The 56,811-nt window shown below is 44.4% G+C and carries 62 protein-coding genes, 1 tRNA gene and 2 pseudogenes (2 of these 65 running past the window's edge); 8 read left to right on the top strand and 57 right to left on the bottom strand.

Annotated features, from left to right (window positions below; translation table 11 throughout):
* The 39 genes and pseudogenes from WJQ40_RS08235 to WJQ40_RS08425 form a co-directional block, all read right to left on the bottom strand.
* On the bottom strand, window positions 1-121 hold the start of the coding sequence (locus WJQ40_RS08235; RefSeq protein WP_337539187.1) for a hypothetical protein. The gene continues 743 nt to the left of window position 1, outside the view; the window shows 121 of its 864 coding nt (coding positions 1-121); it begins with the start codon at window positions 119-121; its stop codon lies beyond the left edge, outside the window.
* Complete coding sequence (locus WJQ40_RS08240; RefSeq protein ID WP_337539189.1) at window positions 118-1,893, bottom strand: hypothetical protein; 1,776 nt, start codon at window positions 1,891-1,893, stop codon at window positions 118-120. Before WJQ40_RS08240 ends, WJQ40_RS08235 begins: the two co-directional genes overlap by 4 nt.
* A gap of 257 nt (window positions 1,894-2,150) precedes the next feature.
* Entirely contained in the window at window positions 2,151-2,699 is a 549-nt protein-coding gene (locus WJQ40_RS08245; RefSeq protein ID WP_337539191.1) for a Gp15 family bacteriophage protein, read from the bottom strand.
* Window positions 2,696-3,073: a hypothetical protein gene (locus WJQ40_RS08250; RefSeq protein ID WP_337539193.1), complete on the bottom strand. Its 378-nt coding sequence runs from the start codon at window positions 3,071-3,073 to the stop codon at window positions 2,696-2,698. The genes WJQ40_RS08245 and WJQ40_RS08250 overlap by 4 nt, the downstream gene beginning before the upstream one ends.
* An 18-nt stretch (window positions 3,074-3,091) precedes the next feature.
* Entirely contained in the window at window positions 3,092-3,571 is a 480-nt protein-coding gene (locus tag WJQ40_RS08255; RefSeq protein WP_337539195.1) for a hypothetical protein, read from the bottom strand.
* 2 nt (window positions 3,572-3,573) lie between these two features.
* The gene (locus tag WJQ40_RS08260) at window positions 3,574-3,984 is read right to left on the bottom strand and encodes a hypothetical protein (protein WP_337539197.1); all 411 of its coding nucleotides are present in this window, start codon (window positions 3,982-3,984) and stop codon (window positions 3,574-3,576) included.
* A complete protein-coding gene (locus WJQ40_RS08265) occupies window positions 3,981-4,391 on the bottom strand; it encodes a hypothetical protein (protein ID WP_337539200.1) in 411 nt (136 codons plus the stop codon). Before WJQ40_RS08265 ends, WJQ40_RS08260 begins: the two co-directional genes overlap by 4 nt.
* Window positions 4,391-4,756, bottom strand: coding sequence for a hypothetical protein (locus WJQ40_RS08270; RefSeq protein WP_337539202.1), 366 nt, complete (start codon window positions 4,754-4,756; stop codon window positions 4,391-4,393). The genes WJQ40_RS08265 and WJQ40_RS08270 overlap by 1 nt, the downstream gene beginning before the upstream one ends.
* Window positions 4,756-5,118, bottom strand: coding sequence for a hypothetical protein (locus tag WJQ40_RS08275; protein WP_337539203.1), 363 nt, complete (start codon window positions 5,116-5,118; stop codon window positions 4,756-4,758). Before WJQ40_RS08275 ends, WJQ40_RS08270 begins: the two co-directional genes overlap by 1 nt.
* Window positions 5,119-5,139: 21 nt before the next feature.
* Window positions 5,140-6,231, bottom strand: a complete 1,092-nt coding sequence (locus WJQ40_RS08280; protein ID WP_337539204.1) for a hypothetical protein — start codon at window positions 6,229-6,231, stop codon at window positions 5,140-5,142.
* Between the two features lie 15 nt (window positions 6,232-6,246).
* The gene (locus WJQ40_RS08285; RefSeq protein ID WP_337539206.1) at window positions 6,247-6,846 is read right to left on the bottom strand and encodes a phage scaffolding protein; all 600 of its coding nucleotides are present in this window, start codon (window positions 6,844-6,846) and stop codon (window positions 6,247-6,249) included.
* A 50-nt stretch (window positions 6,847-6,896) separates the two neighbouring features.
* Window positions 6,897-6,968, bottom strand: a tRNA-Arg gene (locus tag WJQ40_RS08290).
* A gap of 71 nt (window positions 6,969-7,039) precedes the next feature.
* Window positions 7,040-7,168, bottom strand: coding sequence for a hypothetical protein (locus WJQ40_RS08295; RefSeq protein ID WP_337539207.1), 129 nt, complete (start codon window positions 7,166-7,168; stop codon window positions 7,040-7,042).
* Between the two features lie 35 nt (window positions 7,169-7,203).
* On the bottom strand, window positions 7,204-7,446 hold the full coding sequence (locus WJQ40_RS08300) for a hypothetical protein (protein WP_337539209.1): 243 nt from the start codon (window positions 7,444-7,446) through the stop codon (window positions 7,204-7,206).
* Complete coding sequence (locus tag WJQ40_RS08305; protein ID WP_337539353.1) at window positions 7,439-8,176, bottom strand: ADP-ribosyltransferase; 738 nt, start codon at window positions 8,174-8,176, stop codon at window positions 7,439-7,441. The genes WJQ40_RS08300 and WJQ40_RS08305 overlap by 8 nt, the downstream gene beginning before the upstream one ends.
* Window positions 8,177-8,329: 153 nt before the next feature.
* A pseudogene (locus tag WJQ40_RS08310) lies at window positions 8,330-9,451 on the bottom strand (phage minor capsid protein); the annotation flags it as partial.
* Between the two features lie 34 nt (window positions 9,452-9,485).
* The gene (locus WJQ40_RS08315) at window positions 9,486-10,658 is read right to left on the bottom strand and encodes a phage portal protein (protein ID WP_337539210.1); all 1,173 of its coding nucleotides are present in this window, start codon (window positions 10,656-10,658) and stop codon (window positions 9,486-9,488) included.
* Window positions 10,659-10,874: 216 nt separating this feature from the next.
* The gene (locus tag WJQ40_RS08320) at window positions 10,875-12,137 is read right to left on the bottom strand and encodes a phage terminase large subunit (RefSeq protein WP_337539212.1); all 1,263 of its coding nucleotides are present in this window, start codon (window positions 12,135-12,137) and stop codon (window positions 10,875-10,877) included.
* Complete coding sequence (locus WJQ40_RS08325) at window positions 12,130-12,585, bottom strand: transposase (protein ID WP_337539213.1); 456 nt, start codon at window positions 12,583-12,585, stop codon at window positions 12,130-12,132. The genes WJQ40_RS08320 and WJQ40_RS08325 overlap by 8 nt, the downstream gene beginning before the upstream one ends.
* 114 nt (window positions 12,586-12,699) lie before the next feature.
* The gene (locus tag WJQ40_RS08330; protein ID WP_337539214.1) at window positions 12,700-13,716 is read right to left on the bottom strand and encodes a tyrosine-type recombinase/integrase; all 1,017 of its coding nucleotides are present in this window, start codon (window positions 13,714-13,716) and stop codon (window positions 12,700-12,702) included.
* 434 nt (window positions 13,717-14,150) lie between these two features.
* A complete protein-coding gene (locus WJQ40_RS08335; RefSeq protein ID WP_337539215.1) occupies window positions 14,151-14,651 on the bottom strand; it encodes a hypothetical protein in 501 nt (166 codons plus the stop codon).
* 8 nt (window positions 14,652-14,659) lie between these two features.
* Complete coding sequence (locus tag WJQ40_RS08340; protein ID WP_337539216.1) at window positions 14,660-14,851, bottom strand: DUF551 domain-containing protein; 192 nt, start codon at window positions 14,849-14,851, stop codon at window positions 14,660-14,662.
* A 43-nt stretch (window positions 14,852-14,894) separates the two neighbouring features.
* Window positions 14,895-15,053: a ribbon-helix-helix protein, CopG family gene (locus WJQ40_RS08345; protein WP_337539217.1), complete on the bottom strand. Its 159-nt coding sequence runs from the start codon at window positions 15,051-15,053 to the stop codon at window positions 14,895-14,897.
* A 62-nt stretch (window positions 15,054-15,115) separates the two neighbouring features.
* Complete coding sequence (locus WJQ40_RS08350; protein WP_337539218.1) at window positions 15,116-15,442, bottom strand: DUF551 domain-containing protein; 327 nt, start codon at window positions 15,440-15,442, stop codon at window positions 15,116-15,118.
* 17 nt (window positions 15,443-15,459) lie between these two features.
* Window positions 15,460-15,732, bottom strand: a complete 273-nt coding sequence (locus tag WJQ40_RS08355; protein WP_337539220.1) for a hypothetical protein — start codon at window positions 15,730-15,732, stop codon at window positions 15,460-15,462.
* Window positions 15,733-16,118: 386 nt separating this feature from the next.
* Window positions 16,119-18,641 carry a DNA methyltransferase gene (locus WJQ40_RS08360; RefSeq protein ID WP_337539223.1) on the bottom strand — a complete coding sequence of 841 codons (2,523 nt, stop codon included), beginning with the start codon at window positions 18,639-18,641 and terminating at the stop codon, window positions 16,119-16,121.
* Between the two features lie 56 nt (window positions 18,642-18,697).
* Window positions 18,698-19,915, bottom strand: a complete 1,218-nt coding sequence (locus tag WJQ40_RS08365) for a hypothetical protein (protein ID WP_337539226.1) — start codon at window positions 19,913-19,915, stop codon at window positions 18,698-18,700.
* A 58-nt stretch (window positions 19,916-19,973) separates the two neighbouring features.
* A complete protein-coding gene (locus WJQ40_RS08370; protein WP_337539230.1) occupies window positions 19,974-20,447 on the bottom strand; it encodes a helix-turn-helix domain-containing protein in 474 nt (157 codons plus the stop codon).
* A 305-nt stretch (window positions 20,448-20,752) separates the two neighbouring features.
* Window positions 20,753-21,517 carry a hypothetical protein gene (locus WJQ40_RS08375; protein ID WP_337539234.1) on the bottom strand — a complete coding sequence of 255 codons (765 nt, stop codon included), beginning with the start codon at window positions 21,515-21,517 and terminating at the stop codon, window positions 20,753-20,755.
* On the bottom strand, window positions 21,514-21,891 hold the full coding sequence (locus WJQ40_RS08380) for a hypothetical protein (RefSeq protein ID WP_337539236.1): 378 nt from the start codon (window positions 21,889-21,891) through the stop codon (window positions 21,514-21,516). The genes WJQ40_RS08375 and WJQ40_RS08380 overlap by 4 nt, the downstream gene beginning before the upstream one ends.
* A 136-nt stretch (window positions 21,892-22,027) precedes the next feature.
* Window positions 22,028-22,339 (bottom strand): hypothetical protein, encoded by a 312-nt coding sequence (locus WJQ40_RS08385; RefSeq protein WP_337539241.1) that lies wholly within the window; start codon window positions 22,337-22,339, stop codon window positions 22,028-22,030.
* A complete protein-coding gene (locus WJQ40_RS08390; RefSeq protein WP_337539243.1) occupies window positions 22,336-22,635 on the bottom strand; it encodes a phosphoenolpyruvate carboxykinase in 300 nt (99 codons plus the stop codon). The genes WJQ40_RS08385 and WJQ40_RS08390 overlap by 4 nt, the downstream gene beginning before the upstream one ends.
* Window positions 22,632-23,099 (bottom strand): hypothetical protein, encoded by a 468-nt coding sequence (locus WJQ40_RS08395; protein WP_337539245.1) that lies wholly within the window; start codon window positions 23,097-23,099, stop codon window positions 22,632-22,634. Before WJQ40_RS08395 ends, WJQ40_RS08390 begins: the two co-directional genes overlap by 4 nt.
* Window positions 23,100-23,166: 67 nt before the next feature.
* Window positions 23,167-23,781, bottom strand: a complete 615-nt coding sequence (locus WJQ40_RS08400; protein WP_337539248.1) for a DUF1071 domain-containing protein — start codon at window positions 23,779-23,781, stop codon at window positions 23,167-23,169.
* Entirely contained in the window at window positions 23,762-24,052 is a 291-nt protein-coding gene (locus WJQ40_RS08405) for a hypothetical protein (RefSeq protein WP_337539251.1), read from the bottom strand. The genes WJQ40_RS08400 and WJQ40_RS08405 overlap by 20 nt, the downstream gene beginning before the upstream one ends.
* A complete protein-coding gene (locus WJQ40_RS08410; RefSeq protein WP_337539254.1) occupies window positions 24,013-24,192 on the bottom strand; it encodes a hypothetical protein in 180 nt (59 codons plus the stop codon). The genes WJQ40_RS08405 and WJQ40_RS08410 overlap by 40 nt, the downstream gene beginning before the upstream one ends.
* Before the next feature lie 129 nt (window positions 24,193-24,321).
* Entirely contained in the window at window positions 24,322-24,645 is a 324-nt protein-coding gene (locus WJQ40_RS08415) for a hypothetical protein (protein ID WP_337539257.1), read from the bottom strand.
* A 1-nt stretch (window position 24,646) separates the two neighbouring features.
* A complete protein-coding gene (locus WJQ40_RS08420) occupies window positions 24,647-24,910 on the bottom strand; it encodes a hypothetical protein (protein WP_337539259.1) in 264 nt (87 codons plus the stop codon).
* A 40-nt stretch (window positions 24,911-24,950) separates the two neighbouring features.
* A complete protein-coding gene (locus WJQ40_RS08425; protein ID WP_337539262.1) occupies window positions 24,951-25,091 on the bottom strand; it encodes a hypothetical protein in 141 nt (46 codons plus the stop codon).
* Between the two features lie 167 nt (window positions 25,092-25,258).
* On the opposite strand from WJQ40_RS08425, the gene WJQ40_RS08430 reads away from it, so the two are divergent.
* Window positions 25,259-25,624, top strand: coding sequence for a hypothetical protein (locus WJQ40_RS08430; protein WP_337539264.1), 366 nt, complete (start codon window positions 25,259-25,261; stop codon window positions 25,622-25,624).
* Between the two features lie 178 nt (window positions 25,625-25,802).
* Here WJQ40_RS08430 and WJQ40_RS08435 read toward each other — a convergent pair whose 3' ends face one another.
* A complete protein-coding gene (locus WJQ40_RS08435) occupies window positions 25,803-26,006 on the bottom strand; it encodes a DUF739 family protein (protein WP_337539266.1) in 204 nt (67 codons plus the stop codon).
* Window positions 26,007-26,143: 137 nt separating this feature from the next.
* Here WJQ40_RS08435 and WJQ40_RS08440 point away from each other — a divergent pair, with 137 nt between their 5' ends.
* The 3 genes from WJQ40_RS08440 to WJQ40_RS08450 all read left to right on the top strand — a co-directional run bounded on the left by WJQ40_RS08440 (window position 26,144) and on the right by WJQ40_RS08450 (window position 29,602).
* A complete protein-coding gene (locus WJQ40_RS08440; RefSeq protein WP_337539269.1) occupies window positions 26,144-26,785 on the top strand; it encodes an XRE family transcriptional regulator in 642 nt (213 codons plus the stop codon).
* 345 nt (window positions 26,786-27,130) lie between these two features.
* Complete coding sequence (locus WJQ40_RS08445) at window positions 27,131-28,012, top strand: Bro-N domain-containing protein (RefSeq protein ID WP_337539271.1); 882 nt, start codon at window positions 27,131-27,133, stop codon at window positions 28,010-28,012.
* A gap of 192 nt (window positions 28,013-28,204) precedes the next feature.
* A complete protein-coding gene (locus WJQ40_RS08450; protein ID WP_337539275.1) occupies window positions 28,205-29,602 on the top strand; it encodes a recombinase family protein in 1,398 nt (465 codons plus the stop codon).
* On the opposite strand, the gene WJQ40_RS08455 is transcribed toward WJQ40_RS08450, so the two are convergent.
* A complete protein-coding gene (locus tag WJQ40_RS08455; protein ID WP_337539278.1) occupies window positions 29,587-30,282 on the bottom strand; it encodes a polysaccharide deacetylase family protein in 696 nt (231 codons plus the stop codon). The genes WJQ40_RS08450 and WJQ40_RS08455 overlap by 16 nt on opposite strands.
* Window positions 30,283-30,696: 414 nt before the next feature.
* On the opposite strand from WJQ40_RS08455, the gene WJQ40_RS08460 reads away from it, so the two are divergent.
* The 3 genes from WJQ40_RS08460 to WJQ40_RS08470 all read left to right on the top strand — a co-directional run bounded on the left by WJQ40_RS08460 (window position 30,697) and on the right by WJQ40_RS08470 (window position 33,894).
* Complete coding sequence (locus tag WJQ40_RS08460; RefSeq protein WP_337539280.1) at window positions 30,697-32,562, top strand: sugar-binding domain-containing protein; 1,866 nt, start codon at window positions 30,697-30,699, stop codon at window positions 32,560-32,562.
* Window positions 32,563-32,699: 137 nt separating this feature from the next.
* Window positions 32,700-33,083, top strand: a complete 384-nt coding sequence (locus tag WJQ40_RS08465; protein WP_337405949.1) for a hypothetical protein — start codon at window positions 32,700-32,702, stop codon at window positions 33,081-33,083.
* 103 nt (window positions 33,084-33,186) lie between these two features.
* Window positions 33,187-33,894: a LytTR family DNA-binding domain-containing protein gene (locus tag WJQ40_RS08470; RefSeq protein WP_337539282.1), complete on the top strand. Its 708-nt coding sequence runs from the start codon at window positions 33,187-33,189 to the stop codon at window positions 33,892-33,894.
* Between the two features lie 114 nt (window positions 33,895-34,008).
* Here WJQ40_RS08470 and WJQ40_RS08475 read toward each other — a convergent pair whose 3' ends face one another.
* The 8 genes from WJQ40_RS08475 to WJQ40_RS08510 all read right to left on the bottom strand — a co-directional run bounded on the left by WJQ40_RS08475 (window position 34,009) and on the right by WJQ40_RS08510 (window position 47,657).
* A complete protein-coding gene (locus WJQ40_RS08475) occupies window positions 34,009-34,710 on the bottom strand; it encodes a hypothetical protein (protein WP_118798364.1) in 702 nt (233 codons plus the stop codon).
* A 155-nt stretch (window positions 34,711-34,865) separates the two neighbouring features.
* Entirely contained in the window at window positions 34,866-37,043 is a 2,178-nt protein-coding gene (locus WJQ40_RS08480) for a clostripain-related cysteine peptidase (RefSeq protein ID WP_337539284.1), read from the bottom strand.
* A gap of 222 nt (window positions 37,044-37,265) precedes the next feature.
* Entirely contained in the window at window positions 37,266-37,865 is a 600-nt protein-coding gene (locus WJQ40_RS08485) for a 50S ribosomal protein L25 (RefSeq protein WP_118798361.1), read from the bottom strand.
* Window positions 37,866-38,017: 152 nt separating this feature from the next.
* A complete protein-coding gene (locus tag WJQ40_RS08490; RefSeq protein WP_337539287.1) occupies window positions 38,018-43,435 on the bottom strand; it encodes a hypothetical protein in 5,418 nt (1,805 codons plus the stop codon).
* A gap of 207 nt (window positions 43,436-43,642) precedes the next feature.
* Window positions 43,643-43,777 (bottom strand): hypothetical protein, encoded by a 135-nt coding sequence (locus WJQ40_RS08495; protein WP_337539289.1) that lies wholly within the window; start codon window positions 43,775-43,777, stop codon window positions 43,643-43,645.
* 56 nt (window positions 43,778-43,833) lie between these two features.
* Window positions 43,834-44,751 (bottom strand): sensor domain-containing diguanylate cyclase, encoded by a 918-nt coding sequence (locus WJQ40_RS08500; RefSeq protein WP_337539290.1) that lies wholly within the window; start codon window positions 44,749-44,751, stop codon window positions 43,834-43,836.
* A 16-nt stretch (window positions 44,752-44,767) separates the two neighbouring features.
* Complete coding sequence (locus tag WJQ40_RS08505) at window positions 44,768-45,853, bottom strand: GGDEF domain-containing protein (RefSeq protein ID WP_337539292.1); 1,086 nt, start codon at window positions 45,851-45,853, stop codon at window positions 44,768-44,770.
* Between the two features lie 121 nt (window positions 45,854-45,974).
* Window positions 45,975-47,657 carry an EAL domain-containing protein gene (locus tag WJQ40_RS08510; RefSeq protein ID WP_337539294.1) on the bottom strand — a complete coding sequence of 561 codons (1,683 nt, stop codon included), beginning with the start codon at window positions 47,655-47,657 and terminating at the stop codon, window positions 45,975-45,977.
* A gap of 268 nt (window positions 47,658-47,925) precedes the next feature.
* Between WJQ40_RS08510 and WJQ40_RS08515 the strand changes: the two genes are divergently transcribed.
* Window positions 47,926-49,629, top strand: coding sequence for a methyl-accepting chemotaxis protein (locus tag WJQ40_RS08515; protein ID WP_337539296.1), 1,704 nt, complete (start codon window positions 47,926-47,928; stop codon window positions 49,627-49,629).
* Between the two features lie 46 nt (window positions 49,630-49,675).
* Here WJQ40_RS08515 and WJQ40_RS08520 read toward each other — a convergent pair whose 3' ends face one another.
* The 8 genes and pseudogenes from WJQ40_RS08520 to WJQ40_RS08555 form a co-directional block, all read right to left on the bottom strand.
* Window positions 49,676-50,872 carry a diguanylate cyclase gene (locus tag WJQ40_RS08520; RefSeq protein WP_337539299.1) on the bottom strand — a complete coding sequence of 399 codons (1,197 nt, stop codon included), beginning with the start codon at window positions 50,870-50,872 and terminating at the stop codon, window positions 49,676-49,678.
* Window positions 50,873-50,984: 112 nt separating this feature from the next.
* Window positions 50,985-51,977: an NAD(P)-dependent oxidoreductase gene (locus WJQ40_RS08525; RefSeq protein ID WP_337539302.1), complete on the bottom strand. Its 993-nt coding sequence runs from the start codon at window positions 51,975-51,977 to the stop codon at window positions 50,985-50,987.
* 36 nt (window positions 51,978-52,013) lie between these two features.
* A pseudogene (locus WJQ40_RS08530) lies at window positions 52,014-52,202 on the bottom strand (aminotransferase class I/II-fold pyridoxal phosphate-dependent enzyme); the annotation flags it as partial.
* 104 nt (window positions 52,203-52,306) lie between these two features.
* Window positions 52,307-53,188, bottom strand: a complete 882-nt coding sequence (gene sdaAA, locus WJQ40_RS08535; protein WP_337539304.1) for an L-serine ammonia-lyase, iron-sulfur-dependent, subunit alpha — start codon at window positions 53,186-53,188, stop codon at window positions 52,307-52,309.
* A 30-nt stretch (window positions 53,189-53,218) separates the two neighbouring features.
* Window positions 53,219-53,878 carry an L-serine ammonia-lyase, iron-sulfur-dependent subunit beta gene (sdaAB, locus tag WJQ40_RS08540; RefSeq protein WP_118798351.1) on the bottom strand — a complete coding sequence of 220 codons (660 nt, stop codon included), beginning with the start codon at window positions 53,876-53,878 and terminating at the stop codon, window positions 53,219-53,221.
* A 5-nt stretch (window positions 53,879-53,883) separates the two neighbouring features.
* Complete coding sequence (gene pepT, locus WJQ40_RS08545) at window positions 53,884-55,107, bottom strand: peptidase T (protein ID WP_337539305.1); 1,224 nt, start codon at window positions 55,105-55,107, stop codon at window positions 53,884-53,886.
* Window positions 55,108-55,179: 72 nt separating this feature from the next.
* Window positions 55,180-56,097 carry an AEC family transporter gene (locus WJQ40_RS08550; protein WP_337539308.1) on the bottom strand — a complete coding sequence of 306 codons (918 nt, stop codon included), beginning with the start codon at window positions 56,095-56,097 and terminating at the stop codon, window positions 55,180-55,182.
* 17 nt (window positions 56,098-56,114) lie between these two features.
* Window positions 56,115-56,811, bottom strand: partial view of a YlmH/Sll1252 family protein gene (locus WJQ40_RS08555; protein ID WP_337539310.1) — the 3' portion only. The gene runs 44 nt beyond the window's last position; 697 of the gene's 741 nt are visible here — the last part of the coding sequence; its start codon lies off the right edge, out of view — the gene reads right to left on this strand; it ends in the stop codon at window positions 56,115-56,117.

Below are 56,811 nucleotides of genomic sequence, written 5' to 3' on the forward strand. Positions count from 1 at the left end.
CTGATATATTGGGAAAATCGATCCCCTCAAGCCCATTTGAAAGAATCTTCCATGTTCCCGTTCCAAGAATAAAAGACTGATCATCACTTCTTACGATTCGTATAAGTACCAATTTACTCATTTAATTCCCCCTGCAAGTCCAAAGGTCATCGTATTCTGAAATTTTCTTCTAATGGCATCCGGGCTTGTCTGCGTATCATAGAAATTAAATATCGGCTGATAGCTATTTCCTGCATAAAATCCGGTGCCAGTATTCATGCCAACGGTCGACAGTGACGCATTAACAGCATTTCCAAAAGACACACCATTTGTAAGACTATCTATCCCATCGTCAAAACCCTCTACGCACATTTCAGCCAACCACCGGAACTTCTTAGAGGGCGAATTGATACCAAGAGCGGCTTTTGCACTCTTAAACAGTCCATCTGCTAGCTCTCCCACTTTATCCGTCAGCCATGTCCACCCAGCGCTGATCCCATTCCAGATACCATCGACAATATTTTTTCCTATGTTGGAAGCCTCGCTGATTAAATTGGAAAGCATACCTGTCAATCCGTCTTTCAGTTTAACCATCAGATTCCGACCGGTAGTACTAAATTCTGTGGACATATCCATAAACCCACGTATTAATGAATTTATAATCTGCGGAACCGCCTTTACGAGTTCCACTATAATAGTAGGCAAATTTGCTATCAGAGCAAGGAACAGCTGTACACCTGCATCAATAAGAAATGGAAGCGAATCTATCAGAGCTGTCACTATACTATCGATCAGCATCGGTATGGCGGCAATGATCTCTGGTAATGCCTGTATGAGTCCTTCTACAATACCAAGGAAAATCTGGATTGCCGCCTGAATCAGCAACGGAAGATTTTCAATCAGTGTTGCGCAAATCTGCAATACTACATCAATAATCTGAGGTATTAAGGAAGGCAAGCTCTCGCCAATTCCATTGGCCAATGCAAGAATAATCTGCAATGCAGCGTCTAAAAGCTGGGGAAGGGCGGTCATAATTGTGCTTATGATCATAGGAATCACTTTAACCAGCGCTGTTAATACAGAAGGGAGCTGTGCTACAAGTGAAGTCAGCAGAGTTGTAACTCCTGTTAATAATGCGGGCAACAAGGTATTGAGTAATCCTGGCAGTGCCTTAACCATTCCATCAATCAACGCAACCGCGCCATCTATTAAAGCCGGCATTATTTGCTCCATCAGCGGAGGCAGCATATCACCTATATCCTGCATTAATTGCGGAAGTGCTTCTGCCAGTCTTGGTATTATCTCATTGAGATTTTTTACCACAACATTCAGATAAGTCTCTACCGATGATACCAGTTCATCGGTGCCTCCAGCACCACTCAGGAAATTGTTCCAAGCAGCTCTCATGGAATTTGCTGATCCTTCTATGGTAGTAGCTGCTTCTTTAGCTGTTGTCCCCGTAATTCCCAGTTCATCCTGAATAACATGGATTGCACTGTAAACATCCTTCAGACTGTCAATATTGTATTCAATACCGGATAATTCACTTGCATCCGCAAGAAGTCTTTCCATCTCTGACTTGGTACCACCATAACCAAGCTTCAGATTATCCAGCATGGTATAATTCTGCTTTGCGAATCCCTGATAAGCATTTTGGATGGCTTCCATAGAGGTTCCCATCTTGTTTGCATTATCAGACATGTCTATAACTGCCTGATTGCCGGCTTCTGCAGCTTCCTTTTCACTAGAAGTACTCTGCTTTAATGCAGCAGCGAAACCAGTAATGGTTTCCATATACTCGTTTGCTGACATACCAGCAGTAGCATAGGCATTGTTTGCGTTCTCAAGAGCAAGACTCTGCGCCTGCATCAAGGAATCAAACTCATCTGATACCTCTGACACACTTTTCCCCATGCTCTTGGCATACTCTTCTACGCTTTGTGCTCCACCGGCGCCAAATAAAGTTTCTATACCCCCAATGTTCTGTTCCAAAGAGGCAACAGAATCAAGAGAAGCCTTTGTAAGAGTTCCAAAGGCAGTAACCCCGGCTCCAACTGCAGTTGCTACTCCGGCTAAAGATGCCGATGCAATACTGCCTATTTTCCCAAGCCCTGTAGTCAGACCATTTGTATCCAGTTTTGTATTAAATAAAAGAGAACCGTCGCTCCTTATCAGCCTCCAAATTTCGCATTGAATTCATCGAGTTCTGCCTGTTCCTCTTCTGAAAGGGGAACTTCGATTTCCCAGGCCTCCCGGAGTTGCTCATATTGGTCTGTCCGATTGTCTACCTGTTTCTCGTAGAACCGGTACCCCATAACCTCATCCATTTTTGTACCCTTTAATCCGTCCAGCAGGGCAAGAAATTTATGCCAATGCAGCTCTGGTATGTCTATTAGGTCTATGCCGTACTGTTGCAGAAATGCCGCATAAATCAGATTGGCATCTAATTCGAAATCGATTGCTATAATTCCAGATCCCGCACTTCCCACTTGCCTTGGCAGTTTTTTCTCCGGTCTTGAAAAAGCGAGCAGGTCGTTTAAATCGGTGAGAACAGGATAATCGTTTTTAAATAAATATCGGTATGGCAGAAATTCTCCCCGGCGGTGCCCCGTAAGAGATTTTTCAAACCTCATCCACACCCGAAAATCAGTATAGATTGAGAAAAGCCTGCCATTTACATATACTGTGTTTGGCAGGCTTCTTGCAGTCAGATCTATCATCCCTTGTTCGGAATTGCTTTTACAAGAGTAGCCAACTGATTAAGCTTTTCCACAGGAATTCTGTTAAATGCTTCTGTACTGGCTGCTCTGTCATACTCCTGCACCGGTTTATTATAGGCATCTACAATTTTCCGAAATGTGATGACTACCTCTGATAAGTCCACGTCATCCAGACTCGTAGCACCCAGAATCTCTTCGAGATTATTTTTACCAAGAAGCTCTTCCTCCAAATTCAGGATAGACTGGTATTTATCCCTGGTGTTCATTCTCGGGTTTTTGTCAAGAGCCACCACTCCGTCCAGCTTTTCGACAATCGCTAACGTTTTTTTAGGCAGATCATAACTTTTTGTACCTACGATCAATGTATATGTCATTTTTATCTCCCCCTTCTTTTATGATACAGACGACTCAGTGAACGTTGGTACTCCGTCTGCAAGAGTTACCGTTCCGGATGTAATCTTGTTAAAATTCAGATCAAACAGGATTTTTTCATCTACTGTGTTAAAATCCTTCAAAATAACAGAACAATTTGCCAGCCAGGCATCATAAGTGTCCCCTGCTCCCGCAAACACGATCAGAACTTCTTTTTTGATGTCCTCTCCCGTTGGCAGGGTCTTGAACATATTGTAAATAAAATCAAATGCCGGATCCCCTTTGTTTGTCTGGAGTTCCTGCGGCAATGTCGGCTTGTAATAGGTCACATCATCCGTAGGCATATCATCCTCGATAAAATCACTTGTCACAATATTTGCATTCAGTGTGAGATCAAAGATTGTGGATTTTCCTATTCTTGCCCAACTCTTTGCCCCAGTATCAGCAGTATTAATAAAGGGAATCGTTTTCGCCTTCTTTAATCTTGTTAATTTGTCCATATTCAGACCTCTCTTTCTCTCTCATATGTCACAGATATTGACATATGGTATAATACTTCATTACTTCCAGACTCCATAACATACGGAGCACCGGTGAGCGTAATCGAAATCACTCTTCTATTCCCGTCAAGATCCGGAAGCTCATATATAGTTCCGGCATCATCAGCCATATAAGACAGGTTCTCCAACCACTCATCGGAGTCCTGCCTGTCAGATTGACTCACGGATGCTTGCCTTGCGAAAAAATCATAATATTCTGTAATTTCATAGCTTCCGTCAATGTGATTCTTAATGTCTCGATTCGGAGCCTTAAATAATCCATATTTATCTGAGCCATCAGTAATATGATTTGTATCGATTGAAAGGCTCTCTATCTTAGAAAGCCACTCTGCCAATGCCGATGCAACCGTCATTTTGCATTTCCCCCTGCTATATTTGCCGCACCTTCAAGGATAGATTTCCTGTATTCCTGTTTCATACGTTCAAACCACATATTGCCTCGTAAAGGGGCTCCTTGAAAAGCTGCCGGCCTATAGTACCATCTTCTTGCATATGGTGTCCGGTATACCAGTTCTCCGCTACCGATAGTAGTATTCATAATGCCGCTCTGAATCAGGATCCCGGTATCTTTAGGTGTAAACTTTTCACAGTGTCTCAGACATTCGCTGTCAATAAACTGCTGTGCTTTGTTAAAACGACTACTCAACTCATCCCCAAGATTCTGATCCCAGTGAACCTCCATTTTTACTTCGCCACTCGGCAACCGCACTTTAACCACTTCGCCTTTGGGAGTCTGGAGCTTAAACAGTTCTGTGGTCATCAGTATGCCACCACCTTTATATTTTTCAGAAAATCACGATTACTGTTATCACTTACTGAACGGATAATACCACTCCGTGGATATTCCATCATGAGATCAGATAACCGCTTTCCCTTCTCTCCTGTAATCTCACCAGTAACACTCCCAAAAAATACTGCATCTTCTTCTGAATACGTGGAAAGGTCTATTAAATCCAGCGTCTCTTCCGGAAATGTTACCGAAATTGCCTTAGCCATTACCAATTTCCCTGTAGAGAGGCTTTTTTCCACCGTATCAGTCCACATGACTCCATCTACAATTGTTCGAACATAAGAGCCATCATTTTTCTTTTGAAATAGAGTTACTACATCAGTAAATAATGCCATCAGTATGCACCTGCCAGTCCTGTTCCGGACAGCCACGTCCGGATATTATTCTGTAGCTCTGCTTTTGCCTGTGACTCCGTTTGGATAGCATAGCTCTCAGTATACCTATCATTACTAACAGATGCTATGTTTCTCCCGCTTCCAGACTTTCTCCTGTCATACATATAGTCCATTACACTGCAGATACACTCTTTCAGCTGGTCAAAATAAAAAGCATCTTTATCCAGCATTAACCAGCGATATCTGCCTACTACAAGCCTGACCTCGTTTTCCGCGAGCGCTTCTGCCCTTTCAAATTCCGATTCAGATATTTTATTGCGAAGGGAGCTGTAATACCCCCAGTCTACTATTTCTGGTATCATATATTACCGCTCCCTCCTCTTCTACTTTTTGATCTCTGTTGCTGCTACAGTATGATATCCTACCTTAACGACCTTTCCATTGGAATCAAGATCTGCAACTTCAACCACCTGCCCTGCAGTAACGCTGATCTGTGTGGTGCCGGAAGTAAGCTCTGTACCTTCATATACATCCCCTACTTTGGCTGCAACCGCCGGTGCTACCTTATACTTAAACGATCCTGTGGCAGCTTCAGCTACGGTAAGCACTGTCTTTCCTGCTGTTGATCCGGCTGCTGCGCTTACTGTCAGTGAACCCGGCGCAAACACAGATCTGATAGCAACACTTCTAAGAACCTTATGTGCATATACATCCCTGCCCTGCACAGCAGAGGCGCCAATGTATTTTCCTGATCCGGAAAGATCTTGAATATGCACGGGTACAGAAAATTCCTGCGCTCTGGTAGCAAATCTGGGATGACCTGCAATCATGGCAAGATTTGCTGTATTATCATTCCATTCAATCACAAGAAAACCTGCGATCTTTCCAACTGCACCGGTCTGTACAACAGCATCCCCGAGATCAGAGGCCTTTACAAAATGATCCTTGTCCTTGAGGATGAGTGCCATTGTATCAGGCAGTACCAGCAGATATCTCTTACCATCATTAGGAATATTCTCTTTATCCATATCTGTCTTCAGATCTACGATCTTGTCATAGATATTTTCTGATGTGAGGCTTGTTTCATTCTTCACAGTGGATCCTGCGATCAGTACGATACCCCCATCTGTATCCATCTGCTTTGCCAGAGAATAGCCTGCAGAATCCAGTCTGTCTGCTACCAGATTATCCGGAACGGACTGAGAATCATATCCATCGATGATTTCATTCACGGCCTTATCTTTATCGATAGGCATAGTTTCATATGTGGTATTGCCTGTTCCAGCTGTAATGCCGTTTGCCTTATCGTAATCTGATACGGCCACTTCTGTATCTCTCACGGGGATCTTTACAGCTCCCGCTTTGGGAGACCCTTCATAGTCATTATTAAAAACAACCCCATCTTTTAACACAAGTGACTTTCTCACTTTCGCTAATACTAAATTAGAATATCTTTCCTGCGCTTCGTGTGCCATTATTCTTTCCTCCTCTTATTCTGGCTTGAGTTCCGGGTTTTTCCTGTAGAATTCTGCTTCTACCCCCGATAATCCGGCTCCCGGCTTTCTGAGTGCTCCAATAGGATTACTCTTGTCCTCTGGACTATCTTCTGCTTCTCCGAAGAGCATCTTGCTATCTTCTTTTTCTGTCAGTGCTTTCAGTGCTGCAGCAATGTCCTCTTTCTGGTTCTTGGACGCTTTCAGCGTATCCACATCCAACAAAGCTGTAATTGCCTTGGCATTTCTGCCATTGACAGCAGCGATGCTTTCTTTCACAAGGTCATTAAAATCACGATCTGCAATCCTGGCATCACAGTCCTTTTGGATATTCGCCTTTTCTATTTCCAGATCCTTGATTCTCTGATTCAGACCAGACACATCTACATCCTTAAATCCGTCTAACTTACCCTGTAAGTCTTTCATGGCGGTATCATTGGCCTTGATTGTATCATTGGCTGCGTCCAGCTTCTTTGCCTGATTGTCATAGTCAGTCACGGTCTTGTAATTCTCCAGCACGGCTTTTTCAAAGTCCTTTTTCTTATCCTCCGGTATTTCAAGTCCATACTCTTTCATGATTTCAAAAATGTTCTTCATATCGTCCTCCTAAAATATTTTTTGAATCGCACTTTCTGCGATATGGGAAATTCCGGGAGGTGGAATCGAACCACCGACTCCTGGCTAAGGAAACCAGTGAGCTACCACTGCTCTATCCCGGGATAACAAAAAAGAGCCGGCCTACAGATAAATTCTGTAGATCAGCTCCGATTAGCTCTATCAGCATACCTCTTTATGCTGAGACAATATTCTTTTTTACTTCATAAACAACCAGCCTGCCATCCTTAGACTGCTTTACTTCTGCGTTTCCACCCCTTGCAGTAATTTTCCGGATGGCTTCCATAACCTTTTTATCTTCCATGAAATCACCCTCTTTTTCACTATAACAAACGGGTGTTATTTACGCAAGTATTTTTCGCTCCTTTTCTTTATAAATTCATTTAACTCATCTTGTTTTTCCTTTGGCATACGATGCCAATAAGACTCACGAACGAATGAGCATGATCCTGTATCTTTCGGAATAAATGCCTTTTTTATAGGTGGTTCTACACAATGGCATAACGTTGGATCTTTGTCTTTGAAATGGCACTGCCCACAAATCAACTGCAAATCCGGATTATTCCAAGAGTAATCACTCATCCAATATCACCTCACACCATACTTTTAAATCTTTGTCTTCCGGGAAGAGCGGGTTACTTCTGTACTCTGCCTTAATTATCCTATAGGAGTAGCCTCTTTGCAATAAAAATTCTTTTTCGAGCTCATTATGCGCCAACTGCGCAATATACGCTCCGTGTGTACCTTTTGGGACTTTTATAAATAATTCTGCCTGGCTTGCTCCGACTCCACTAAATCCACCTTTTTCCAATGGCGATGTAGCAACAAAACCATCATCTTTAAACTCCTGTCCCATTAAAATACTGGGATCATTTTTCCAATCACTCGTTATTTTTTCAAAAATATGCTTTGTCCCGGTTCCACGGTGAACAATAATATCTTCCGTTGTACTTATCCTGTTCAATACGTTTTCAATACTCTTTGCAGCATTCTTTGAAATATCATCCACATTTATTCCATACCGCATATAACGATTGATATTAGCATAGGTCTCGCCGCTCCAAAGTTTCAAAGCACTTAGCTCATCATCGGTTGCAATACCCAGTAACTGATCAATGAAAGGCTTCATGGTATTATCAGATTGCATACCCAGTATTGATTCCCAGTTATTGGCATTTTTAGACAATTCAGATAATAATTCTTTTTCCGTTTTCCCTGTTATCTTCTGATATCTGTCCCACTCTGCCATATCATCTACTGTACCACTTAGCATGATATTGGTCAGACTTCCGTACTTTTTCAGGAGCTCCATTTGCCCTTTTTGAGCAGAAATCTTCTGCTTATCTGCTTTTTTCTGTGAATTTGGAACCACTAAAGTTTTATTTTTCTTTACACCGCTGCTTCCTCCAACAACCCGTAATCTGTTATCCTTCGCCCTGATTCCAACAGCTGTGCTAAAAGCATGATAATCTGCTGTCTGTTTTTTCAGAGACCCGTACAGCTCAGTTATATCGCCGCCTATTGCTTTCTGGGCTTCGATTTCCCTTTTGGTTGCCCTGATCTGACGCTCCATCAGTCTCTGCTTTTGTGTTGCCTGGTAATACGTGTAAGACTTCCCTTTTACCACTACAGGATCGGGTTCTTTAATATCCGGATCCTTCACTGATATTCCTTCCCAGAAAGGGAAAAAGTCATGAGAACAATTTGCTCCTTTAAGTCCTGTTACTGTTCCATACCCTGTTTCTTTAAAAAAATCCGGATACTTCTTACTTTTTCCACTATAGGAAAAGACTTTATTCTGCCATACGGCATGCTCCGGCCTGCTCCCCATATGCTGTGATGTTATAACAAGATCTACTCCTGTACTACGAATATTTTCTTCCGTAATTCGTCCGGAAAGCTGTGACATACTCGTTCTTACGGACATTCTTGCCGCTGTATCCAACTGATATGACCTGCCGCTTGCATAATCCACACTTCGCAGTCCGCTTTGCGCAAGACGATGTACGCAATCATTTACCGCCTGATCATATGAAAATGCACCGGTTGCCACTTTTACCAGCGCCTGATCCACTTCTCTCTGATAAGCGGATGCCACAGAATACAGAACCGTGTCTTTAAACCCTGTAGTTCCCGTGATATTTCTCAGGCTGCCGGCTGTTTGGGCTTTAAAGGAATTAATAAGCTGGCTAAGACTGTTTGGCTTTTTCAGATCCTGCCCCGCCTTTTCCCATAAGGACAGATCCTCGTTAAAAGCCATCATTCCTCCCTCTGCGGTCATCTTATCCCCGGCTTTTTTCGCTTCCTTTATGGTATCCCTGATAGCCTCTTTCACAAATTTCTTGTACTCAAGCGTATTCTTTGCTATTTCATCCTGAAGATCTTTATCTGCACGGATGCTTTTCATAACCTCCGCACGTATCTTAGCCGGAGAATATCCCTTTTCCATCATGGACTTTGCCATAATTTCTGCAGTTTCTGTAAAGCGCCCTGTCTTCTTTATACGCCGTGCAATATCCCCGATAATTTCGCTTTCCAGCCCCTGAAAAAGACCTATCACGTATTTATCTGCCAAGATGTCCATCTGCTCAGATGTTAATGCCCTTTATACCACCACCTTATCAGTCTTCCAGATCATCTACCGGCTCTTCTGTATTTTGTATGTACTTCAAAGCCTCTTCCCTCTCGCAATTCAAACGCATCATAACATACTGCACAAGAAATTCCTGTACCTGTGGAAAGCTGATGGCATCTGCCCTCATAGTTTCAAGCTCGGTCTGTTTATCTGTAATATAGGAATCATCAAACTGTATACAGATATCTGATTCGAGATCCCACGCTGTCCCGTGAAACGTATTTGAGAACCACATAATTGCCCTGCAGATTGCAGTAATGTACTGCGTTGCTTCATACCTCTGCTTATTCAGCTCCTGCATTGCATCCTGACGCTCTCCAATATACTCTGTTGCTGTCTTAATCTGTCCATTTTCAAAGCTGTACTTCTTTGTTCCATATCCAAATGACATGGACAGCAATGAAAAACAGGTTTCAAGCGTTTTGGTAATGGCATCTATACGTATTTCAGGGTTATACTCATGAACAAGAGACTTGTCATCTGAATGCTTTTCTTCCCCATACTGGATAAAATACTTTTTCTGCTCAGGTGTAAATGTTGGCTCCCCTGTTGTTCTATCAAATTTGCAGAGCAGCTCATTTACCAAAATAATTTTTTCTCCCTTATCAAGGTCGCTGAAAAGAATATTATATGCAAGATCCGTCATTTCCAGAACAGGGATGGTGTTGTAAAGCTTTGGATATCCGTACCCAGCCATATCATCCAGATTATTCACTTCTGCTGTTCTCATAATAAAGAATGGCTTTACCTCACCGAGCTGCAATGACATATCCCTTTCAGGTACATTTTTGTTATCCTCAAAGTAATATGTATTTGCTACATATTTCCCCTTTTCCAGCACAAAGATAACAAGCACATCTACCTCTTTACCAGCTGCCAGATCTGTTCCTGTAAACGCACATTCCACGACTTCGTTGTTAATTACGGTCAAAGGCACTATTCCCTCTGCATCAACATAATTTATGCGGATCTTGCCGCCTCTTATGAGCCCACTTTTCAGTATATCGGCTTGTTCCAGCCGGATATAGCCTCCCACCGTGCCAGAAGCTGCCATAGACTCAAGCTGCCTGCGGTACTGGGTATCAAAGTTGTTCGCCTTCAGAATATCAAGAACCCCCTCAAATTGTGCGTTCTTCTCCCCCGCATTAATCTCTACCACCTCGCAAAGATTAGCGTCATCAGCACAGCACCGCTTTGCAAAATTAAGGGACTGCAAGATATAGCTTACACTATTGATTGTCTTTCTTTTGTGAAATTCCGTCACTCTGTTTGTGTACCAGTCATCACACTTTTTAATTACCCCCTGGGCTATCGAATTGTAATCGTACCCAAGCTTCCGTAAAAATTCTGTTACTGCGTCTTTCCTTGCTTCCTCCTATCTGCCATATCTGGCGCGCATATAAAAATAATCCATGTGCCGACTCCAGCTATAAAAATCGGCATCATATGTGTCCACATCTGTACTATAATCATCGAGCAGACTATCCTCATCTTCATCTGCATACACCATTGTTGATAAAGACTCTATTACATCCGGACAGTACTCAGATACAATCATAAACTTGTCTGTATTGAATATAAAATTATATGCCAGTGTTCTCTCATTGAACTCCACTTTCTTACAATCATCTATGCTGGTGTAGTACCCCTTTTGCCGGCTAAAAGAACGTAACCCGTTCTCGATCATTTGTGCTTCATTATCGACATATGCCTTAGTGATCGGAAAAGCCGGATATAATGCTTTAAATTCCTTTTGAAAATCATCATACGTTTCATACAATCTATCCGGATCTACCGTTCCCTTACTATGCTTTAAAATTTTTGCATAAAGCCTTATCTGCTTCTGATAATTTCCAACTATACCTGTAGCAACAAAAGTACTGTGAGACTTCGTTCCACCAATATCTATGCCGAGAAATACCTGGCTTACCGGAAGTCTCTTGGCATCCTCATAACTGATATTCCATCTCTGAGGATCCGCTGCAAATTGCGGAAATAATAACCCTTCTGCCCTTGTCCAATTTCCCTTAATGTACCTGTCATAATATACTGTCCCTGCATATTCCTTTTTTAATTCTGTTACAAACTCCTCCGGAAGGAACGGGTTATCGTCAATCGTATACTTCTGCTGAAATATATCAGCATCTGAGTCCAGAAACTGCTTAAAAAAATGTTTGGGACCATCTGGGTTACAGGTTCCATCAAAAAGGCTGTTTTTACAACGCAGACGGCTTTTAAGCATTTCAAACACTTCCCGGTTCCACGTTGTCACCTCATCTCCATAAGCATATTCAATCGTTGCTCCCTGTATCTTACTCACCTGATTTACCTTATCTGCACCAAGGCAATATGCCTTTCTGCCAAACAGATGCACCGTATTATCGTTACTGATCTCTGATACGAGTCCTGATCCGTAGATATCTCTCATAGGATCAAGTATATTACGCTGCAATGTACTCTTGGTATTCCCAAGCAGTACGATCAGTCCCGCTCCCGTACAAGACCTAATTCTCCTTGGTACCATATAAAAATCCAGATATGTCTTTCCGGAACCTGTGGCACCTGTTTTCACATTCCACCTATGATCCGCATGGTTCCAATATTCTTTTTGCATTTCTGAAAGTTGAAAATCACCCATCTTTTGCTGCTACCTCACCTATTGACTTAATCAGCTCATCTACCTTTGCAAGGCTTGCTTTATCATCAATCTGCACACGGTCTCGCCATAAATCTGGCCGCCGGTTTTTAAGCCAGAAGATCTGCGCTGTAGTATCCGGAACCACTTGTTTCTTGGTCACTTTTGTCTTTACCAGCGTTTCACATTCATACTCTTTAGACACCTCTTCATACTCATATCCAAGAGCTCTTTTCAGCAGGGCATTTTCTACATATCTGTCAACTACTTCTTTTCCCTTTTTTAGGGCCTCCAAAATATCAGGGTACTTCTTTTTCCATTCATATAATGTTGCTGTACTTATCCCCATGTTATGAGCTATCTGCTGATCTGTAAGTCCATCTCTTGCCCAGCCTTCCAACAGTATTAAGTTTTCTCCCTCGAGCCATTTCTCATATTTTCCTTTTGCCATATCTCAACACCCAACAAAAAGGGATCCGGTATTCTTCAACACCCGATCCCAACTGACCCTTCATACGATCCTCTTACCGTATGGCATATTATTTATTAAATTATACACGTTATTTTATACTATCGCAACGTACTTTTTAAAAATCTCCTCTGTATGGTCTTTCCCCACAAAGGTATAGAACCTCGCAGCCGTACTGTTGTCCTTATGGCCAATATACTCCCCTGCATCATGCACAGAGCCGCCTCTCTTTGTGATATTGGTTGCGGTAGTCTTCCGGAACAGGTGCGGATACACCCGCCGCTCCATATGTGCCCTGTCCCGGATCCCATAGACTGCCGCCCGGATGCTTGCCCTTTCCAGTCCTTTATGCCGGTTACCCCGATCCTGTGTAAAAATTGCTTCTTTGCTGTTGAACGGGATCCCACGCTCCATGACGTAATCAGTCATGAATTTAAGTGCTACACTGTCAAGAAAGGCTGTCCTGTATCTCCGGGATTTCTCACCGTATACGGATACCTCCCCTGTTCTCCAGTCAATATCACATATCCTGATCTGTGCAGCTTCTCCTACCCTGACAGCAGTGGATCTGAGAAATTCAATCATTGCCCTGTCCCTCTTGGTTCTGCAACCGGTCTTAAGCTGCTCAACCTCTTCCGGCTGCATATGGTCTATAGGCTTCTCAACGATCTTGTATGGCTCGATCTCATCACAAGGATTCTCTGTGATAAGATGTGACTTTCTCATCCAGGTAAAGAATGCTGACAGGCACCTGCGCTGGCCATCCAGGGATGTCTCACTGTTATCCCTGCTGATTGCAGACAGATATACCTCTACGTCCATGCTGGTCACTTTCATGAATGGCTTGTTACAATACTCTGTGAAATGCTTTAAAACGTCACCATACCGCTGAACAGTCCTTTCTGACAGCTTTGGCGCTTTCCGCAGCATGAACAGCTTCCAGACATAAGCATTGCTGTCATCTATTGTAGCCGGCAGTGTCTCGCTCTCCGAGACATCTACTCCTGAAAGGATCCGGTTCAACACTCTCTCCAAGTGGTCAAGCGTCTGCCTGTCCACATGGCTTTCCATGCTCAGTAATACATCATTCTTTACCTTCTCTTTTGCTGTCATAGGGCATTCCTCCACATTCTCTTGCCTAAGGACAGCGGTTCTGCTATAATATCCTTAGACGTGATGCGGTACAGGTTGCTTTGGTCGGTAGCTGTACCGCAATTTTTATGCAACAGACCATTGACATATATTTCCTGTCATGGTATTATTTGTTTATCCCAAACAAACGTTCTGTTGTGGATTCGTCCCGGCAGGACGTTTTGTTATTATATCCTTTTGTTCAAATACTCTAGGCCAGCACCGCAGATCATATTGCATAATTCCGCTACAGTTTTCTCTGACTTTTCTATCTTCTTGGGATCATTGCCACATCTCATTGAAATATCTATTTTCTGTTGCACTGACATATGTTCCACCAAAAAATTATGAATATCCTTTTGTGTCAACATCTATTCCACCGTCCTTTCACAATTTCTATCAAATCCTCTGTAATATCAATCAGTATCTTCATTTCTTACACTCCAATCTATTGCCTGTCCGCAATTCGGGCAGTAATTATATTCTTCATAATCAATCTCATAGCGTTTTCCACAGCATGGGCAAATCCAAGTATCGTAAATAAGAACCACATCATCTCCGTATCCGTCACCCTCAAGATCTGGCTTCTTTGGTGTTTGCTTTTCTCTCGATTCAAGCAAGCTCTTAAAAGTAAAATTCTTTCTTACGCATTCGTCCTCAAACTTCATGTACTCTTCCACGTCTTCAAGTGTAAATTTTCGCTTGTGCATTTCCTTATAGAGTTCCATTGCTGTCTGACATTCTTCATGTGTACCGATTGCCTGGTACTGCTGTACCTCTTCCAGAGCCTTAATTGCCATTGCATAAGCATTTTCAAATGATTTTCCCCATGATGTATCACACGGAATTGCTTTTCCAAGTTCGTTGCAATCATATTTTAATTCTTCTATCGCTTCATTCTCTGTCATCTTTGCCATTTTTATCCTCACTTTCCCCGGTACGGCTCCGGCAATGGCATCCATGCGATAACGCATCCATCTTCATCCCATTTACCATTTTCGATTCCGCACATCCCTGTGAAAGGTTCCTCCTGTCCGACAAGCTCGCCGTCAAGCGTTGTTAAATATGTTCCATCTTCTGGCAGCCTTTCAGCTACCGGTATCCATCTCTGTTCCATGTTCTACCTCCTAAATTTCAGTTTTGTGAAATCTTGTGTACCGTTACACATCCATATAACAGTCCAGTGCTTTCCGGATCACCCAGGATATACTCCGCTCTTCCCTCTGGCAGAACAGCAGAAGTCTCTCGTACTGCTCCGGATCCATGCTGATATCCTTCCGTATGAATTTCTTACCCTCTTCTACCTTCGCTCTCGCCATATAGACCGCCTTTCTGTGTATCAATACACAAGATTTTTGTTTTTTCAGTTTAGTTCCGCTTTTTATTCTGGTGCTATCGGCCTTGGCATCCAATATCTGATGTAATCTGCACAATTTCCACCGAAATGACCATTCGGATAATATTCGCTTGGTGCATACCATCTTGTAACAACGGCACCGCCTGTCTTTCCTACAACCAAATAGCTTCCTTCTTTATCAGGGAGCCTTTCGCTACATGGAATCCAATTTCCAATGTAGCTTTGTTGTTCCTGTTTGACAATTTCAATAGCACTTTCAATCGCACTCTGTCCTTGCCAATCACTCATTTCTAAACAGTGTACTTCTATTCCCTCAAGCTTTGACAGAATTCTTTTAAACGCTTCCTGCATGTTTGTCCTCCTAAACTTTAATCGGACTTCTTTGAAGTTTGCTTTTCCAACCTAGATGCTGCTTCGTTCATAAGGTTTGAAAAATTGGAAACTGGCACACCCATAACCATATTCCTAATATGATAACCATATGCCTTATCACTTAACTGTCGCAATTCTTCAGCAATTTTCTTATTGTCTACGCTGTCATATCTACAAATATGTGTATTTTCATGATTTGCACACTCATCGTAATCTGCAAATTCTTTACCACAGTATTTACATTCATACATAACCTTTTTACTTGGCATAACTTCTTCCTCCTAAACTTTAATTTATGCAAACCGGAGCTGTCCGGTCTGCTAAAATAAACTCATCTGATGCTCGTCATAACTGTAATGTTTCAGTACAGGCACATCTCCCATTGATAAAAGCCTTTTTACTCGGTCTTTTTGCCTTAGGTGTGCCATGTAATTGATATCTACTTCCGGTGGAACTGCCAGATAATATTCTTCTGGTAAACCACACCTTGAGCTCCTGCATATGTCCTCCAACTGCCGCTTGTAATAAATGATGTGATTCCTCACAAGATTCATATTGACACCATCTGTCCAAAAAGGATCATTACATCCGCTCCGGTTAATATCTTTCCATCGTTCAACTGACTTCCGTATTTCCTTACAAGTATCTTCTATTGTCACGGCAGCATCTCCGGCATGAAATCAAATAACGTAGGCTCATCAATCTCATTCTCTGCTGCCTGCAGATAACCGACTCCATCCCGGAAGTAATCCGGATTCAGTTCACAGCCTTTCCCATATCGGTGCATCTTAACCGCTGTCATAGGTACCGTCATCAAGCCACCAAAAGGATCATAGACCGTATCGCCCTCATTACTGTATCTGTTGATGATCCGCTCTACAATATCAAGCTGCAACGGACACACGTGCATCTGTGCCCTTCTACGGCTCTGTGTGGTATTGAGGGTACGCATTCGGTTAATATCGTCCCAGACTTCCATCTGATTCCATGACCCAGGCGCCACAACAATAAAAGTCGCTGGCAGTTTTCCTTCCTTGTCCAGATCTTTGGCCAATTTTACATGATCCGCATAATTGTATACATTTTCTCTGCTGTACTTCCGATATACCGCCTGCAGATTGTCCACGGATATATTCTCCAGTTCTTCTTTGCTGACCAACCTGTCCCCTGACGATCTCCAGTAGCCATGCGCATCTATCTGCCATTGTGCCCGAGTATATTCTTCCTTGGTCTTTTTAACAGGATCATCAGCATACGCCGTAGATCTGTCTGACGGCAGCTTTCGAAAAAGCAGAATGTATTCCGGGCACCCTACTCCCATCTTTGATCCATCCTTACACTGCTCTGACCACCCGAGCCTGTATGTCTGATTGTTTTCCCTGACCACATCTGTTACAACAGTAATCATCCCAAAATACTGAAATCCATGCTTCATATAATGGCTGATGCACTGCGCATGGAACGGTTCTATAGTAGGCATCCCTGTACCAGTAGTATTTCCAAAAAGCACCCGGTCTTTTACATGGATTGCTGCCACTCTTCCGGGTTTCAGGATCCGGAGCAGTTCCGGTGTTAAAAAGTCCATCTGGTCAAAGAACCTGTCTGTATTCTGGTTATGCCCGAAATCATTGTAATTGGCACTGTACTCATAATGATTTCCGAACGGAATTGAGGTATGGATCAGGTCAACACTGTTGCTTTCCATTTCCCTTGTTTCTTCCACACAGTCACCATAGACCGCTGTATAATGGTTTCCTCTTACTGTTCTTTCTTCTCTGCTTCCTTCCACACCCATCTTCCTTTCCAGCCGCTCTGCCTTATTTTTAGAGTTCAAGCCATACTTTTTTACAATCTCGATCATCTTTGCGACCATGTGATTGTGATTCTTCCATTTCTCAATCAATGCTTTCTTAATCTGCCGCTCATTCTCCATGTAGATGATATAGATCACAACCGGTTCTTTCTGCAAAAATCGGTAACACCGGTGTACTGCCTGTATAAAATCATTAAATTCATAATCAATGCCTAAAAAGATCTCCTTATGGCAATACCTTTGAAAATTACAGCCGGATCCTGACAGTGATTTCTTGGTAGCAAATAACCGACACATACCATTGGAAAAATCAATTACACGCTTCTCCCGTTCGTCATAATCCATAGATCCGTAAATATCTACTACCTCAGGCAGGGCTTTCTTGATTGCATTCCGTTCATTTTCCAAATCATGCCATAACAGGAAATGGTCTTCCGGCGATTCTTCTACGAGTCGTTTCATTTCAGCCACACGCTGGTCAATACTATCACGCTTAACGGCTGCCGCTTCTTTTAACCCTTCTGCCGCTTCCTGGAACAGCTGTATCTGCCCGTACCGATCTGCGGTATCTCCATAACGTACCGGAATTTCAATCCACCTCACATCCAATGGCGGCAGATCATACCCCTCATCAGAATACTCAGGGTTAAGATCAGATGGTCTTGTTACAAACAATGCCCAACTGCTCACCCACATCCAGAATTCATCTTCCATGTTTGGGTACAGGGTCAAGTTGTTTGCCTTGGTGCTGTCACGCTGAAAAAACCTTGTAAGGGCCTGCCCGGTATCCATTATCTCCAGATATCCGGCATAATGGATCAGTTCTTTATACCGGTTTGGTGACGGTGTCGCTGTTGCTACCAGCTTATATGGAACATTTTTAAATTTATCAAGGAACGTCTGATATGTCTTACTTCCAAAGCTCCGCAGGACACTTGCTTCATCCAGAGAGGTTGCCGTGAAATACTCTGGTCGGATATCCCCGTCACGAACACGTTCATAATTGGTCAATACAATCTGGCTTTTGCTCTTCTCAACTTCTTCCATTGTTCGGCAATACTCCGGCTTCTTATAGCCAAGGATCTCCACGGCATCCCGGGTAAACTCCTGTTTTACTCCCAGCGGCAACACAATCAGTGCCCTACCACCATAGTAATCTGCAGCCTGATGACAAAACTCAATCTCCTGTATGGTCTTTCCAAGACCAAAAGATTCAAAAAGTGCCCTCCTGCCGCCTTTCAGTGCCCATATCACCGCATCCCTCTGATGTGGTTTTAGTGCTTTGTTAATCTTCGCAGGATCCACAACAAATCCACTGTCCTGCGCAAGCTCTATTTTTGACTCTAAAAAATCTTTATATGTCATTTTTCAAAAGGAACCCGATATATCGTTACCCCGGCCGGAGGTTCGGCTCCTTTCTGTTATTTTATAAAATCTTCCAAGTTCATCTGCCCTTTGCAGTTTCCACCGATCGTGTCCGGATCCCAACCAACACCGATATAATCAAGTACCTTCGCCCAGCCATAATCATTTCCATCTGCATCCTTGCACATATGGAACATCAGATAATCCCATTCTTTCGGATTTTCTTTATACAACAGATCAAACCTGTGTGGACGTTTCTCCATATGGATTCCAAACCCACACATACTGCATCCAGTCCGTTGTGCCTTAGTTGTATATAATGTTCCATCCGGCTGTTTTTCTATGGTTCCATAGATTTCCGGTATGATACTTTCCGGCATCACGAATTGCTCTGTTATCTTCCCTTCTTTCAAGAGCCTGGCACGGTATTGTTCTCTTAATCCACGCTTCCAAAGCTCGTCCATCTCTAGTGCCAATGTCAATATATCCTGCCTGCCATATATAGCAAACGGTGCTGATCTGATCGTAGACGCTCCAAAGTAATTACATCCGTTCATCCGTAAGCTCTTGGCTCGCCTGCCGCCCTCAGATGCCATCAAGCCCAAATATGGCACACTGTTGTGCTCCTTTCCCCAATCATCACAGTTCTTTTCCTTGAGGTAATAACAGCACTTGGAAGATACCAAGAAGTCCGGCTTCTGATAATCGCATCCCTCATTTTCATTTTCATACCCACCGAACAATTTCAGCCACCGATGTTTAAGCTTCATCCGAGAATCCTTCTGCCACCCACCATATTCTCCTGTTTCGCCTGTAATGATAGCATGGCGCACTGTTTTATTCTTCTCTGATGGATTCTGTAACAGTTCTATCTTTGCTGCCACTTCTTTGGATATAACCGGGAAACCAAACTCCTGTATTACCTTCGCTTTGCTCCAGTAGGTTCCATCCTCACGCTTTAACGGTGGCACATTGATAATTCCAAGTGCCTTATGTACCCTCTGAATAGATTTATCCTCTAAATACGAAGCGCTTACTCCCGGTACATCTATATGACATACCTCATTCAAAAAAAGATATAATACTATGCTGTCAAGCCCACCAACTGACACATGATAATTCAGTTCTCGCTTATCACATTCTGCGGCAAACTCTTCTGCTCTGATCTGTGCATATTTCCTTTTATACTCGTACGGCTGCTTTTCTTTCTGCATAAAAGCTGCAATCTTCTGCTTCGTTCCCAGCCGTTCCATTCTTTCTTGTACTGATTCCATTGTTCTCAGGAGTAAAGAGCTCTTTCACGCTGGCCAGCAAACCTCTCACTCCTTTCGCTTAATATTCAAGTTCGATTTTCTCTGACGGATACAGGACATATGGCGTAAGATCATCCACATATTCCTTGCCGCCGATCCTGTACCTGCTTACCTTGTATCTGACAGGCTGCGGCTCCAATGGTCCTCTATAATTTGCATATTCATCCATCATGTCTTCCACCGTCCTGCTGCAGCCGACATTCTTATACCGGTACAACCCCATATCTCTGAGATTGTCACCGACACAGGAACGTGACAGGCCTGTAACCTTTGCAATCTCCCTCGTGGTCTTTCCTTCTTTGAACAGCCTTATAACTTCGCTTCTATACTGGTCAAAGTCCTTTTTCTTCCTGGTTGCGCCGGCATCCATCAGGTAATTTTGTACGGTTTTCGCTGAGTACCCTGTTTTTCTAGCAGTTTGCTCCACTGTATAGCCCTGTTCCCGGAGTTTCACAAACTGCTCCATTGCCGCCTGCTTGTTCTTTGTTATCATTTCCGTCAAATCCTTTCTGCCGTTTTTTGCACCATTGTGGGCTGTTTGAGACTTTCTGCTCGATCAGTCTCATTTCTTCAACACACAACCTACGACAGCCATCCTGCTTTTCTTTTTGCACCAATACACACAGATCACATTCATCACAACGCGGGAGATTGTCTTTGATCCGCTTCCGGTAGTCCCTCTGCTTCTGCCTGTACAGTTCCGGATTCCTTCCCCACCTTCTGCGCTTAAGCAATGCTGCTATGTCTTTTTCCTCCATCTCGCAATCTGATAAGGTGCACTCTGTGCATTTGGGATAATTACAGTCCATTACCTTCCACCTCTCCAAGAAGCTCCTTTTCCAGTGCTTCAAAATCATAATCAGTCTGCATGAACTGATTGAACTGCCCTGAGGGTTTGTCCCTCTGCGTCCTCTGTGGCTTTTTATACGTCCCCGGCAGATAATCTGCATACACCCCTTTCAACAGGAAATTCTCAGGGTTCAGAATGTATCTGTCCTCTGTTTCCATGATCCTTACAGCTTCAGCGTAATTACAGGCCGCTACCTCAACATCCTTTTCTTCAAGGCTGCTGTCCTCAAACAAAATCTGCCTGTAAGCCTCTTCCGCTTTCAGGATCCTTACCTTCTTCGGGTAGGCTTCCCAGAAGCTGTTGAAGCCTGTGGGGGATATAGGGGGTATATTTGTTTCGTTTAGTTTAGTTTTATTAATAGGTACACTTTGTGGTACAGTTTGCGGCACACATTGTAGACCACTTTGTGGTGCAATTTGCGGTTCACTGTGAACCACAAGACTATTAATATGATATACGGCTGACTGATTTCCCTTTCTGGATCTGTATGTAATATAGCCGCATTGCATCAGCTTATTTCGTGACCGTTTGACAGATGATTCATTGGAGCCGGAATAGAAAGCTAACACCGATAACGCTACAGTAAACTCGGTTTTCCAACCCGACCGATTAGCTATGGACAGCAATGCGTACCATAAGGCTATATCAGGTGAAGAAAGTGAATTTATGGCGAGCGTATCATAGAATGCTTTTAATTCAGCCAAATAATTCATTCTGTCAATCTGCCTTTCCTATAATCTTCCAAAAGGGCTTCTGCCTTTTTATCTTCAGGACCTTTTTTCTTTCTGTTCTTCTCTTGCCGGATATATCTGTTCAGGTCCGTCATTTCCTTGTATGTTGGCCTGTAATACCCTATGCCGTCAGAAAGGTTTATGATCACATACTCTTTTCTCGCATCTTTAAGCAGATTCCTCATGGCTCTGTCTTTATCTTTGATACTGTCTGATACCAGTCCCTTTTCTACACACAAGGCAACCAACATCTGCCGTGAAATGGCATTCTCCCGTCCAACCGGGACCAGATCAGCTATGGTTATTCCGGCAGGCTTGCCTCTTGCTGCCGGCACATACATTTCAAATTTCTCCATCAGTCTCCTTTCCCCTCCCACCGGGGATCCCGGCAGGAGGCTTTCTATTATGGCACTGTGGTATGCTTTCATTCATGAGCGGTTTCTTTTGACCATTCCGGTGGCTTCACCGTTATGGTGCAGGTGTTGCAACCATTTATTGACTATCCCCATACAGCTTCATGAAGTCCTCAAGCCGCATAGTAACAAGCCAGTTATAATTATTCCTGCGGTGAAATACTGTAGGCATTTCTCCTTCCCTGGCATCCCTGACGGACTGTTCCATTGCATCATGGATATCCAGCCGTTCCCTGCGTTTTACTTCTATATGGGTTCCCGGAAGTCCAACAACATCCGCATCACCATTTGCACCGGAATACTGCTGTCCTCGCCTGCAGGGATATCCATACTCCCTCAGGATCCCTGCCACTTCTCTTTCTCCACGTGCCCCTTTACTTCTGCTGTTCATAAATAGCTCCTCCCAAATATGTTTACAAAATCCTCTCTGGTCCCATGTTTTTCCTCAAAGTCCTTCTGGCAGGTTTGCTTCAAATACAGATCAACCTCAGTACGGGCATATTTTGTGGCCTGCACCCCGTTTGGATGTAGATCCGGACGAAGAGGAATTACATAGCCATATTCTTCACAGTGCTTCTTTTTATCCCCTCCCATCCCATAGAACACATGATGCCGTTCCACTACATTGGCTCCTGTGAAGTAACAGTGATCCATATCCTCTGTGAAGATACTCCACAGCCTTTTCACACACCCCACCTCTCTTTCATGGCCTGCAGTTCAGCCGGTGGAAGGGTTTCTATGCCAAGTTCCTTGGCATCTGCTACAGTACCATCGATAAGTACTGACATTTCCTTGGTATCGTATGTATGACTTCCACGATATATCTTGTAGAAGGTTGCTACACCGTCATATCGTACAGGAATCGCATGTAGTGTCTCCTGCTCCCACATAAATTCTTCCGGGGCATTTGTCTTATAAAACATAGGGCTTCCATCTTCCAACAGATAAGGCTGTCCATATTTGCATATCATGACATTCTTTGCTTTTGCCTTTGAAATAGTCAGTGCATCAGCTATCTTTCCTACAAGGACATGAAAATAAGCATTTGCATCCTGGGATCGTTTCTTACGGTACTTCTTCATTTCCACGCTCAGATCATCTAAAGCACTCACCATCTGCAGAGCCTGTTCCGATACTTCTGTAAGGGACATCGTTATCAGGATCCCTCTAGTCTTTATATCCCTGGATATCTGTGTGATCTTTCCTCTACACTGCATATCACTCACCATATTTTTCATTCAATGTCCGCAGCATCTGTCCTACATCATTTGCAGTAATGGTATTCATCGTCTTTCCGGCACTCAGAACCCAACCTTCCAAATTAACATTGTGCTTCTTACATACATCCTGTAATATCTTGAGCTGTGATGCTGCAGGTTTTGCCTCTTCCTGTGGAATACCCGTTGCAAACGGCTTCATTTCTTCCTTAAGCCACAGGTCAAAGCCAAGACCGGTATGAATAGCAACACACTTCACAAATGATCTGCACATACTATTCCATACCCTCTGCTGACTCATAGAATTATCCTTAACCGGATTGCTCCCGTTCATCACTGGTGACTGCATCTCATATTCATTATCATCAATAACAACCCTGATTCTTGTCTCATAGCACCGATTAATAACCTTGTTTTTATCCTCAAAGGTCACCTCCGTCATTCTTAACGAAGTGCCGGTTCTTTCATCCGGTATAGGTATCCAGTACACCTTTTCAGCGCCATTTTCATGCAATAAATCAATGCACTTCGCCCAGTTAAGATAAAGTAATCCATCTCTTTCTTCACAGTATGGCTTAACATCGATTTTTCTCATTTCAGCATAACTTTTCAGCATCCTCTTCCTCCTTTATCCAGTTTCCGGAATAGAACCACTCCACCAGATCAGTCCTGAACTCTGCCAGCTCTTCAGGCGTTGCCTTTCCATATTGAACTCCAGTAAAATAATCGCAAAACTCTTGCATATCTACCGGATCAGTAGTGCACCGCTCCATAGCATACATAAATGCATCTTCCTTCTTTACCTTCTTTCCACTTTCTGGTCCTATTCCTTTATAGATAACCTTGCTCACTTCATAGCCTCCAACTGCATCTCCATCTGATAACATGGACTGCTCATGATCTGCGCTACGCTTCTCTTTCTGATGATCTGCTGCCGTTCCTCTTCCCGGCATTCCAGGCAGACACCACCGATCATTTCACCCGGATCACACCGTCCATGACAGGACGGACACTCAATTCCTTTCATAATTTGTTGACTTTTCCTTTCCCCTGCCTTAATATAAAGACAGGAATAGCATACCAAGTGTTATTTTTTAATAGCTCCGAGGCTCGCCAAAGTAACGGGGCTATTATTCTGTTTATTGGTAGCCATCTTTCATCCCTCCGCATCGATCAGCTGCACATACACCTTGCCGTCTGTCAGTTTCATCCAGTCCCTGCACTCTTCCAAGGTCGGAAAGTACATATCGATCACTTTCCCTGCTTCAATGCTTCCAACACCATCTTCATCAGCGTCACCGCCAAATCCTGTATCAAGGCATTCCCAGTAACCAAGGAAATCACCAATGCTGCCATCCGGCTCGCATTTATAAACAATGGCACATTTTCCAATCCATTCCTTCTTTACAGCACAGATCCCGGCTCTGACCGGTACACCCGAATAGGTAGTGGTTCCCTGGCAGTAAGCCGTAGTGTACATCTTAAACGGCTCTTCTAGGTTTGCTGCTTTTACGTTGAGTGCGGATCCTGCGATTAGCACTACTGTCAGAATCAAGGGAAATATCCGTTTCACAAAGTTCCCTCCTTTCTCTTAATCTGCTGCTCAGCATCCCTGCTCCTATCCCAATGGAGATTGCGATCATACAGGGTACCGGGCTTGTCCCAAATTCGATTACGCCGGCAATACCGGCAACTCCGAGGATCACTCCAACAGTGGCGATCCCGTCAAGCACATGTCTCAACATTCTGTTTCTCCTCCTTTCATGCTTGTCCTCCTGCGCCAGCTTATGCCGGCTCTTCTGTTCCTTTTTTCTTATCCTTCTTGTCGATGAGATGATATTCAATCTCAACTCCCTCCTGCTGTGCAAACAGCGTTATCAACAGGTCGTATACTTTGTTGGTAAAGGCTTCCTTATCTATATCCATAAGCACTCCTTTCTTCTATAACCTATGTAAGATCGCTTGTACTACTTTCCTACTCCATCCTTTCCCAGTAGTTTCTTTACTGTCTCATTGTAATTTTCATCCGTTTCTCCTATAATTTAATTACAGGCACCGTCATGCCGAGTAATAAAGAAAGGAGGTATGCCGATATGAACTCTCTAAAAAAAGAGTTAATCACCTGTTTTGGTGTTTCTACCACAATGGACTCATTAAAAAATAATCGTCTTGTGTTACTTACATCCGTTGGCTTAATTATTGGTACCTTTGTAAGTCATGATGATGAAACAAATTCTGAGCCCGTGAAGTTTTTAGATCAGATTTCAACTGATATAGCTTGCAATTACAAGCAGCAGAATAATATTGATTCTAAAACTCCTCTCGATGGAAACGACGGTTTCTTGTCACTAAAAGATGTACAAATAAAATCTGGCAACAATACATTAAATTTCAGCTTTATTAACATCTTTTTTGACCAAATTATCGGCGTTACGATTGCCGGATCTGTAACTGACTGAAATTGACCGGCCATTATGAAGAAAATCTTCTATGCGCTTCAAGGTATCATCTATACTTTGAAGCGTTTCTTCTATCGTCAGACTTCTATCTTCCAATGTTTCCTCCTTTCTACTCCAGTAGCTTGTCAGCCTTATCTCCATACATTGGCATTTTCAAAGTTTAACCAAGTTTAACTTTCTAGGCAAAAAAATATGATCCATATTCTTCCGGCTTAATATCTAAGAGCTTTGACCACAAACAAATGTCTGATTGTGAAATACCTGTTTTACACTGCATCTTTTTTGATAAAGCAGTTTCAGAGATACCTATTGCTTTGGCAAATCTACTCAGGGTTCCAAACTTTTCTATTATCCTCCCTCTTAGTCTTTTATACTTATACAACTCGCTCACCTCCTTACCCTTCAAAGTTTAACACTGTTTAACTATGCTGTCAATATAAAAAGTTAAATTTTGTTAAACTTTTTGTTTGACTGTTAAACAGTGTTGTGTTACCATAATCCTAGAAGCGGAGGTGCATTATGAAACATGAATTAACAGCAAAAAGACTACAACTCGCTATAAATAATGCCAATATGCCTGCACAGGAACTAGCTAACCGAAGCGGAGTGGCTAAAGCATCTATAAGCCAATATGTTAATGGCTCCCATAAACCATCAAATATAAGTAGTGGAAAAATGGCTCCTATTTTAGATGTTAACCCTTTATGGCTTATGGGATTCGATGTCCCAATGAAAACCACTCCTGCCACCACTCCAACTATTCACAAAGGAGTATCTATTAATGTACTTGGCCGTGTTGCTGCCGGGATCCCGGTTGAAGCCATAACAGATATTATAGATACGGAAGAAATACCGGAGGAAATGGCAAAGACAGGTGAATTCTTCGGATTGCAAATACACGGTGACAGCATGGAGCCAAGAATGTATGAAGGAGACGTTGTCATTGTACGAAAGCAGGAAGATGCTGAAAGCGGTGATATCGTTATTGCTATGGTGAATGGTGATGATGCTACTTGCAAAAGGCTTATGAAATATGCCGGTGGCATCAGCCTGATCTCATTGAACTCGAAATACCCGCCAATGCCGTACTCTAATAAAGAAATCGAAGAAAAGCCGGTTAAAATAGTTGGGAAGGTTGTAGAGCTTAGAGGAAAGTTTTAGATACATAATCCTCCGGCGTTGGTAGCACCGGAGGATCATTGCAGATTTCGCATAGTAGTCAGAAATCTACGAAAGGGAGGGATGCCAAGGAAATATAAACCCTCTAAAGAAGATATTTTATTTCTTCTTGCTATAATGGATACCTTATGTAACATCACAGCGCTGTTCAAATAAAATGTATTAAATCCTATTTAATTTTAACATAATCTGACTACTATGCAAAGTCTACAATAAAAAAAATCTGCCCCAGTACGCCAATACCAGAACCTAAAAGCAGACAAAATCTATGCGCCGTGTTGTTGAAAAGAACAGATAAATAGTATTTTGTATACGAAAGGAATGCCAATGACCGAAAAAGAATTTAAGGAACAGTTAGATGCACTCAAAAAAAGGGTTAAAAACAAGGAAAAAGATATCAGCACTACTATAAAGCTATTTGAAGATAAGCGTGTCCGAACAGCTTGGAATGAAGATGAAGAAGAATGGTTCTTTTCTATTGTTGATGTCATTGCAATATTAACCGATAGCTCAAATCCAAGAAATTATTGGAATATGCTTAAATCAAGGTTAAATCAAGAGGGAAATGAAACGTACACAAATTGTGTACAGTTGAAAATGCAGGCTGCCGATGGAAAAATGAGATTAACAGATGTTGCCAATACAGAGCAACTGCTTCGTATTATTCAGTCTATTCCATCGCCCAAAGCTGAACCGTTCAAATTGTGGCTGGCTAGTATTGGCAATGATCGCATGAATGAAATGATGGACCCCGAACAAGCAATAGATCGTGCCCTTCTATTTTACAAGAAACAGGGATATTCGGATTCTTGGATCAATCAGCGCTTAAAATCTATAGAAATAAGAAAAGATCTTACAGACGAATGGAACAGATCCGGAATTGAAGGCAAGGAATATGGCATCCTTACAAATGACCTTACAGAAGCATGGGCAAATATGACCGTTGCACAATATAAAAAGCATAAAGATTTAAAAAAGGAAAATCTCCGTGATAATATGTCTAACATGGAATTAGTTCTTAATATGCTTGCCGAGGCTTCAGCTACCGAAATTTCAAAAGCCCAAAATCCAAAAGGGTTAAAACAAAGCAGAGAAATTGCCAAAAAGGGCGGTGCTGTTGCAAGAGCTGCTCGAGAAGATCTTGAAAAGCAAACTGGAATATCCGTTGTGACATCTAAAAATGCGAAAGATCTGCGTGGACTAGAATAATATATTTTGTAAACATCCGTACTATATAAAAAATCTGCCCCGGTATTGGCGTACCGGAGCAGATCAGGAACCATATCGGGGAAACCGATACAATCACCCCGCAAGTGAAATTGTATCATTTTCCCGGTGAAAATACAAGCACCGGGCATTTTTATGCCCTTCTATCCGTATGATTTAATGGAGGGAATAACGATGGAGAACAAAGTACTGCGCTGTGCCATTTATATCAGAGTATCATCTGCAGAACAGGTCATGCATGGAAAGAGTCTGGAAGCGCAGCTGGCATTCCTTACCGACTATGCCGTAAAGCATGGCTGGAAGGTGGTCGGCCACTTTGCTGATGAGGGTAAAACTGCAAGAAAGGAATTAAAACGCCGGAAAGCCATCAAGGCATTACTGGAGGAGGTACGCTGTGACAATGTGGACATTATTCTGTTTTGGAAAATGGACAGATGGTTCCGTAATGTAGCAGACTTTTATAAAGTACAGGACATACTGGATGCACATAACTGCAAATGGGTAGCCGCTGCAGAACCCAGTATGAACCTTGAGACACGGGAAGGCCGGCTGAATGTCAATATCATGCTTTCTATTAACCAGAATGAAACGGATACCACCAGTGAACGTATTAAATTCGTAAATGAAGCCTCCGTCCGCCAGGGGAAGGCGATCTTTGGCAATGCTTCTGTTCCTCTGGGATATAAGGTTGAGCTTGTCAATGAAATTAAATCCATTATTAAGGATCCTGAAACTGAGCAGCTTATATCTGAAATATTCGACTATTATCTACTGCATCAGAGTAAGTGTGGCACTGTGAAATATATCAATGAAAAGTACGGTCCTACCATAACCATGAATGTCATACACACGATCTGCAGCAACACATGGTATTATGGCTCTTACCGTGGCAATGACCATTACTGCCCTGCTTATATTACTAAGGAGCAGTATAGAAAGATTCAGGAGATTAATCAGCGAAATATAAAAGTACACCAGTCTCATTCAAAGCGTGATGCATTCCTGTTTACCGGCTTAATGAAATGCCCCCTGTGTGGCCGTCGTCTTGCATCAGCAAGGCGCACAAGACCAAACGGAACCATTTATTCTTATTACCGCTGTGTAAACCATTATTCGAATAAGATCTGCAGTTACAGCAGGGTGATTAATGAACGAGTTGCAGAGGAATATCTGTTACAGAATATTTCAAGGCTACTGGAAGAAAAAGAGATCAGCCAGGAACGGATCAATGACAAAACACACAAAACTGTTCTTGTAGACCTGAATAAATACAGGAAGGAACTGGATAGATTGAATAATATGTACCAGAAGGGGCGTATTGACGAAGAAAGATATGACTCTGAATATATGCGCCTTTCAGATATCATCAGCAAGAACGAAAGCAAAGCAGAATCTCAGCCGGCTGTTCAGAAATCCTATGACAAGATCCACTCCGTTCTGTCCGGTGACTGGCGCTCTGTTTATCAGAACCTTGACAATGAAAATAAGAGAGCCTTTTGGCGGAGTATTATCCGCAGCATGGACTGTTCCCCGGAACGGGGCATGATTACGGATGTTCATTTCTTTGTCTGAAAGTATACTAACTCACGGGCTCCATTGTGACACAGAATGACCGATCCGTTTCCCAGGTGCTTATGCTCTGTTACTGTCTTCAGGATTGAATCCACGCCATAATCCTTCCAGTCAAGGGAATCCACATCCCATTGTATCGTATAATATCCACATTCCTTAGCCGTTTTCACCACGGCATTATCATAGTCCCCGTAGGGTGGCCGGAACAGGAACATCTCATAACCGGTCAGTGTCCGCACCTTCTCATGGACTGTCATCAGCTCCTGTTTCTTTTCCTCATCAGAAAGCTGGCTCATATTCTTATGATTTTCACTGTGGTTTCCAAGATCATGCCCGTCAGCCAGAATCGCCTTTACATCATCCGGATAGCTTTCCACCCATCCCCCTGTCATGAAAAACGTCACATGTACCTGATGCTTTTTTAAAATTTCCAGTATTCTGGCTGTATCCTCATTTCCCCAGGCAGCGTCAAAGGTCAGGGCAATCTCAGGCTCCTTCGTTTCCACACAGTAAATGGGAAGCTCCCTCCCGTCCACCGTACTGCTTGTGAAAAAGCTTTGTCTGGCATTTATCACAATTCCCCGGACTGTGGCAAGCACTGTCAGTACAAGAACCCCATACTTTGCCATCCGGATCAGCTTCTGCTTTTTCTCCTCCAGTTTTTTCTGATAATCCGTCATACCAAATCCCCATTATCCCTGCTACTCCTGTTATTCCAGTGTATGTCAGCATGGCTTTGTCCTATCACTTTACTTTACCGTAAAGCTTCTGTTAAGGAACGCCCCATTTTCTTGTAACCGCTGTCCTGACCTGTTATGGTAAGACCATGAGCAGGAGGTTTTATTATGAATATTGATGCATATTCCATTATTGCAATTATCATTATGGCTGTTGGTATGATCTGGGCTTTTTATGAAGAAAATATCCGGAAATAAGGGTTTGTTTGTCTATCTCTTTCTCAAAAATCTTCCGTGGCAGCGGAAGATTTTTTTGTTTCTTTTATCTATTTGTCATATACTGTAAGTAGACCATTTTAATCAGCAGATGCCTGCCCGCCTTTTGGGGTGCTGTGCAGGGAAAGGATGGATGACTTTATGAATATTTCCGATGCAATCCGCAGTATCATCAAGCCTCACACCGATGATGTTCTTGCACCGCTTTCCACAGTATTTTCTGAAACCATGGACAGAGAAAAGCCCTGGCAGGAATATCCCCGTCCCCAGCTTGTCCGTGATTCCTATTTCAGCCTGAACGGTCTCTGGGACTATGCTATTACCGGTGACAGGATGCTGCCCACCTCCTTTGACGGGCAGATCCTTGTTCCCTTTTCCCCGGAATGCTCCCTCTCCGGAGTCAGACGGAATCTGCAGCCCGGTGAATATCTCTACTATCACAGGCTTCTCCCGGAGGACTTCTGCCACCTTCCTTCCGGATACAGGCTTCTCCTCCATTTTGGTGCTGTTGACTACGAAGCTGATATTGTGCTGAACCATAAGCAGGTGCTCCACCATACCGGCGGATATCTCCCCTTTACCGCAGATATCACAGACTTTCTGCTTGATGGGGAAAATCATCTGTCCGTCCGTGTACGGGACGATACGAACAGAACACAGCAGTCCCGCGGAAAACAGAGTCTTGAAAGGGGCGGCATCTTCTACACAGCCCAGAGCGGTATCTGGCAAAGCGTATGGCTGGAGCAGGTTCCGGGCATCTATATTAAAGAGCTGTACTTCCTGCCCTCCTATGACAATAAGACCGTTACTGTAACTGCTGTGATTGCCGGTTCTGCTCCCTCGCAGGCACCATTTATCAGGGTCACTGCCGGTAACAGGGAGCTGCTGTCCACAGAATTATCCAGACAGAAGGCTGCCCTGTCCACATATACTGCCGTCTTCTCCATTTCCGAGGAAGACTTTCATCCCTGGACACCAGAGGATCCCTTCCTCTATGATGCCCGGCTTTCCTGCGGCAGGGATCAGGTTTCCAGCTATTTCGCCATGCGTCTTTATTCCATTGAATCAAAAGTGCCTGGAGATATCCCTGTTTTCTGCCTGAATCATACACCCTGCTTCCTGATGGGCGCCCTGGATCAGGGCTACTGGCCGGAGAGTCTGTATACAGCTCCCTCCGATGAAGCACTGATCTATGATATCAAAGTAATGAAGTCTCTGGGATACAACATGCTGCGTAAGCATATCAAGGTAGAAATGGCACGCTGGTATTACCACTGTGACCGTCTTGGCATGATCGTCTGTCAGGATATGGTTAATGGGGGCGGCTCTTATTCCATGCCCCTTGTAAGCTACCTTCCTACCGTTTCCCAGACCCTGTGCAATCAGATCCGTGATCACAATTATTCTCTGTTTTCCCGGAAGGATGAGACACACCGGAACCGTTTCGAGCAGGAATGCAGGGACACTGTTGCTTACCTGAAATTTTTCCCTTCCATTGCTATTTACTGCCCTTTTAACGAAGGCTGGGGACAATTTGATGCCGTCCGTATCACAGACATGATAAGGCAGCTGGATCCCACGAGGCTGATCGACTCTGCCAGTGGCTGGTTTGATCAGGGATGTGGGGATTTTGTCAGTGTCCATAATTATTTCCGCAAGCTGTCAATCCCGGCAGAGCACTTTTCCGGAAAGCACCTCAAAGCCTGCGCCTGCCCGGCTGGAAGAGCCAGATTCCTGTCTGAATATGGTGGTCTTGCCTGTCAGATCAAAGGGCACACCAGTGTTGACCGGATCTTTGGCTATAAACACTATGACACTCTGCCACAATTTCAGGAGGCTTACAGCAGGCTCATACAGGATTCTCTCCTTCCCCTGAAGAAAAAAGGACTTTCCGGCGCAGTATATACACAGGTATCGGACGTGGAAGAAGAGGTCAACGGTCTTATGACCTATGACAGAAAGGTGATCAAGGTTCCCGTTCCTGCAGCTTCTGAACAGGAATTATGATACCGGCATAATGGGCATCCGCATACATTTTGGCATTTTTCCTGACATTTTGGCACTTTTCCTGATTTTCTCCGGCATACTCTGTATAATATTTTCAGACAATGTAATAGGATTTTCACATCCGGAATGGAGAAGCTATGGGAATTGGAGAAATACTGGGGGTCAGGACGATCAAGATCAGCACCTCGTCCCCTTACTCACTGGAAGAATTTTTTGAAAAAATCAAGGATACACCCTTTGATGCCGGCAAGCCTGCTCTTGTCAAGGATGGTCTGACCTATGTGATCGCATTTCCTCAGATTGACAGGAATAATCAGGTGCAGATTATTGGAAATAAAGGCCTCTTTTACGTTCAGAGAAGTGTCCAGCCAGCCGGCATTGATAAGATGGTCGCCAATATGGCTCTTGAAAAGCTGACAGATGGTCTGACCGGTCTTTCCGGTGCTTTTGGCAGTGCCAAGAAGAAGTGCATGGAGCTTGCTCAGAATACTGCCGATATCATTCTTGCCATGAATTTGTAAAAACATATATAATTATTCATATTTTTTTATGCTATAATAACAGGGTTAACCATTTTAAGTTACCCTGTTATTTTCTTAATTATATACTTACAAGGATAAATTTATGATTATTTATATTTGCGATGATTCCCAGGCTGATCTGATGCGGCTTTCCCATTATCTGTCCAGGGCAATCTCCCACCTCAGCACAGAAGTAACCATCCAGTCTTTTACTTCCGGCAGGGATCTTCTTACAGCCTTTGCAGCTGCCGTAGAAAAGCCTGTCCTGCTCTTTCTGGATATTTATATGCCGGACAGTGATGGCATGCAGACTGCCGTCACGCTCCGTGAAAATGGTTTTACCGGCGGCATTATTTTTACCACCAGCTCCACCTGCCACGCCATGGACAGCTATAACGTAGACGCCCTGTACTATCTGCAGAAGCCCTATGACGGCACAGACTTTCTAAATGCCATGAAACGCTGCTCCGGTATTCTGAAGGATGCTTCCAAAACCTATACCTTTCTGTCCAAGGGCAGTAAAGTGCAGATTCCCCTGAAGGATATTCTTTTTTTTGAAACAGGCAGACATGTGACCCTTCTGCATACTCCCTCCGAGGTGCTTTCGTTCACCAGAGTACTTTCGGAGGTCTGTACGGATTTTGCAGATAATCCTGACTTTATCAGAGTCGGCCACAGCTATCTGGTCAACCGGCTTTATATTTCATCCTTTACAGAATCTGAGATCACCATGACCGATTCCACGGTGATCCTGATCCCGTCAAGGCTGCGCAAGGCAATCTGCCAAAATCTCCGGGAGCCCCTGGGCTGACCTGCGGATTGCTTATATTTTTTCAAAAAAGGAGAGAGCCACCTCACGGGCAGTTCTCTCCTTTTCTGATATAGATCACTTTGCTTTCACCGAAAGCAGACAGCTTCCTGATTTTTACATAGCATCTACAACGGCATCCAGTACATCAAGTAATGTAAGCATGGTGTCGTTTAATGTCTCAGCATCCAGCTCTGTAATCGCATCCTGGGAAATCTCTCCCATCTCATTCATTATGTCTGCAGTCTGAGCAAGTGCATTCTCGATCTCGTCATTCTGCTCGATCTCATCGGACATATAAGCATCGTAAACCGTATTGTAAACATCGGTCAGTGTTGCATAGTTGTCCTGAAGCGCTGCAAAGGTTTCATCAGAGCATGCCTCATCAGCTGTGCTCTCTCCATCTCCGTTTACTTCCATGGCATCAACGATACCTGAAAGTCCATCAAGGATGTCCATCATTGCACCATTTAAGGTTTCAGCATCTGCCTCTGTAATAGTATCCTGGGAAATCTCTCCCATTTCATTGATCACATCTGCAGCCTGGTTCATCAGATCTTCGATCTCAGCATCACCAGCGATCTCATCGCTTTCATACAGATCCTTCACCTGATTGTAAGCATCAACCATGACAGCATAATTATCCTGAAGTGTTGCAAAGGTTTCATCAGAGCATGCCTCATCGGATGCTGCGTCCTCTGTTGTTTCTACGTCTGCGGTTTCTGTGGTTTCTGCGGTTTCTGCAGAGCCTCCACATGCTGTAAGCATGGACATCGCCATTACACCTGCTAATACTACTGCTAAAATTTTCTTTTTCATTTTTTTCTCCTTTACATATGTTTATCTTTCACACAGATGAGATTATATGAAATTCCAGGCGATTTTACAACCCCTGACTGCCAATTTGTAGCGCAAACTGCCAAATTGTAAATAATCGGTTTTCTTTTTACGTAAATTCGTTTTATATCCTGTGGTCACGTATCTTCCATATCCTCCGGATAGAACCATATATTCCCTTCCTCATCTATTTCCTGCGTGATATAAGGTGTATAGTACACATTTCCATAAATATCATGAAGCTCAAAGCTGTAAAAATAATACCCTGCCGGCAGATAATCATACGTCAGCTCTACCTCCCCGTCTACTGTACAGGCATCTCCAAGATACCACTCTTCTGTATCATCATCCAGAGACGTCCAGTAATAAACCGGCTCGAACACATCGCCATCCTCCAGTTCGTAAACCTCACGTGAGGCTGCCCCGGTTTCCGGATCGATACCGTCCCATATCCCGATCACCGACCACTCTCCATACTCCCAGTCATATTCTATCCTGAGTGCTGTGTCGTATTCCCCGTTCAGCATGATCTCACAGGCATAAATGCTGCAGGTATCCGTACTCTCTGCCAGCTCAAGCGGCAGCATAACTCCATCTGCTGTCAGCCAGAGTCCATCGAAATCATCCCTGATCAGATTGTTTTCGTAATCATAATAAATCTCTTCTGTAGACCCCACATAAAAGATCCCATCCTCTCCATCATTCACAAAAACACTGCAGCAGGCATAGGCCAGCTCATCCATATCCTCAAATTCCACAACATAATTTCCATTGCAGTCAAAATAGATATCTGCGATCCCCAGTTCACTTTCGTCCACAGAAGCAAATTCCCCTATATTTGTCGTAGGATTGGAAATACCGGCTGCCGAAATTCCAAACAGCTCTGCCAGATCCGCAATATCCTGTAAAAGGGAGCTGTTGTCATAATCCTGTGCACTTCCCGTTCCGGCACCGTAAGCCACCTTATCCACCAGTGCATAATAATAATTGCACGGACACAGCTGCGCAAATGTCTGAAGCTCTTCCGATCCCTGGACAGAGATCGGATAATAAACAGAAAGTCCTCCAGCCTGCTTATGCAGCCGCCCATTCACATTATAGACCACACACTCTTCCAGCTTTTCCCTTGCTCTTTCTATTTCCTCTCCATAATCAGACAAATTATCCAGCATCATACCAAGATCAACCATATTGGTATAACCCTCTGCCCTCGTATTTCCTCCAAAATTATCTGCCCCAAGGATCTTTCTTGCCGCATCTCCCAGGTCATCCTGTTCATATACCACCTGAAAAGCCTGATTACATGCCTGCACCAGATCATCGATCCCAGACAGCTCCGTTACAGAAAAGGTTGCCATTTGCTGTGCATCTGCCTCCCGGCAGTGGACATAATAATCCTCACAGATCTGCTTTCCCAGTGCCTTTCCGTCCGCAGCCGGATTTTCAGCCAGATAATCCAGCATTCCTGTATAGTCCCATCCCGTTCCAGGCTCATACTCTTCAGATGCATAGAGATAACGTGCATACGGTACCAGCTGATTAGCCACTTCCAGCGTACTCATCAGGCAGGCGTCAAAGCCGATAAATTCAAAACGGTCTGTCATACTGTCATAGACCCGGTCAAAGGCAGCCGCCATTTCAGCAATGCTCAGACTATCATATTCATACTGTTCATCAAAGCACACACCATTAATGCTGCCGCTTCCATGATCCCACAGAATCACTCCCATCCTTTCAGCCGGGTAATGCTGTACACCCCATATCAGAAACTCTGACAGTGTCCCTGCATCTCCCATATTGGCATTCGGTCTTTCATCTACCTTTTGCAGCTCTCCATTTTCCAGCACAAACCGTTCCAGCCTATCATCCGAAATATCCTGGTACCAGTAACTGGAGCCTCCCGTCTGATAAACTACCCGGATCTGCTGTGACGGATATGCAGCCAGTGCTTCCTCAATATCATCACTGGCTGCTCCTCCGTCAGACTCAAGATCACTTCCGCAAAGATACACAAAGATCGTCCAGCCATCCTCTCCCATGGGAATTTCCTGATCTCTTGATCTTCTATCGATCACAAGCTTCCCGTTTTCCTGGGATATGACAGTTCCCCTCTCTGACAGACTGACAGTGCTCCCGCTGTCTTCTGTTCCATCTGCTCCTTCTGTTTCCTGTTCTCCCTCATAGAAGTCTTCCTCATCCTCCAGAAGCCACTCAATAAAACCACAGCCACTGAGCATTCCTGTCAAAAGGCACAGCAATGCCAAAAGCCCCGGAATACTTATTCTTCTTTTCCAAGCTCCTTTGTTTACCTTCATCCCTTTTCTGTAATCCCCTTCTTTTCCTGTCATTCTGCAAAGTTCAGTATAACTCCATATTACAGACTATACATGACATACGCTGTATGATACAAGAAAAAATGCCAGATTGTATCTGAAACTGCCAGATTGCCTGCTATGACGCAAAAAGACCTGACAGCTTTCACCATCAGGTCTTCTCTCTGTTCTTTATAAAATTCCGTTTCCGGCACTCCCGGAAATCTATTTGGCAGCCTTGTCATCCTCTGCTGCTTCCTCAGCTTCTGTCTCAGGTACTACATTGTGTACTGCTGTTACAGTAACAACTGGTGTGTCTGGATCTGTCATCAGAACGATATCTTTATCTTTGGCAATATCCAGATCTCTTACCTTAACGGTATCACCGATCTTCAGGGTGCTTAAGTCAACCTTAACGCTGTCTACCAGTGCAGAAGGCAGTGCCTTGTAGGAAACCTCCTTCAGAAGCTCCTGTGCAACACCAGCTGCCAGCTTATCATGGTTCACCAGAATAACCTCTGCAACAGAATGTACCTTCTCGCCCTGTACCAGTGCCTGAAAGTCGATCTCATCTACTCTTCTCGCCAGTGCATTGTAATCGATCTCCTTGATCAGTACATCATATGCCTTGCCATCTACCTCCAGCATAATCTGGCTGCCCTTATGATCTGTAGTAAGAATACGGTTTACTTCCTGCGCGTTCATCTTAACGGGAATAGATCCTTCGATCTCACGTCCGAAAACGTTGCCTGTTACATAGCCTTCTCTTCTCAGTCTCTTTGCTTTGATCTCCATGCTTCTTTTTTCAGCTTTTAAAGTATTCATTTGTCTTTTCCTCCAAAAATCTGAATTGCTTAGCATTCCTCGTGTTAAGTATTCTTTTTTCTTGTTACAGCTGTATTATAACACGCATATTCAAAACAGATTAACCAAAATTTTTTATTTTTTTGGAAAATAATTGTATAATTTTTCCGTTTTTATCTGTCTCTGCTTCTCTTTTTTGCTATAAATACTATCACTGCACCGCCAGCTATTCCGGCGCCAAGGACGGTCAGTAAGATGATCCAGAGGATCCGGCCACCACTGCTGTCAGCAGTTTTCCCTGTTTCCGTAGTGCCGGCGGTAGTTTCCGTAGTGCCGGTGGTATCAGGAGTACTCTCCGGCTCTCCGGAGCTGACCGTACTGTCTGCTCCGGGAACCGTTTCTGTCCCGCCAATATTTCCTGTGTCAGTCATATCCCGGTCATTCTTTGCCTCTTCGATATCAAGGAAGCTTCCCGTTGTCACAGCCTGGTCTTTCAAGCCTCCCTGCCAGATTCTGGCAATGCTTTGCTCTGCATCGCCGGTACCTTCCTTCCATTGCCTGAAAGCATCGGATCCCAAACGCTCTCCTGCTCCTGGATTTTGATCATGGCTGCCGTTCTCAGTAGCAGTATCCTTTACCGTCTGCCGCGCTATCAGTGCGAGCTGTGGTGCAGATTCATTTCCTGCACTGTCCTTTGCCGTCAGATACAGGGAATCACTATTTTCACTGTCATCCAGTACACCGGTGACAGTGAAGCTGCCATCGGCTGCGGCCCGGGTGCTCTCACTGCCATCTTTGCCGTAAAGGATCTCACTTCCCGCATCCGCCATTCCTGTGATCTGATATTTCCCCGTAGTCCTGTCGGCGTAGAACATCGGATCGGAAAGTGTAAGCATGGGCGCTGTATCGTCCCTGCTTACCAGCAGGAATTTACTGGTCACATCCTCAGCTGGACTGCCTGATATCCCGGTAATCCCATCGATCCTGAGCATCAGACTGCCTTCAAAACCGGGGATCGTATATTGGCCGTTCCCATCAGGTGTAATCACGTTTCCTGTATCCTTGTCCATTCTCGTTACCCTAAAGTATGCGCCCTGCACATTGCTGCTTACAGACAGCGTATTTGAAGCACCGCCAATATAAGCGTGGAACACACCGTTTTCATCTGGTGTACAATCTGTTCCATTGACTTTGAGCGTAAAATCAAGCGGCTGATATTCCGGCAGATATTTATCAGTAGAAAATGTCTCCTCACTGTAATACTTTCCCTTTTCAACAGTTCTGTATGCTCTCACACCCACTTTATATGTTTCATTTGCAGACAGGTTTTTGGATTCCCCTGTTTCTTCTCCACCCACAGTCAGCGCCATATTGATGGAGGTTGTTTCCTTATCAAGGTCATAGCCAAATCCGGTATCAACCCAGTCGCTTCCCTTCTGCTGATAAATCCGCACAGCGTAACCATCAGCACCTGTTACAGCATTCCAGCCGGCGCTCATAACCTCGTTTCCGGCAAGCTCCAGTGTCACATTTTGAGGCTTGCCTGGCTGATTTCTGTTTATATAAGAAATCTGCTCATCAAACTGCTGATTGGCAATGGCCGCCAGGGCAGTTTCATCCTCGCCATCCCCATCAAGATCCGCCGTTTTTTCCATCATCAGGAAGGAGGTCACATAGTAGCTGCCCGTTGGCGCCAGTGCACCATCCGTTGGGATACTGACCGAAATATTATCCGGAGCATCAATCTGCCGTTCGTCAATCAGGTAATCTGCTCCCCCCTTAGTATTGGCAAAATATGTACGCAGCACATAGGTCGTATTTTCTGCCGGATGCTTCACCTGACCGGCAAGCTCCTTATTGCTGCTGTCCAAATTCAGCTTAAGCTCCTCGAACGGTTCCACATCAATTCCCTTCTCATCCGTAAAGCTCAATCCGTTTTCTGCACTGACAGAATAAGTGCCGCCGTTTTTCAGCCTCATAAGAGCCAAATGATATACCTTGCCATCATCCTCCGATTTCTTCATATTGGCAATGATCGTTGCATTGATCTCTGCATCAGGATCAGTGGGATCTTTCCCCTCTTCTGTCCAGTTGATCTTGATATCAGCACCATCATCCTTCTGAATCTTCAGGTTATCCTTGATCTCTTCCTCCGTGGCAGTACCGTCAAAGGCCAGCAGGATATACGGCGTTTTTCCTTCGCCTCCATCCACCGTGATATCTGCCTGGGTTTTACCGCCATTTCTCGGTGCAGGAGCCTTTCTGACAGGACGCTTGCTTACATCCTCTACCTCTTCCTCAGACGCCGGTGCTTCCTCTGCCTCCGTACCGGCTGTATTTCCGCTCACTGTAGTTTCTTCCCCGCTCTCCTGCGCTTCTGTCTTTGTTTCACTGGAGTTTTCCGGCACGGCTGCTTCCTGCACCTCTGTCCCGCCGATGACTTCCTGCGCGGCTTCTTCCTGCTCTGTGCTTTCTTCCACGACAGGTGCCTTCGGCGCACTTCCGCCGTTAGCTTCTGCCTGCACCTCTGTCCCACCGATGGCTTCCTGTGCGGCAACTTCCTGTGCGGCTTCTTCCTGCCCTGTGCTTTCCACGACAGGTGCAGCGGAAGGAGTCTCGACAAGTGCTTCGGAAGGAGTCTCGACAGGTGCTTCGGAAGGGGTCTCGACAGGTGCTTCGGAAGGAGTTTCGACAGGTGCTCCGGAAGGGGTCTCGACAGGTGCTCCGGAAGGGGTCTCGACAGGTGTACCAGAAGGGGTCTCTGTGGCAGTCTCCCCTTTTCCTTCCGTTGTGGATTCCGGCACGGCAGCTGATGGCTCCGCGGCTTCTTCAGTATATATATCCAGTACATCCTCTCCGCAGTCCTCTAACAGCATTCCCTGTACGATCGGTGTCACGCCTTTGTCCTCCCAGTTCCACTCGGGCAGATAACCGAACACCTTGACCTCAATATCCCAGCCGCCGCCCTTTCTGAAGTCGGTTTCTACAATCTGCGGCACAAGTACCCATACCCTGGCATTGGCGAGCCAGTTTCCGACATAGGCCATCGCGCCGATGTAAACATCGACATTTTCAAAGGCCTGCTTCATGCCTTCCTCAACACTGACGTTCCTGATCGGAAAGGTCGTCTGACCGCCCACGATGAGATTGATGTTTGCAACGTCAACACCAAGACCGCCAATAGCGCGTATATTCTCCGGGATCTGTACTCTCCCTCCTACTGTACCGTTCGCCCCGATACCGAGATAAACCCGGTCATTACTGTCATTCACACCACCAAAGGCTCCAAGCCTGATCGCACTGTCCAGCTTGATGACATTGATCTCTGTGCTGGGCAAAGCCACCTCTAGCTCCTTTGAGCCAACAAAATACACACCCTTGTAGCTGACATTTCCGTAACTGCGCTCCTGCCCCTCAAGCTTAAGGGAGTAGCCAAAGCTATCCACGATCGATGCATTCGTTCCTACAAGTCCGACATCGGTCGCCTTAAGAGAGATTTCACTTGGTCCAAGAACCACATTGCCGGTTCCCTCGATCAAATGCATATAGGTACCCGTCAGGGCACCGCGCAGCTTGATCGGCGGGATAGCAAAGTAGTCACCGTTCACCGTGCTTGCCAGATTTTTAAAGCCTGCGCCTCCTCCATTGAGCTGTCCGACAGGAATCGGAGGAATCAGAACGATACCCGGACTCGCCTTGACATAAAACCACAGGTTATCCGGAAGCAGGGATCCGTCCTTTTTGCTGCGCACCAGTGCAAGCTCCGCTTCTGTTTCAAAAAGATCCATGGCATTCAGCTTCAGGCTGAAGGCGTAAAGCTCCCTGCCCTTGAAGGTATTGACCTCGCCCTCCACCTCCGCAAGCTCCAGCCCTATCAGGCTGGCAGTATTGAATTTGCCCGTAGCATGGATGCCGTTGACCTTAAACTCATGCTTCTCATTTAAACCATATCCCAGCTCTGTAAGGGAAAACTCCGCACCATCAAAAATTGTCTGAAAACCGATGTCCCCGTTAAAGACAAGATTTCCTTCTGTATCAGTATCCGCCTGCTTAAGCTTCACCGAAGCATAGGGAATATCCACAAAGACGATAGCATCGTTTTTACCAGGATCGATCCCGAACCGGAATCCCTCCTTTACAAGCGTAATCTTAAGCTCGCTCTCTCCACCGCTTTTAGGCCGATAAAACTTGAAGGTCGGTGCATTGAGACTCACGCCATTCTGTACCACACGGCCATCCCTATGGATGACAAGGCTTCCCTTTTTAGTATCCCATGTTGCTGCGGCAGAAGGGGAAAGCATGGCGGCACCGCCAGTGAAGGTAAAGGCTTCACCGTTTTTGCTCTCATAGTCTCCGTTAATAAGTGCAATGGGACTGGCACCGTACTGCTTTTTCAGTGCCTCCAGTGCAGCTCCATCTGCCACAGGCTCCACTCTCATACCGCCCTTTGAGTCAGCAAAGGCAGCAAGCTGCTTCGCATAGATGGAAGAATCAACCTTGTCCGGTTCAGAAGGCACCGTTACGGCTGCTGACTTCAGCTCACGGAATCCCCAAAGGAAGTGAGCCGATCCTTCTGAAATATCCTCCCGACTAAACCCGATCCCAACACGGCTTTCGAACTCCACACGGGTATGTATAGGCTTATCACCCGGCTCTACACTGACAAACCTTGGAAGCTCCACACGGATTGGCTTGTCCTTGCCGGAAGAGGACTGGATCTCCTTTTCATAGTAATCCGACAGCCCTGCAAAGGGATTTGCCCAGGGATATGCATCCACATAGGCCTCCGTAATGTAGACGCCATCTACATCTCCCCACTGGGAATACCCCTTGGGAACAGTCTTTGTATTCAGATTTTCCACCGGAGCGGTAAATACCGAAGTTTCCGTAGTGATCTTCAGCGGCTTTCCATCCTTTTTCTCTGGTACTGTCGTACGGCTCATTTTAATGGCCGGACCGCCCGGCTTTTCCAAAACAGAGCTATGACCCATACCGGTAAAACCGTTGATCGAATACCCACAGGTAAAAGCAAAATCGCGATTTTCCTTTGGCAGGCTGTCCTTGTCAATGAGAATATCGCTGACCGAAGACAGCACTCCCCAGGTGCCCTCTTTGGACGACCCGCTCTCCTTAAGCTGCACAAGCTCATAATAGACCGTCATCGTTGCAGTGACGCGGTTCATTGCTGTCAGCAGGGAATATTCCGCCTTGATCGCCGATGTAGATCCGTTCGGTGTCCTGTTTGTAAATTCTGCCTTTTTCAGCTCCACCACCGCAGGATCGACAATCTCTTTACCACTCTCATACATGATGAAATTGCACCACATAATCTGGCTGTTACAGAAGATATTGTCCTCACCATCAGGCTTCGCGGTCGGAACTGTCGTAAGGTATGGTGTGGAGCCGAAAAATCTGCGCAGCGCCACACGGATATAACCGTTCTGCAGGACAAGCGCCCCATCCTCCAGTGTGATCTGTTCCACGGTTGCAGGGTTTGTCGGCCAGATATCTCCTGCAAATGCCAGCGTCTCTAATGGCAGGGCGCTAAATAGCAGGATCAGTGTCAATAAAAAGGATATCGCCTTCTTCATAGTATATAATTTCTCCTCCTCTCCGGATCGTTCAGGTGAATCGTTCGGAACTTACGATAAAAAACATCTTATCTATATAGGTACATAAACTCTGAAAAACTCTCACCTCAGAATCAAATTTTTTTAAATGTTTTTCCTCCCCTTTACAAAGGAAAAGAGGGTTCCTTTGAACCCTCTTCACATTTCTGCAATATAAAACGTCAGCAGTTAATCTTCGTCTTTTTCCGGAAGCACCGCCGTTGCACGCCTCATCCGGATTGCGGCATAAATTGTAACCAGGAACTCTGTAATCGGCATGGCAAGCCAGAGAGCTTCTGCACAAAGCAGCATCGGCAGAAGCAAAAGCGGCACTCGTGTAGGAATAACGGGTGCCGCTCTATTCTTCTTTAGATCGAGAATCAGACATTCTCTGCCGATACATCAGAGGAAACCACGTTTCTTCCATTATGCTTGCTCTGATACATAAGGCTGTCTGCTCTTTTTATGATGTCATCAGGTGTGTCCTGATGTCTTGATATAGTAACTCCTACGCTGATAGTGACTTTCAGCTCCTGACCATCTGAATTTGTAACAACAGTATTTTCTACCAGATGCCTCAATTGCTCAGCAATAACAGACGCTTCATAATTCCTGTTAATGGAAAAGATACCTACAAATTCTTCGCCACCCCATCTGCCGAACATATCTTCCTTCCTAATTGTATGCATGATACTCTTCGCAATATCAGTCAGGACCAGATCACCAACATCATGTCCATAGGTATTGTTAAACACTCTGAAATGATCGATATCCGCAAAGAGCAATGCAAATCTTTTACCGAAACGCTGATATTCAGACAATTTATACTGCAGAAAATTCTCCAGATAAGCTCTGTTAGGCAGTCTGGTCAGAGAATCATGCATCGCCTTCTCAGACAGATTTTCAATTAAATTATCATCGTATACTTTTGGAGAATTCCGGGTAAACACTTCAACAGATCCTACAATCACTCCATTCTCCCTGATCGGATATACAGTTGTCAGGAGAGGAATCCGGAATCCATTTTTATGTCTCACAAACACTTTTTCTGTGCGGACAACACCATCAATATTTGTTGCAAATAACGGACAGCCTGTGACGCACAGATGATTGCCAAATTCATCAATATGATTCAGCCCGGACTCCGGGCAGTGAAGACCTACCATTTCATCTGCCCGGTAACCGGTTATCTGTTCTGCGCCCTTATTCCAGAATTTAATCTTTCGATGTATATCCACATAATATACACCATCCTGGATATTATTGAGTATGCTTAAATATAATTCTTCATTTGTCACTTTTTCCACCTTTTATTTACTCTATTACATAAGTATCTTTTCCATTTTTCTTCGCCTGATAAAGCAGACCATCTGCTATTATGATGCATTCAGCTAATTGTCTCCCTGCTCCCTTCACCTGATAAAGTCCAATGCTGCAATGCACATCCTGTCCCTTTTCTTCTGCTTTATCGTGGATCTTTTTTCTGAAGCCTTCAATGCGGGCAGTTAATTCATCCCGGTCTTTGATATTCTGCAGGAAAAGAATGTACTCATCACCGCCATATCTGCATGCAATGTCTGACGGACCGCACATTTCCTGAAGTGCCGAGGCTACTTCACGAATCCAGAAATCGCCGGTTTCATGTCCATATGTGTCATTGACAGACTTGAAATTATCGATATCCATAAATCCCAATACCGCCATATCACCTTCTGACATATTTTCTAAACAGTTTCTAATCTGATCCACTCCACTGGTTTTATTCCATAACCCCGTCATAATATCGTGGCTCGCTCTGTATTCGGAAATCAATAATTCTTTTTTTGCATTCAGCCACTGATCCGAAACTTGTATCATATGATCTACAGAAATAATCATGGATGAAAAGAAAATCGCCAGATCCTGCAGATACCAGGTGTCAATAACATAATCAAAGAACAAAATAGCTGTCAGAAGACAAACATATCCCAGATACAGGAGAAATGTTTTTTTGCTATATCGCTTTCTCTCCAACAGCAGGGCAGCTAATGATACCAAAATATTTAATGTAAGCAGAAGCCTGATTATGCCATAAAGTCTACCATAATAAAAATAATTATCACTGCTGAAATAGTAAAACTCTTCTCTGACATCCGGCAGTGAGATGCAGACCATGCCAATGATTCCACACAGAATGGAAACCGCCAATAAAGCCTTCTTTATTTTTACAAATCTGCCGCTTTCTTTCATTATAAATAATGTAAAAACCGTCAGATACAGATACTTTAATAAATACATGGAATAATTTACAATTTCTAAATTCAAGTACACCCATTTCGCATTCATACCTGCAAACATATAAGTGTCCAGGTCACCCAGCACCATTGCTGCTGTGATAAAATAGATAATCTTTTCCATCATTTTTTTCTCTCCCTGTTCGAGAGCTTTCACATTGCTGGCTGAAAAAACAATATAGGTATTCATTATAAGACACCATAATGCAACAAAGCATATATACTGATTCATAATGATTTGCATATATTTAATTTCCTCTTACGTAGTTAGTTATAAAATCACTTTTTTTACAGGGCTTGCCGTAGAAGTATCCCTGAAGGAGGTCTGCCCCCATTTTCTTCATTTTCTGACACCATTCCCTTTGCTCGATCCCCTCTACACAGATCCTGGCATTGACACTGTGTATCATTGTAATGATGTTCTTAAATAGTTCGTAATCTCTTTGTCCATCCATGGCTTTCGCTGTAAAATCACGATCTATCTTAATATAATCCGGGTTCATGTCACTGATGCAGTGAAGATTTGAGTACCCTGTCCCAAAATCATCTATTACAAAGTGTATCCTGTTGCTTTCTAATTTATGGCGGAATCTGATAAACGGTATTGTCATATCTATAAATCCGCTTTCTGTCATCTCTATACAGATACTAGCAGGATCTAAGGCATATTTTTTTATTACCTCAATAATGTCATCCTCAACGCTTCCCTGTGTGATCTGCACATACGAAACATTGATGTTCATCTGGAAATCTGGGATAAACTGCAGGATCTCACAGCACATTTTTGCTGCCTCTTTCAGTATAAATCTGCCTGCCGGAATAATCAATCCGGTTTCTTCCAGCAGTGGAATGAATTCCATCGGTGAAATCACTTCCATTCCCTCTTCTGTATTCATCGTAAATCTCATGAGTGCCTCTGCACCGACCATAGTTTCCGATACACATTCCATAATGGGCTGATAGTATACATCAAAGCCCTCATACCGCTCTGCTATTGAACGACGGAGAGCAGCGATTATTTTTTCCTTTCGCAGGAAGACATTATAATCCTCCTGCTGAAAGGAATAAAAACTGTTTTTCCCCATCTTCTTTGCACATTTTAAGGAAAATTCGAACTTTTTCCTGCATTCCTCATAGCCTTCCAGCGCAAATCGTGCATCTATGGCTCCGACAGAAACCGTAAAGATTGATTTGTATTGCTCTGATACGATAAACTCATTTATTTTTCTGCAGATTTTTTTTCTAAGCGCTGCAGCATCTTCCATGTTATGATCCTGTAAATCTGCAATGAGATATTGATCTTCCACAAGATGATACAGACGTTGTCTGTCCGAAATGCATTCCTTCATACAGTCTGCCACGTTTTTAAGTATATAATCACCATAATCTGATCCACAGGAACTATTGATCCTCCAAAAATCGTCAATACCTATGTGCATCAGAAAACCTGCTGAGATAGTATCCTTTTGTGAACGCAGATATTCGTAGAATTCGCTTCCACTCAAAAGTCCGGTGACATTATCTGCTCTCCGTTGATTTCCTGTCTCATTCAAGCATCCGATCAGATAAACCGGATTTCCTTTGTCATCATCAACTACCACCCCCCGGCAGTTGATCCAGACAGGTCTGCCCTCTTTGTCAAGCCATCTGTAATGAAGATTATGAAATTTTTCTTTTCCTGCGGCTACATCGGACAGATGCCTCATAAGCATCTCACGATCCTCCTCATATACTGCAGGCATGACATCGTTCAGAGCATTGTTCAGAAACCTGCTGGATATCTTAAACCGGTTCACAGCTGACTGGGAAATCTCTATTTTGTTATTCTGTATGTCAAACACATAAAGAAAGTCATCCATGCTCTCTGAAATAATTTCCATCAGATTTTCTGTTGTCATTCCTCCAAATAACGTAAATATATCCTGGCTCATAGCTATAACCATCCCTATTCTCTTTATTGGACTGCAACTTTTTTAGTCGTATCAAATTATTTTTTCTTCGTCAATATGTTCTTGACATCTTCTTTTTTTTCGTTATTTTGTACAAAAAACAGCCTTACCCCCCCCCCGGATTTTTCTGCATTTTTATAGTACCTGAAAATATATCCTCGGGTTGATAATAAAGACATAACGATATATAATTTTTGTATAGTCTACTTATACATAAGTAAATATGAATAAATGCAAAGGATAATTCAGTATGAAAAAACTTAATGAAATGCGAATTGAAAAGCGGCTCACAACAGGTTTCCGTATCACGACCATTATCACCAGCATAGCTGCAATTGCAGCAGTTATTGTATTACTCATAATTTCAAGTAGATATACATATGCATTGCGGTATTATGGTTTTCCACAGGGTGACATTGGACGGGCGATGATCCTGTTCACAGATTCCCGGAGTGACACAAGAGCTATTGTCGGTTATGACAACCAGGATGAAATCAGTGATCTGATCAGTCAATACAACGATGATAAGGAAGAATTTATTTCCCTGTGGGAAGCAGTGGAAGATACACTGGTCACTGATGCAACCAGAAATACATACCAGACCATCAATGACAAGCTGACGACGTACTGGAAGCTCAATGAAGAGATCATTGAATCAGGTAAGAATGTGAACGATGAAAGCTCTCGTCAGCAGGCGCAGTATAAGGCAATGAATGAGCTTGCTCCTGCTTATGAAGAATTAGATAACCTGATGTATGATATTCTGAATACGAAGACAAACAGTGGTAATTCCTTAGACACCAATCTGAATATCGCAACTTATATACTGATTGCTGTTGCTATACTTATTCTAATCGTTTCATTCATTATATCTACCAGATTTGGAAGATTCATAGCAAAGGGAATCGCAGAACCTGTCACTGCACTGGAGCAGCGTCTTGTTACCTTTGAAAAGGGTGATCTGTCTACGGAGTTCCCGAAGGTAGATTCTGAGGATGAGGTCAGTGAAATGGCAAAAATGGCAGCTAATATGTCACATAGCCTGAAGCTGATCATTGAAGATATCGACTACTGTCTGACAGAAATGGCAAGCGGCAATTATGCAGTTACTTCAAAATATCCGGATAAATATGTCGGTGAATATGCAAGTATTATCGCAGCGCTCAGACAGATGAATCATCAGATGAATGATACTCTCAGGCAGATCAATGACGCTTCCGACCAGGTATCAGCAGGCTCCAACAACCTTGCACAGGCTGCCCAGTCATTGGCAGAGGGTGCTACTGACCAGTCTGCATCTGTACAGGAATTACAGGCAACTATTGCGAGTATTGCAGAAGGTGTTACCAAGACTTCACAAAATACCGAAGCTTCTTATCAGCAGGCAAGTAAATATGCAGATGAAGCCGATCACAGCCGCAGTGAAATGGAATCCATGATGAATGCAATGGACAGGATTAATGAAGCCTCACAGAATATCGGTAATATTATTTCAGAGATTGAAGACATCGCAAGCCAGACGAATCTTTTATCATTAAATGCTTCTATTGAAGCTGCAAGAGCAGGAGAGGCCGGCAAGGGATTTGCAGTTGTAGCAGACCAGATCCGTAAGCTGGCAGAACAAAGCACGCAGTCAGCTGTAGATACCCGCAAGCTGATCGAAGGCTCTCTTGCAGAAGTAGAGGCGGGTAACAGAGCGGCACAACGTGCATCCAGATCAATTGAATCAATTATCAGTGGTATTAAAGCAATCGCCCAGTCATCTCAGGAATTGAGTGAAATATCCAAAGAGCAGTCATCGGCGATGCTGCAGGTAGAGCAGGGAATTAATCAGATATCTGAAGTTGTACAATCCAATTCTGCAACAGCAGAGGAAACATCCGCCACAAGTCAGGAATTGTCGGCACAGGCTACAACGATGAACGATCTGGTATCACAATTCAAGCTGAAATAAACATATAGGATACAGCGGACTGATAAGCATTGCTGAACTATATAAGCTACTGCTTATCAGTCTTTTTTGTTTTTACCTCTCGGATCACATACTGGTTCCGTCCCTTTTCCTTCGCTTCATACAGCGCCTCATCTGCTATCCGGATCAGTTCCTCCACATCCGCCCGTCTGCCTCCAGCAAGGAAGGCACAGCCAACGCTTGCCGTCACCAGACTTCCCTCTTCACTCTTAAGGTGCATATCTTCTATCAGAAGCTGAAGCCTCCTGACAAGATTCTGATAAGTGATCCCACGCAGCAGGACATAGAATTCGTCTCCGCCAAATCTGCCAAGCAGATCCTCCTGCCGGAAGGTACTCTTCATCCTGTCTGCTGCCTTTTTCAGCAGTTCATCTCCTGCCACATGCCCATATGTGTCATTCACCTGCTTGAAATTATCCATATCAAAGAAAACAAGCGCCATATTGACATCCTCTGAGCTGGACAGCACATTTTCGGCAGCCCTCTTAAATGCCTCTTTATTCAGCAGACCTGTCAGTCCATCCGTCTGTGACTGCTTCTCCAGTGTTGTCCGCAGGCGCTGTCCCTCCTGCATATGCTCCTTATATTCCTGTGTCTGGTAATACATATAATAAAAGATCGTAGAAAGCACGATCACAGCCCGTCCCGTGAAACGCACCTTGATCACTGCCTCAAGCACCATATTTATAATGATCAGCGTCACCGTTGATATAATAATGGCAGACTCCATCACAGGATTTTCCTTTGCATTACGGATGGCGAAAACTATCACCAGAAGCAGATAAAAAACCGTAATGATCTGGGAAGAATAACCTAAAGGTCCCCGGATGAATCTGTTATCGGGTGAATAGGAATAAGCAATATCTGTAAAAAATGCAGAAAAAGCAATCAGTGCATTAAGACAGAGAGGGATCAGCAGCAGGATCCCTCTTTTTCTGCTGATTTCTCTCTGCATGGTGCACCACAATATCATGAAGGCAAGCACCGGCCTTATCGTATATCCCAGTGCTGACAGCAGAATCCTGTGCATTGTCGGATAGGGAAGCCCTGCCGTTACAAGCTCACAATTATAGAAAATAAGCTCCAGCAGCTCCAGACCCATGATCCAGTAAAAATTATACTTCAGCTTTTTTTCCATAGAGGTATTCGTATATAAAAAGACAAACAAATAAATTAATCCGATCACCGATGCCGTATTGATCATGATCCACAACTGCAAATCCATAAGCTTCTCCTTTCTGGTACTTCAGTACTAGTTCCGATTTTATGATAAGCTTATCCTATTTCCTTCAGAATTGCAATAAAAAATGCAATAAAAAAAGCCCTCACGGACTTTTTTATAACTGGTTCACGATATTTTCCGGTCTTCTGCCCTCTGTCATGTCCTGTACTGCCTGCCAGAGTATTCTGTGGGACCGCTTCATGGAGCTTGCTGTGGCTCCGCCGACATGCGGTGAAAACAGGATCCTGTTTTCAAATCCCTCCGGCAGATGCAGCAGCGGATTTTCTATCGTTGTCGGTTCCGGGAACACCGTATCCAGTGCGGCTCCGGCTATCCTTTCTTCCACGATCGCCTGCACCAGTGCTTCATTATCAACCAGATCCCCCCTGGCTGTATTCACAAGAAACGCCTCTCTCTTCATCCTGGTGAGGAACTCTGCATTTACCATATTCCTTGTATCATCAGTTACTGCGCAGTGAAGACTGACCACATCACAGACAGAAAGCAGCTCCTCCTGCGTCAGATACGTCACATGAAATGCCTTTTCCGTTTCAGGATCCTTTCTGTGAAGAGAGGAATAATACAGCTCACAGCCAAAGCCACGGAGTCTCTCTGCTGTTGCTTTGGCGATATCCCCAAAGCCGATCAGACCTATCTTACAGTCAGATACCTCCTTCAGCCCTTTTACCATCATGGCTTCCTTCATCTGCATCTGTTCCCCGATCCGTTCTCTCCGGTCTCCCTCTGTTATCTGCCGCAGGAAGCCCAGGATCAGCAGAATTGTCTGTTCCGCAACTGCCCCGGCATTGGCGCCCTTGCAGTTGCACACATATATCCCGGCCTCTCTGGCTGCTTCCACGTCAAAGCCGTTAAATCCGACTCCCTCTGAATGGATCATTTTTAAATGTGGCAGTCCCTCTATGGCAGCTCTGCTGACCTTTGTCATAGGGTCTGCTGCAAGAAACTCACAATCTCTTCCGGCAGCAATGATCTCCTCATCAGAAGCTCCTCTTGGCAGGAATATCTTTTCTATCGTCCTGGTGACAGGGATATCCTCCGGCATATGTCTTGCATACCGGTCCTCTGCACCGATAATCAGTATCTTCATTTTCTTTCTTGTCCTCCCGATATCAGGTCGTATTCATTACAGACCATAGGCCTTTGCCAGCTTTTTAAATGCCTCCACTGACCTTTCTGCTTTCTCTGTCTGCACACAATAGGATATCCGGAAATATCCCGGACATCCGAAGCTGTCACCGGGAACCAGTACCAGATTGTATTCCAGTGCCTTCTGGCAGAATGCCATTGCATCCTCCTCAAGTGATTTGTAATAGGCACTTCGGTAAGCATCCATCCTGGCGATCTCATCGACTGCCTCTTTTCTTGTGCAGCTCTGGAAATCCATTATTTCTACTCCTTCTACTTATTTATAAGTAGTTAATTTTTGTTTTCTGCTTCAAAATGAGTACGCAGCCTTTTTCCGGTCTCCGTAACAGCAAGACCTCCTTCTCCTGTTTCCTTTAAATCCATCGGCATTTCATTACCGATCCTGCGCATGGTATCGATCACCTCATCAGCCGGGATCGCACTCCGTACTCCTGCCAGTGCCATCTGTGCTGCACTTACAGCATTCACAGCCCCTGCCGCATTTCTTTTTATACACGGAACCTCTACCAGTCCGCATACCGGATCACAGGCAAGACCAAGCATATTTTTGAGTGCCAGGGCTGTGGCATGTATCATTGCCTCATGACTGCCACCCTGCAGATAAACAATTGCCGCTGCCGCCATGGCACTGGCAGACCCTATCTCTGCCTGACAGCCTCCGGCTGCACCGGCAATGCTTGCATTCTCCGCGATCACTTCCCCTATGCCGGCGCTCAGGAAAAGCGCTTCCACCATTTTCTCTTCTTTTTCCCCAAACACCTCCTCATAGGCAAGCAGGACTGCCGGTATGACACCACAGGAGCCCGCTGTAGGCGCCGCAACAATCCTTTTCATACAGGCATTGGACTCTCCCATCTTTACCGCCTTCTCCATGACAAGGGAGGGATAAGCCCCCATCAGGCTGTTCCCTGTCTGGTTGTATGCATGAAGCCTTTCCCCGTCTCCTCCGGCAAGACCGCTCGGAGAAGAAAGAGCTCCGTTGTAGGACTGGTCAGCCTGCTTCATGGCAAGGTACATGGATCTCATTGCTTCAAAGGTTTCCCTCTCCGTAACCTGTCTCTCCTCCATGTCCTTTTCCATGATGATACGCCACATGGGCACCTGCTTTTCCTCTGCCAGATTTTTAATATCTTCTATGGAATGATAGATCATCTGCTCTTTCCCTCTCTTTCACAGCCTCCGTTAAAGAAGACTCAGATACGTCACCTTCTGGATTCCCTCAAGATGTGTCAGGAAACGGATCCCGTCCTCCGGAACCTCCTGGTCACACTCAATGACCATAACCGCATCACCGCCCCGGCTTCTCCTGTAAAGCTGCATGGTCGCAATGTTCACAGACTTATGTCCCAGCATGGACGTAACCTCTGTGACGTGTCCGGGCTGATCCAGGTTATGTACGATCAGCGTAGGATAATCTCCTGAAAAATTGGTTGCGATCCCATCGATCCTCGCAATATTGATCCTGCCCCCGCCAAGGGACTCACCGACAATTTCCAGCGTTTTACCCGTTTCTCCGGTAAGCAGCAGCTCAGCAGAATTAGGATGCCCCTCCTTCAGCTCCGCTTCCCCAAAGGAAAACCGGATCCCTCTTTGCTCTGCCAGTGCAAAGCTTTCCGGTATCCTGGTATCATCCGGCTTCATTCCAAGAAGTCCTGCTATGATCGCTTTTCTTGTTCCATGTCCGATACCGGTTGCCAGGAAGGAGCCGTACAGCAGGATCCTTGCCTCCCTTACCGGCTCGCCAAGAAGCTTTCCTGATACATAGCCTATCTTGGCAGCACCTGCTGTATGGGAGCTGGAGGGACCGACCATAACCGGTCCTATAATATCGTATATGTTCATACCATTCACCCCCTTGCCAGGTTCAAAAGGATCCTTACAACTGCCTCCATGGATTCTATACAGATATACTCAAATCTGCCATGGAAATTATGGCCTCCTGTACAGAGGTTCGGGCAGGGCAGCCCCATGTAGGAAAGTCTGGCACCATCCGTACCGCCCCGGATGGGAACCACCACCGGCTCTACCCCGGCTTCCCTCATCGCCTCCATGGCATGATCGATCAGCTCCATATGATCCTCTATGATCTCCTTCATGTTGTAATAGGAATCCTTAAGCTCTATTTCCACTGTGCCTTCCCCATACTTCTCATTCAGGAATGCACCGGCCTTCTCAAACAATGCCTTTTTCTGTTCAAATTTCTCTCTGGAATGATCCCTGATGATATAATCTGCCACTGCCCTTTCAATATCTCCATTCAGTGCATCCAGATGGTAGAAGCCCTCATATTTTTCCGTATACATCGGGTTTTCAGATACAGGCAGCATTCCCTGGAATTCCATGGCAGTCAGCAATGCATTCTTCATTTTGTTCTTGGCATCTCCCGGATGCACACTTCTCCCATGGAAGGTTACCCTGGCACCTGCCGCATTGAAATTCTCATATTCCAGCTCCCCAAGCTTACCGCCGTCCACCGTATAGGCACAGTCTGCTGAAAACAGCTTTACATCAAAGTGATCAGCTCCCGCTCCCACCTCTTCATCAGGGGTAAAGCCGATCCGGAGCTTTCCATGGGGAACATCCCTGTGGGAAAGCAGGTACTCTGCCATGGTCATGATCTCAGCAACGCCTGCCTTGTCATCTGCTCCAAGCAGCGTGGTTCCGTCCGTCACGATCAGGCTCTTTCCCTGATATTCCTTAAGCTCCGGAAAATCCGCTGTTTTCATGACAATGCCAAGCCCGCTGTTCAGGACAATATCCTCTCCATCATAAGCAGTAATGATCTGCGGCCTTACATTCGCCCCGCTTACTGCCGGAGAGGTATCCATATGGGAAATGAAGCCCATGACTGGCTTTCCCTCCATCCCTTCTGTGGCAGGAATGGAAGCATATACATAGCAGTGCTCCTTATCATAGGTGATCTCCTCAGCCCCCATTTCTGTAAGCTCTTCCACGAGAAGCCTGGCAAGCTCATGCTGCTTTGCCGTAGTCGGCGTACCTGTTCCCTCTTCATCTGACTGGGTATCTATCTGTACATAACGTAAAAACCTGTCCGTAACCTTTTCCATCATAAACCTTCCTTTCCCTGCTGCTATTGTTCTCTTTTATTTTCTATTTTCTTTTATTTTCATATCCGCAAAGCCCTAAAAAAGGAGCAGTGATACCACAGGCATGGTAATGACTGACAAAAGCGTTGTCAGTGTCACACCTCTTGATGCTGTCTCATAATCTCCGTCATACTCCTGTGCCAGCATGGCAGTCATGCTTCCTACCGGCGTTGCCAGCATGATCATGAATACACCGCAGATCACCTCATTTGTCACTACCTGCCGGATCAGCAGCATACCAAGAACCGGTATCAGAAGCAGCTTGATCAGTGAAAAGAGTAACAGCCTCATATCCGTAAACAACTCCCTCAGACTGATGCTTGTCATGGAAGCGCCAATGACCATCATACTTAATGGTGCAGTCAGATTTCCAAGATAATTCAGCGTATCTGTGAGAAATCCCGGTACCCGGATCTGCCAGAGATACAGGATCAGTGAAATAATACTGGTGATCACCCCGATATTCAGGATTTCCTTCAGCGAAAGCTTTTTCTTTTCCGCACCATCCTCCTTTTTCCGCAGTGCGGAGACACCAAAGGTATAGATCAATATATTAAAAGGGATGCTGTACAGTGCTCCATAAAGAACGGCGCTGCTTCCATACAGGGCTGCGATTATGGGATACCCCATAAAGCCTATATTGGAAAATACCGTCATGGCCTGATAAACACCCCTGCTCTTTAGATCTACACGCAGCAATACCGGCAACAGATAAGCCAGCAGCAAAAGTACCGCATAAATCGCAAGAATTACTACTGTCAGTGAAAGCAGCTCCCTGCCTTCCATTCTTTCATCACTGATCCCACTGACAAGGATCATCGCCGGATTGGCGATATTCACAACGATCGCCGACAGCCTTTTGGATGTTTCCTCTGTGATCATTCCGATCTTACTTCCCACAAAGCCGACACTCATAAGCAGAAACATGATAATCATTTGTTGTAAAAGCAGCATAGGTTTTCTGTCCTTTCTTATCCGCCATAAATCTGTATCAATGCATTCAGCTTCCCCTTTTTGCTTAATCCCCGGCCTCCGGCATAGATAAACCTTCCATAGCCACGTACGGAAATCTGGTCCCCGTCCTTCAGCATATGGCTGTTATTTTCACACTGCCTTCCATTCACAAAGATCCTCTTTTGCAGAAACAGGGCTGCGCTGTCACTTCTTGATAATTTATACACCTTTGCGATCACACCGTCAATACGTTCTGATGCAATCTGTATATTGATATCCTTAAGATCTGCCTCTCCTTCCACCGGTATCTCCTCTGTCACCTCGCAGAGGACAGAGGTATGTCTTACCCTTGTCAGGCTCTCCATGATATAAGGTGCAATGGTCTCTTTACAGAACAGAAATGCTTCCTTTTCCTGAAGGATAATATCCCCAAGAGTACCTCTTTCAATACCAAGGTTCATCAGTGCACCAAGAAAATCCCTGTGTGTAAGATCCTCTGCAAATTTCTTCATGAGTGGTCTTATCCTGAGACATACAATGGGAAAATCCTGTTCATAACCAAGCTCCCCCGGATTTCCAAACCGGATCATGCACCGTTCCCGCCCTTCACTGCCACCATATACCATCTCTCCGGCAAATAACAGCTCACGCTCCATTTCGTAGTAACAGGAAAGCTCCGCAAGCGACAGAAAATCTGTAAAGGTATAACAATTT

It is taken from the genome of Suilimivivens sp. (assembly GCF_037359455.1).
Taxonomy (GTDB): domain Bacteria; phylum Bacillota; class Clostridia; order Lachnospirales; family Lachnospiraceae; genus Suilimivivens; species Suilimivivens aceti.

What these genes read in the sequence shown, in the direction of transcription:
- WJQ40_RS08355 (WP_337539220.1), bottom strand. Translation starts at nt 15,732, where the DNA reads ATGCCAAGTAAAAAGGTTATGTATGAATGTAAATACTGTGGTAAAGAA.
- WJQ40_RS08270 (WP_337539202.1), bottom strand. Translation starts at nt 4,756, where the DNA reads ATGGCATTATTTACTGATGTAGTAACTCTATTTCAAAAGAAAAATGAT.
- WJQ40_RS08245 (WP_337539191.1), bottom strand. Translation starts at nt 2,699, where the DNA reads ATGATAGATCTGACTGCAAGAAGCCTGCCAAACACAGTATATGTAAAT.
- WJQ40_RS08510 (WP_337539294.1), bottom strand. Translation starts at nt 47,657, where the DNA reads ATGAGCCAGGATATATTTACGTTATTTGGAGGAATGACAACAGAAAAT.
- WJQ40_RS08515 (WP_337539296.1), top strand. Translation starts at nt 47,926, where the DNA reads ATGAAAAAACTTAATGAAATGCGAATTGAAAAGCGGCTCACAACAGGT.
- WJQ40_RS08395 (WP_337539245.1), bottom strand. Translation starts at nt 23,099, where the DNA reads ATGTCCCTTACAGAAGTATCGGAACAGGCTCTGCAGATGGTGAGTGCT.
- WJQ40_RS08520 (WP_337539299.1), bottom strand. Translation starts at nt 50,872, where the DNA reads ATGGATTTGCAGTTGTGGATCATGATCAATACGGCATCGGTGATCGGA.
- WJQ40_RS08475 (WP_118798364.1), bottom strand. Translation starts at nt 34,710, where the DNA reads ATGAAAAAGAAAATTTTAGCAGTAGTATTAGCAGGTGTAATGGCGATG.
- sdaAB (WP_118798351.1), bottom strand. Translation starts at nt 53,878, where the DNA reads ATGAACATATACGATATTATAGGACCGGTTATGGTCGGTCCCTCCAGC.
- WJQ40_RS08340 (WP_337539216.1), bottom strand. Translation starts at nt 14,851, where the DNA reads ATGGAACAGAGATGGATACCGGTAGCTGAAAGGCTGCCAGAAGATGGA.
- WJQ40_RS08320 (WP_337539212.1), bottom strand. Translation starts at nt 12,137, where the DNA reads ATGGGTGATTTTCAACTTTCAGAAATGCAAAAAGAATATTGGAACCAT.
- WJQ40_RS08285 (WP_337539206.1), bottom strand. Translation starts at nt 6,846, where the DNA reads ATGAAGAACATTTTTGAAATCATGAAAGAGTATGGACTTGAAATACCG.
- WJQ40_RS08325 (WP_337539213.1), bottom strand. Translation starts at nt 12,585, where the DNA reads ATGGCAAAAGGAAAATATGAGAAATGGCTCGAGGGAGAAAACTTAATA.
- pepT (WP_337539305.1), bottom strand. Translation starts at nt 55,107, where the DNA reads ATGATGGAAAAGGTTACGGACAGGTTTTTACGTTATGTACAGATAGAT.
- WJQ40_RS08425 (WP_337539262.1), bottom strand. Translation starts at nt 25,091, where the DNA reads ATGGATATAGATAAGGAAGCCTTTACCAACAAAGTATACGACCTGTTG.
- WJQ40_RS08295 (WP_337539207.1), bottom strand. Translation starts at nt 7,168, where the DNA reads ATGGAAGATAAAAAGGTTATGGAAGCCATCCGGAAAATTACTGCAAGG.
- WJQ40_RS08400 (WP_337539248.1), bottom strand. Translation starts at nt 23,781, where the DNA reads ATGCTGAAAAGTTATGCTGAAATGAGAAAAATCGATGTTAAGCCATAC.
- WJQ40_RS08360 (WP_337539223.1), bottom strand. Translation starts at nt 18,641, where the DNA reads ATGACATATAAAGATTTTTTAGAGTCAAAAATAGAGCTTGCGCAGGAC.
- WJQ40_RS08470 (WP_337539282.1), top strand. Translation starts at nt 33,187, where the DNA reads ATGATTATTTATATTTGCGATGATTCCCAGGCTGATCTGATGCGGCTT.
- WJQ40_RS08330 (WP_337539214.1), bottom strand. Translation starts at nt 13,716, where the DNA reads ATGACAGCAAAAGAGAAGGTAAAGAATGATGTATTACTGAGCATGGAA.
- WJQ40_RS08460 (WP_337539280.1), top strand. Translation starts at nt 30,697, where the DNA reads ATGAATATTTCCGATGCAATCCGCAGTATCATCAAGCCTCACACCGAT.
- WJQ40_RS08505 (WP_337539292.1), bottom strand. Translation starts at nt 45,853, where the DNA reads ATGATGGAAAAGATTATCTATTTTATCACAGCAGCAATGGTGCTGGGT.
- WJQ40_RS08280 (WP_337539204.1), bottom strand. Translation starts at nt 6,231, where the DNA reads ATGGCACACGAAGCGCAGGAAAGATATTCTAATTTAGTATTAGCGAAA.
- WJQ40_RS08385 (WP_337539241.1), bottom strand. Translation starts at nt 22,339, where the DNA reads ATGAACAGCAGAAGTAAAGGGGCACGTGGAGAAAGAGAAGTGGCAGGG.
- WJQ40_RS08250 (WP_337539193.1), bottom strand. Translation starts at nt 3,073, where the DNA reads ATGACATATACATTGATCGTAGGTACAAAAAGTTATGATCTGCCTAAA.
- WJQ40_RS08480 (WP_337539284.1), bottom strand. Translation starts at nt 37,043, where the DNA reads ATGAAGGTAAACAAAGGAGCTTGGAAAAGAAGAATAAGTATTCCGGGG.
- WJQ40_RS08405 (WP_337539251.1), bottom strand. Translation starts at nt 24,052, where the DNA reads ATGTTATCAGATGGAGATGCAGTTGGAGGCTATGAAGTGAGCAAGGTT.
- WJQ40_RS08305 (WP_337539353.1), bottom strand. Translation starts at nt 8,176, where the DNA reads ATGGAGCTCCTGAAAAAGTACGGAAGTCTGACCAATATCATGCTAAGT.
- WJQ40_RS08365 (WP_337539226.1), bottom strand. Translation starts at nt 19,915, where the DNA reads ATGGAATCAGTACAAGAAAGAATGGAACGGCTGGGAACGAAGCAGAAG.
- WJQ40_RS08525 (WP_337539302.1), bottom strand. Translation starts at nt 51,977, where the DNA reads ATGAAGATACTGATTATCGGTGCAGAGGACCGGTATGCAAGACATATG.
- WJQ40_RS08550 (WP_337539308.1), bottom strand. Translation starts at nt 56,097, where the DNA reads ATGCTGCTTTTACAACAAATGATTATCATGTTTCTGCTTATGAGTGTC.
- WJQ40_RS08490 (WP_337539287.1), bottom strand. Translation starts at nt 43,435, where the DNA reads ATGAAGAAGGCGATATCCTTTTTATTGACACTGATCCTGCTATTTAGC.
- WJQ40_RS08415 (WP_337539257.1), bottom strand. Translation starts at nt 24,645, where the DNA reads ATGTACACTACGGCTTACTGCCAGGGAACCACTACCTATTCGGGTGTA.
- sdaAA (WP_337539304.1), bottom strand. Translation starts at nt 53,188, where the DNA reads ATGATCTATCATTCCATAGAAGATATTAAAAATCTGGCAGAGGAAAAG.
- WJQ40_RS08410 (WP_337539254.1), bottom strand. Translation starts at nt 24,192, where the DNA reads ATGAAAGGAATTGAGTGTCCGTCCTGTCATGGACGGTGTGATCCGGGT.
- WJQ40_RS08465 (WP_337405949.1), top strand. Translation starts at nt 32,700, where the DNA reads ATGGGAATTGGAGAAATACTGGGGGTCAGGACGATCAAGATCAGCACC.
- WJQ40_RS08375 (WP_337539234.1), bottom strand. Translation starts at nt 21,517, where the DNA reads ATGAATTATTTGGCTGAATTAAAAGCATTCTATGATACGCTCGCCATA.
- WJQ40_RS08445 (WP_337539271.1), top strand. Translation starts at nt 27,131, where the DNA reads ATGACCGAAAAAGAATTTAAGGAACAGTTAGATGCACTCAAAAAAAGG.
- WJQ40_RS08240 (WP_337539189.1), bottom strand. Translation starts at nt 1,893, where the DNA reads ATGGGGAAAAGTGTGTCAGAGGTATCAGATGAGTTTGATTCCTTGATG.
- WJQ40_RS08420 (WP_337539259.1), bottom strand. Translation starts at nt 24,910, where the DNA reads ATGTTGAGACATGTGCTTGACGGGATCGCCACTGTTGGAGTGATCCTC.
- WJQ40_RS08265 (WP_337539200.1), bottom strand. Translation starts at nt 4,391, where the DNA reads ATGACCACAGAACTGTTTAAGCTCCAGACTCCCAAAGGCGAAGTGGTT.
- WJQ40_RS08370 (WP_337539230.1), bottom strand. Translation starts at nt 20,447, where the DNA reads ATGATAACAAAGAACAAGCAGGCGGCAATGGAGCAGTTTGTGAAACTC.
- WJQ40_RS08260 (WP_337539197.1), bottom strand. Translation starts at nt 3,984, where the DNA reads ATGACGGTTGCATCGGCATTGGCAGAGTGGCTTTCTAAGATAGAGAGC.
- WJQ40_RS08300 (WP_337539209.1), bottom strand. Translation starts at nt 7,446, where the DNA reads ATGAGTGATTACTCTTGGAATAATCCGGATTTGCAGTTGATTTGTGGG.
- WJQ40_RS08450 (WP_337539275.1), top strand. Translation starts at nt 28,205, where the DNA reads ATGGAGAACAAAGTACTGCGCTGTGCCATTTATATCAGAGTATCATCT.
- WJQ40_RS08275 (WP_337539203.1), bottom strand. Translation starts at nt 5,118, where the DNA reads ATGATACCAGAAATAGTAGACTGGGGGTATTACAGCTCCCTTCGCAAT.
- WJQ40_RS08350 (WP_337539218.1), bottom strand. Translation starts at nt 15,442, where the DNA reads ATGCAGGAAGCGTTTAAAAGAATTCTGTCAAAGCTTGAGGGAATAGAA.
- WJQ40_RS08455 (WP_337539278.1), bottom strand. Translation starts at nt 30,282, where the DNA reads ATGACGGATTATCAGAAAAAACTGGAGGAGAAAAAGCAGAAGCTGATC.
- WJQ40_RS08345 (WP_337539217.1), bottom strand. Translation starts at nt 15,053, where the DNA reads ATGGCGAGAGCGAAGGTAGAAGAGGGTAAGAAATTCATACGGAAGGAT.
- WJQ40_RS08255 (WP_337539195.1), bottom strand. Translation starts at nt 3,571, where the DNA reads ATGGACAAATTAACAAGATTAAAGAAGGCGAAAACGATTCCCTTTATT.
- WJQ40_RS08335 (WP_337539215.1), bottom strand. Translation starts at nt 14,651, where the DNA reads ATGGCAAAGATGACAGAGAATGAAGCGATAGAAGAATTAAAATATGAT.
- WJQ40_RS08440 (WP_337539269.1), top strand. Translation starts at nt 26,144, where the DNA reads ATGAAACATGAATTAACAGCAAAAAGACTACAACTCGCTATAAATAAT.
- WJQ40_RS08380 (WP_337539236.1), bottom strand. Translation starts at nt 21,891, where the DNA reads ATGGAGAAATTTGAAATGTATGTGCCGGCAGCAAGAGGCAAGCCTGCC.
- WJQ40_RS08430 (WP_337539264.1), top strand. Translation starts at nt 25,259, where the DNA reads ATGAACTCTCTAAAAAAAGAGTTAATCACCTGTTTTGGTGTTTCTACC.
- WJQ40_RS08485 (WP_118798361.1), bottom strand. Translation starts at nt 37,865, where the DNA reads ATGAATACTTTAAAAGCTGAAAAAAGAAGCATGGAGATCAAAGCAAAG.